Annotated in this window: 38 protein-coding genes and 1 pseudogene; 24 read left to right on the top strand and 15 right to left on the bottom strand. The window is 71.1% G+C overall.

The window, feature by feature from the left end:
• Positions 1–1,974 (top strand): ABC transporter permease (locus tag ACI2L1_RS40380; protein WP_404744443.1); only part of this gene is annotated, 1,974 nt, incomplete at its 5' end.
• A 203-nt stretch (positions 1,975–2,177) separates the two neighbouring features.
• Here ACI2L1_RS40380 and ACI2L1_RS40375 read toward each other — a convergent pair.
• Entirely contained in the window at positions 2,178–2,714 is a 537-nt protein-coding gene (locus ACI2L1_RS40375; RefSeq protein ID WP_404744442.1) for an ATP-binding protein, read from the bottom strand.
• Positions 2,715–2,926: 212 nt separating this feature from the next.
• Positions 2,927–3,250 carry a hypothetical protein gene (locus ACI2L1_RS40370; protein WP_404744441.1) on the bottom strand — a complete coding sequence of 108 codons (324 nt, stop codon included), beginning with the start codon at positions 3,248–3,250 and terminating at the stop codon, positions 2,927–2,929.
• Between the two features lie 346 nt (positions 3,251–3,596).
• Between ACI2L1_RS40370 and ACI2L1_RS40365 the strand changes: the two genes are divergently transcribed.
• The gene (locus tag ACI2L1_RS40365; protein ID WP_404744440.1) at positions 3,597–4,721 is read left to right on the top strand and encodes a PLP-dependent cysteine synthase family protein; all 1,125 of its coding nucleotides are present in this window, start codon (positions 3,597–3,599) and stop codon (positions 4,719–4,721) included.
• A 300-nt stretch (positions 4,722–5,021) separates the two neighbouring features.
• On the opposite strand, the gene ACI2L1_RS40360 is transcribed toward ACI2L1_RS40365, so the two are convergent.
• The 3 genes from ACI2L1_RS40360 to ACI2L1_RS40350 all read right to left on the bottom strand — a co-directional run bounded on the left by ACI2L1_RS40360 (position 5,022) and on the right by ACI2L1_RS40350 (position 6,762).
• A complete protein-coding gene (locus tag ACI2L1_RS40360; protein ID WP_404744439.1) occupies positions 5,022–5,192 on the bottom strand; it encodes a hypothetical protein in 171 nt (56 codons plus the stop codon).
• A gap of 201 nt (positions 5,193–5,393) precedes the next feature.
• Complete coding sequence (locus ACI2L1_RS40355) at positions 5,394–5,873, bottom strand: SRPBCC family protein (RefSeq protein ID WP_404744438.1); 480 nt, start codon at positions 5,871–5,873, stop codon at positions 5,394–5,396.
• A gap of 49 nt (positions 5,874–5,922) precedes the next feature.
• Positions 5,923–6,762, bottom strand: a complete 840-nt coding sequence (locus ACI2L1_RS40350; RefSeq protein WP_404744437.1) for a DeoR/GlpR family DNA-binding transcription regulator — start codon at positions 6,760–6,762, stop codon at positions 5,923–5,925.
• Between the two features lie 308 nt (positions 6,763–7,070).
• Here ACI2L1_RS40350 and ACI2L1_RS40345 point away from each other — a divergent pair, with 308 nt between their 5' ends.
• A complete protein-coding gene (locus tag ACI2L1_RS40345) occupies positions 7,071–9,398 on the top strand; it encodes a hypothetical protein (RefSeq protein WP_404744449.1) in 2,328 nt (775 codons plus the stop codon).
• On the opposite strand, the gene ACI2L1_RS40340 is transcribed toward ACI2L1_RS40345, so the two are convergent.
• The 4 genes from ACI2L1_RS40340 to ACI2L1_RS40325 form a co-directional block, all read right to left on the bottom strand.
• Positions 9,368–11,803 (bottom strand): right-handed parallel beta-helix repeat-containing protein, encoded by a 2,436-nt coding sequence (locus tag ACI2L1_RS40340; RefSeq protein ID WP_404744436.1) that lies wholly within the window; start codon positions 11,801–11,803, stop codon positions 9,368–9,370. The two genes, ACI2L1_RS40345 and ACI2L1_RS40340, sit on opposite strands and share 31 nt — an antisense overlap.
• A gap of 111 nt (positions 11,804–11,914) precedes the next feature.
• Positions 11,915–12,520: a hypothetical protein gene (locus ACI2L1_RS40335; RefSeq protein ID WP_404744435.1), complete on the bottom strand. Its 606-nt coding sequence runs from the start codon at positions 12,518–12,520 to the stop codon at positions 11,915–11,917.
• Positions 12,521–12,735: 215 nt separating this feature from the next.
• Positions 12,736–13,560 (bottom strand): MOSC domain-containing protein, encoded by an 825-nt coding sequence (locus ACI2L1_RS40330; RefSeq protein WP_404744434.1) that lies wholly within the window; start codon positions 13,558–13,560, stop codon positions 12,736–12,738.
• 42 nt (positions 13,561–13,602) lie between these two features.
• Positions 13,603–14,040 carry a DUF6643 family protein gene (locus tag ACI2L1_RS40325; RefSeq protein WP_404744433.1) on the bottom strand — a complete coding sequence of 146 codons (438 nt, stop codon included), beginning with the start codon at positions 14,038–14,040 and terminating at the stop codon, positions 13,603–13,605.
• Between the two features lie 294 nt (positions 14,041–14,334).
• Between ACI2L1_RS40325 and ACI2L1_RS40320 the strand changes: the two genes are divergently transcribed.
• Positions 14,335–15,537, top strand: coding sequence for a TerD family protein (locus ACI2L1_RS40320; protein WP_404744448.1), 1,203 nt, complete (start codon positions 14,335–14,337; stop codon positions 15,535–15,537).
• Between the two features lie 4 nt (positions 15,538–15,541).
• Here the strand turns inward: ACI2L1_RS40320 and ACI2L1_RS40315 are convergent, their stop codons facing one another.
• Positions 15,542–16,738 (bottom strand): glycosyltransferase, encoded by a 1,197-nt coding sequence (locus ACI2L1_RS40315; protein WP_404744447.1) that lies wholly within the window; start codon positions 16,736–16,738, stop codon positions 15,542–15,544.
• A 39-nt stretch (positions 16,739–16,777) separates the two neighbouring features.
• Between ACI2L1_RS40315 and ACI2L1_RS40310 the strand changes: the two genes are divergently transcribed.
• The gene (locus tag ACI2L1_RS40310; RefSeq protein WP_404744432.1) at positions 16,778–17,566 is read left to right on the top strand and encodes a glutamate racemase; all 789 of its coding nucleotides are present in this window, start codon (positions 16,778–16,780) and stop codon (positions 17,564–17,566) included.
• Positions 17,567–17,653: 87 nt separating this feature from the next.
• Positions 17,654–18,202: a hypothetical protein gene (locus ACI2L1_RS40305; RefSeq protein WP_404744431.1), complete on the top strand. Its 549-nt coding sequence runs from the start codon at positions 17,654–17,656 to the stop codon at positions 18,200–18,202.
• Positions 18,203–18,217: 15 nt separating this feature from the next.
• On the opposite strand, the gene ACI2L1_RS40300 is transcribed toward ACI2L1_RS40305, so the two are convergent.
• Positions 18,218–19,246 (bottom strand): O-antigen ligase family protein, encoded by a 1,029-nt coding sequence (locus ACI2L1_RS40300; RefSeq protein WP_404744430.1) that lies wholly within the window; start codon positions 19,244–19,246, stop codon positions 18,218–18,220.
• A 239-nt stretch (positions 19,247–19,485) separates the two neighbouring features.
• Between ACI2L1_RS40300 and lnt the strand changes: the two genes are divergently transcribed.
• The 4 genes from lnt (at position 19,486) to ACI2L1_RS40280 (ending at position 24,502) form a co-directional block, all read left to right on the top strand.
• A complete protein-coding gene (gene lnt / locus ACI2L1_RS40295; RefSeq protein WP_404744429.1) occupies positions 19,486–21,099 on the top strand; it encodes an apolipoprotein N-acyltransferase in 1,614 nt (537 codons plus the stop codon).
• Between the two features lie 66 nt (positions 21,100–21,165).
• The gene (locus tag ACI2L1_RS40290) at positions 21,166–21,645 is read left to right on the top strand and encodes an NUDIX hydrolase (RefSeq protein ID WP_404744428.1); all 480 of its coding nucleotides are present in this window, start codon (positions 21,166–21,168) and stop codon (positions 21,643–21,645) included.
• Positions 21,646–21,699: 54 nt separating this feature from the next.
• Positions 21,700–22,500, top strand: coding sequence for a 3-hydroxybutyrate dehydrogenase (locus tag ACI2L1_RS40285; protein ID WP_404744427.1), 801 nt, complete (start codon positions 21,700–21,702; stop codon positions 22,498–22,500).
• An 82-nt stretch (positions 22,501–22,582) separates the two neighbouring features.
• Complete coding sequence (locus tag ACI2L1_RS40280) at positions 22,583–24,502, top strand: helix-turn-helix domain-containing protein (RefSeq protein ID WP_404744426.1); 1,920 nt, start codon at positions 22,583–22,585, stop codon at positions 24,500–24,502.
• Between the two features lie 43 nt (positions 24,503–24,545).
• On the opposite strand, the gene ACI2L1_RS40275 is transcribed toward ACI2L1_RS40280, so the two are convergent.
• Positions 24,546–25,934 carry an MFS transporter gene (locus ACI2L1_RS40275; RefSeq protein ID WP_404744425.1) on the bottom strand — a complete coding sequence of 463 codons (1,389 nt, stop codon included), beginning with the start codon at positions 25,932–25,934 and terminating at the stop codon, positions 24,546–24,548.
• Between the two features lie 283 nt (positions 25,935–26,217).
• On the opposite strand from ACI2L1_RS40275, the pseudogene ACI2L1_RS40270 reads away from it, so the two are divergent.
• A pseudogene (locus ACI2L1_RS40270) lies at positions 26,218–26,609 on the top strand (Dyp-type peroxidase domain-containing protein); the annotation flags it as partial.
• A 34-nt stretch (positions 26,610–26,643) separates the two neighbouring features.
• Here the strand turns inward: ACI2L1_RS40270 and ACI2L1_RS40265 are convergent.
• The gene (locus ACI2L1_RS40265; protein ID WP_404744424.1) at positions 26,644–26,910 is read right to left on the bottom strand and encodes a GlsB/YeaQ/YmgE family stress response membrane protein; all 267 of its coding nucleotides are present in this window, start codon (positions 26,908–26,910) and stop codon (positions 26,644–26,646) included.
• A gap of 264 nt (positions 26,911–27,174) precedes the next feature.
• Here ACI2L1_RS40265 and ACI2L1_RS40260 point away from each other — a divergent pair, with 264 nt between their 5' ends.
• From ACI2L1_RS40260 to ACI2L1_RS40245, 4 genes are all read left to right on the top strand, one after another.
• Entirely contained in the window at positions 27,175–27,528 is a 354-nt protein-coding gene (locus ACI2L1_RS40260) for an ArsR/SmtB family transcription factor (RefSeq protein WP_404744423.1), read from the top strand.
• A 672-nt stretch (positions 27,529–28,200) separates the two neighbouring features.
• A complete protein-coding gene (locus tag ACI2L1_RS40255) occupies positions 28,201–29,907 on the top strand; it encodes an LCP family protein (protein WP_404744422.1) in 1,707 nt (568 codons plus the stop codon).
• Between the two features lie 72 nt (positions 29,908–29,979).
• The gene (gene tatA, locus ACI2L1_RS40250; RefSeq protein ID WP_404744421.1) at positions 29,980–30,267 is read left to right on the top strand and encodes a Sec-independent protein translocase subunit TatA; all 288 of its coding nucleotides are present in this window, start codon (positions 29,980–29,982) and stop codon (positions 30,265–30,267) included.
• A 355-nt stretch (positions 30,268–30,622) separates the two neighbouring features.
• Positions 30,623–32,362, top strand: coding sequence for a protein kinase (locus tag ACI2L1_RS40245; RefSeq protein ID WP_404744420.1), 1,740 nt, complete (start codon positions 30,623–30,625; stop codon positions 32,360–32,362).
• A 46-nt stretch (positions 32,363–32,408) separates the two neighbouring features.
• On the opposite strand, the gene ACI2L1_RS40240 is transcribed toward ACI2L1_RS40245, so the two are convergent.
• Positions 32,409–33,569, bottom strand: coding sequence for an MBL fold metallo-hydrolase (locus ACI2L1_RS40240; protein ID WP_404744419.1), 1,161 nt, complete (start codon positions 33,567–33,569; stop codon positions 32,409–32,411).
• 244 nt (positions 33,570–33,813) lie between these two features.
• Positions 33,814–34,455 (bottom strand): TetR/AcrR family transcriptional regulator, encoded by a 642-nt coding sequence (locus ACI2L1_RS40235; RefSeq protein ID WP_404744446.1) that lies wholly within the window; start codon positions 34,453–34,455, stop codon positions 33,814–33,816.
• 218 nt (positions 34,456–34,673) lie between these two features.
• Here ACI2L1_RS40235 and ACI2L1_RS40230 point away from each other — a divergent pair, with 218 nt between their 5' ends.
• The 9 genes from ACI2L1_RS40230 to ACI2L1_RS40190 all read left to right on the top strand — a co-directional run bounded on the left by ACI2L1_RS40230 (position 34,674) and on the right by ACI2L1_RS40190 (position 44,866).
• Positions 34,674–36,023: an aminomethyl transferase family protein gene (locus ACI2L1_RS40230; RefSeq protein ID WP_404744418.1), complete on the top strand. Its 1,350-nt coding sequence runs from the start codon at positions 34,674–34,676 to the stop codon at positions 36,021–36,023.
• Positions 36,024–36,142: 119 nt separating this feature from the next.
• On the top strand, positions 36,143–37,027 hold the full coding sequence (gene folP / locus ACI2L1_RS40225; protein WP_404744445.1) for a dihydropteroate synthase: 885 nt from the start codon (positions 36,143–36,145) through the stop codon (positions 37,025–37,027).
• A 91-nt stretch (positions 37,028–37,118) separates the two neighbouring features.
• Positions 37,119–38,465, top strand: a complete 1,347-nt coding sequence (locus tag ACI2L1_RS40220; RefSeq protein WP_404744417.1) for an aminomethyl transferase family protein — start codon at positions 37,119–37,121, stop codon at positions 38,463–38,465.
• Positions 38,466–38,485: 20 nt separating this feature from the next.
• The gene (locus tag ACI2L1_RS40215; RefSeq protein WP_404744416.1) at positions 38,486–39,349 is read left to right on the top strand and encodes a methylenetetrahydrofolate reductase; all 864 of its coding nucleotides are present in this window, start codon (positions 38,486–38,488) and stop codon (positions 39,347–39,349) included.
• Positions 39,346–40,251 carry a formyltetrahydrofolate deformylase gene (gene purU / locus ACI2L1_RS40210; RefSeq protein WP_404744415.1) on the top strand — a complete coding sequence of 302 codons (906 nt, stop codon included), beginning with the start codon at positions 39,346–39,348 and terminating at the stop codon, positions 40,249–40,251. Before ACI2L1_RS40215 ends, purU begins: the two co-directional genes overlap by 4 nt.
• Before the next feature lie 19 nt (positions 40,252–40,270).
• Positions 40,271–41,134 carry a bifunctional 5,10-methylenetetrahydrofolate dehydrogenase/5,10-methenyltetrahydrofolate cyclohydrolase gene (locus tag ACI2L1_RS40205; protein ID WP_404744414.1) on the top strand — a complete coding sequence of 288 codons (864 nt, stop codon included), beginning with the start codon at positions 40,271–40,273 and terminating at the stop codon, positions 41,132–41,134.
• Between the two features lie 20 nt (positions 41,135–41,154).
• On the top strand, positions 41,155–42,183 hold the full coding sequence (locus tag ACI2L1_RS40200) for a chorismate-binding protein (protein WP_404744444.1): 1,029 nt from the start codon (positions 41,155–41,157) through the stop codon (positions 42,181–42,183).
• 126 nt (positions 42,184–42,309) lie between these two features.
• Positions 42,310–43,233 (top strand): LacI family DNA-binding transcriptional regulator, encoded by a 924-nt coding sequence (locus ACI2L1_RS40195; protein ID WP_404744413.1) that lies wholly within the window; start codon positions 42,310–42,312, stop codon positions 43,231–43,233.
• A 277-nt stretch (positions 43,234–43,510) separates the two neighbouring features.
• On the top strand, positions 43,511–44,866 hold the full coding sequence (locus tag ACI2L1_RS40190; RefSeq protein WP_404744412.1) for an aminomethyl transferase family protein: 1,356 nt from the start codon (positions 43,511–43,513) through the stop codon (positions 44,864–44,866).
• The last annotated feature ends 181 nt before the right edge of the window (positions 44,867–45,047 follow it).

Raw genomic sequence — 45,047 nt, 5'->3', positions numbered from 1 at the left:
ACCTTCACCGGTATGACCCGGGCCGACGCCGAGAGGTACCTGACGGCCGGCCCCGGTGAGGCGTCGAGCATCCAGGTGCGTGCGGGGCCCGGTGTGAGCCAGCGGGAACTGATCGACCGACTGACTCCCTTGCTGCCCAAGGGCGTTGAGGCCATCACCGGACAGGAGTCGACCGAGGAGAACACCGACATGATCTCCAGTCAGTTCCTGGCGATCTTCACGACTTTCCTGCTGGTGTTCTCCGGCGTCGCGCTCCTGGTCGCCACCTTCTCCATCCACAACACCTTCGCGATCGTCGTCGCCCAACGCACCCGAGAGAACGCCCTGTTGCGGGCGCTCGGTGCCTCCCGACGACAGGTCACGGCGTCGACCCTGACCGAGGCGAGCGTGGTGGCCGTCACCGCGTCCGCCGCGGGGCTCGCGGGCGGCATCGGCATCGCGGCCGGACTCCAGGCGCTGTTCCCGGCCATCGGATTCCCCTTCCCCAAAGGCGACTTGGTGGTAAGTGTGCTGTCGATGGTGCTGCCGCTCGCGGTCGGCATCGTGGTCTGCCTGGGCTCCGCGCTGCTGCCCGCCGTACGCGCCGGCCGGACCGCCCCGCTGGCCGCGCTGCGCGAGACCGCCGTCGACCAGTCGGGTGCCTCACGCGTCCGGGCGGCCACCGGCGGGGGTCTCGCGGCAGTCGCGGTAGCCGTCACCCTCACCGGTGTCCTGGTGTCACCGTCCCTCTGGCTGGCGGGAACCGGCGCCGTTCTGGCCCTGGTCGCGTTCGTGGTCCTCGGCCCGGTCGCCTCCACGACGGCCGTACGTGTCCTCGGAGGTCCCCTCGACCGGCTGCGCGGAGTCACCGGCGGACTCGCCCGGCGCAACGCCCTGCGAAGCCCCAGGCGGACGGCCGCCACCGCGAGCGCGCTGATGATCGGCGTGGCCGTGGTCTCGCTGTTCACGGTGTTCGGGGCCTCCCTCAAGGCGACCATGGACCAGACCGTGTCCCGGTCCTTCGCGGGCGACGTCGCCGTCAGCACCCCGGGGTTCGGCGGGGGCGGCAGCGGCCTGAGCCCCCGGCTTGCCGACGCGGTCCAGGAACTGCCCGAGGTGGACACGGCCGTCGGACTCGGGCGCGGTGTCGCCGAAGTCGACGGCAAGGGACGGGCGTTGACCGTCACCGACCCGCTCGCACTGGAGCGCACCTTCGACCTCGGCCAGGTCCGCGGCTCCCTGAGCGACCTCGGCACCGACGGCATCGCCATCACCGAGCAGGAGGCGGAGAAGCAGGGCCTCACGACAGGGGACAAGACCCGACTCACCTTCACCGACGGCGAGAAGGACACCTTCACGGTCCGCGCGGTCTACGGCCGGTCCGAGCTGGCGGGGGAGTACGTCATCACCCGGGCCGCCTGGGCCCCGCACCGCACACAGGACTCCGACACCCTGGTCGCCGTCTCCTTCAAGGAAGGCGTGGACACGGGCGCGGGCAAGGCGGCGGTGGAGAAGGTGGCGGCGCGGTACGGCAATCCGGACGTGCAGACCCGCGACGAGTACGCCCAGTCCTCGGCCGGCGGAATCGACATGATGCTGACGCTCGTCTACGCGCTGCTGGCCCTCGCGGTCCTCATCGCCCTGCTCGGCATCGCCAACACCCTGACCCTGGCGATCCACGAGCGCACGCGCGAACTGGGCCTGCTGCGGGCCGTGGGCCAGACCCGGTCCCAACTGCGGGCCATGGTCCGCTGGGAGTCGGTCCTGGTCGCGGCCTTCGGCACGGTCGGCGGACTCGCCCTGGGTGCCTTCCTCGGCTGGGTCCTGGTCGAGGTCTCGGACGGGGCGAGCGACAGCTCCTTCGCCTTCGCGATGCCACCCCTTCAACTCGCGGTGGTCGCCCTGGTGGGCCTCGCGGCGGGAGCCCTGGCGGGCCTGCGTCCGGCACGGCGAGCGGCACGCCTGGACGTACTGCGGGCCATCGCCACGGAGTGAGGAGGGCACATGCCCGCCAGGGTCCAGTGCCCGCCAAGGTCCAGGCGGCCCCACGCCACCGGCTGCGCGAGAGCCTGAGGGGCGCGCCGGTGTCGAGACGGTGAGCGCGCGGAGGCCCGAAGGGCCGGGCGCGGTCGCCGTCTCGACCGGGGCTCACAGCGCGCCGCAGGCGAAAGAGCAGACCAGAGGCAGTCACCGCCCGGTCAGCCGGCAACGGCGGACCGGGCGGGAGTGTGTTCGGGCCGGCGGCCGTCCACGGAAACCTCGGTGAACCTGAGCGCGGGCTTCCCCGCGACCGCCCGCCGGAGCGGACGTGTGGCGGCGGCCCGCGCGGCGGCCGGCGTCGGCAGCGTGAACCACACGACCTTCCCCGACTCGCCGTCCGGCCGGACGCCCCAGCTTTCGCTCACCGCGGCGACCATCGCGAGCCCGCGCCCGCACGTGGCGAGCGGCTCGGTGTCGTCGATGTCGGCCACGACCGGCAGACGCGGATCGTGGTCGTGCACCGAGACCATGAGCCGGTCGAGCAGCAGCTCGATCTCCACGGTGCACGTCTTGTCGGGCTGGGCATGCCGGTGGACGTTGGTCAACAACTCCGTCACACCGAGGGCCGCCCGGTCTATGAGGGGATCCATATGCCAGTAGCGCAACTGCGCTGAAAGGATTCTGCGGACCTGGCCGATCCGCGACGGCAGGGCTTGAAGCTCCACCGTGCAGTGCCTGCTTGGGTGACTGATCACTGCTGCGACTCCCCGACGTGAGGTCCGGAAGAACACGGAGTTCGGATCGATCCAGCAGGTGCCTGCGTGAAAACGGCTGCCTGCCGTCGTGCCCGGCGGGCTGGTTCGCAGCGTAATCGCCGGTAAACCGAGAGTGATGCGAGATCAGCGTGACTCAGGAGGTACGGCACCGCAACTCGCGACCGGCGGGGGCGCCCGCGCGGGGCGACGACTCAGCCGCTACGGCCCGCAGCCCGGCGTACGGCCTCGATGAACCGGCGTGCCGCGGGCGGCCCAGGCTCGCCCGGCGCCGGGTCGTGATCGCCCAGGGTCAGCAGATACCGGTTGCCGTTGAGGTCCGCGAGAGCCCGGTCGTCCGCCGCGAACCAGGGCTTGGAGGCGCGCACCGCCTGCACCGGCGCACTGTCGATCTCGCTGCCGTAACTGGTGAGCAGTTCCAGTCTGCCGTCGCTGATCCGGACCTGACCGGCCCGGGTGAGCGAGCGCAACCTCTTGCCGATTCGCACGCCCGTAGCCGTGAACTCCGGCTCCTCCATGCCGCCCCGCCCCCTTGTGCGCGTCGGTGTGCCGGCCCGTGCTCCCGCTTGGGCCGAGAGCCGGCTCCTGTCGTGATCCAGTGTGCGCCCCCGTCCGGGACGTCGTCCCGTCCGGTGCAGTCTGCCCGCCATGGGCGTCGAGCACCAGTACGCATGACACGGCCATCGGAACCGCCCGGAGCACTCGTCCGAATGCGCCCCCACAGATGCGTCCCACCATGACCCAGGGGTGCCTTTGGGGCACTCAAAGGTGCGTTTATGCAGGTGAGAAGCGTGCGGAAGGTGTCTATGATCGAGACGTCGGCCACGCGACCCGCCGTCGGCGCGCAGCGTAAGGAGCCCTGTCGTGAGTACCCCTCAGCAGACCCGCACCGGCGACACCCTCGACGTCGACCACAGCGACGCCGCCTATCGCGGCTGGCTGAAAGAGGCCGTCCGCAAGGTCCAGGCCGACGCCAACCGCTCGGCCGACACCCACCTCCTGCGCTTCCCGCTCCCGGAGAAGTGGGGCATCGACCTGTACCTCAAGGACGAGTCGACCCACCCGACCGGCAGCCTCAAGCACCGGCTCGCCCGCTCGCTCTTCCTCTACGGCCTCTGCAATGGCTGGATCCGGCCGGGCCGCCCGGTGATCGAGGCGTCCAGCGGCTCAACGGCGGTGTCCGAGGCCTACTTCGCGAAGCTGATCGGCGTGCCGTTCATCGCGGTCATGCCGCGCACGACGAGCGCCGAGAAGATCCGCCTCATCGAGTTCCACGGCGGGCGGTGCCACTTCGTGGACGACTCGCGCACGATGTACGAGGAGTCCGCCCGCCTCGCGGTGGAGACGGGCGGCCACTACATGGACCAGTTCACCTACGCGGAACGGGCCACGGACTGGCGCGGCAACAACAACATCGCCGAATCCATCTTCCGCCAGCTGGAGTTGGAGCGTTTCCCGGAGCCCGCGTGGATCGTCGCCACGGCCGGCACCGGGGGCACCTCGGCGACCATCGCCCGGTACGTCCACTACATGCAGCACGACACCCGCATCTGTGTGGCCGACCCGGAGAACTCCTGTTTCTTCGAGGGCTGGACCACCGGCGATCCGGACGTCACCTGCGACTGCGGCTCGCGCATCGAGGGCATCGGCCGGCCGCGCATGGAACCGAGCTTCGTGCCCGGTGCGGTCGACCGCATGATGAAGGTCCCGGACGCGGCCAGCGTCGCCGCCGTACGGGCCCTTGAACAGGCCATCGGCCGCAAGGCGGGCGGCTCCACCGGCACCGGCCTGTGGAGCGCGCTGAAGATCGTCGCCGAGATGGTGGCCGAGGGACGGCAGGGCAGTGTCGTCACGCTCCTCTGCGATCCCGGTGACCGCTACCTCGACAAGTACTACTCGGACGCCTGGCTTGCCGAGCAGGGCCTGGACATCGAGCCGTACACGACGTCGATCGCCTCACTGCTGGACACCGGGCTCTGGCCCGGATAGGTCGATCCGGGGCGATCAGCCCCTGGGCGTACGGCCGAGCCCACACCCGCGCGGGCCACACGGCTGTGACCGGTGTGTACGAGACGGCTCCCGGAACCCCTTCTGGGGCGCTGACCAGCATGTACGCCTCGGTCAAGTCGGTCACGACCACGACGGGTGTTGGCCTGGTCGATGAGGGTCCTGTTCGGGCGGGCCAGGCCGAACTCGGTCCCCTCCGGATCCGGCGGCGCGGTCCGCGATCTGTCCCCGCTCCGTCCGAGCTCTGTCCGACGTCCGCCTGAGAATGCCGTGGGCGAGGATCTAGTCGGTCTCCCGGCTCTTCGCGCCGGACGTCGGATCGAGGTGCAGATGCTGCTTGACGACCTTGCGGTCCGTCACCGCCATGAAGCGGATGCCCACCACCGCCCTCTCGCCCGGCACGATCACGACCTCCCGCTCCCGCTCGGACAGGATGATCCGCTGGCGCGGCACACGGACTCAGAACCGCCGACCCAGAACCGGTCCGCGTGGGGCCGGACGGGCAGACCGTGGCCGTCGACGGCGGCGTGATGCGGCGACACGGGTCCGCCGGTCAGCGTGCCGCGGGTGGCGGGAACCAGCTCCATGGGCATCGCTCCCGCGTCGCAGGCGGGCAAACCTGGACCGCTCCAGGGGCTCGCCCCGTCGGCCCGGCTAGGAGTGCCGCTCCGCCAGCCGCCCGTCCAGCGTCCTGACCGCGTCCCGGAAGGCCCGTCCCAGGCCAGCGCGCCCGAGCTTCGCGACGACGCGGAACGCCGCCGTGCCGTCCGCGGCGAACGTCCACCGCACCCGGGTGCCCGTCCCGGTGGGGGTGAGCCGCCACTCCTCGGCGATGGCGCGGGCGCCGGGAGCGTTGGCCACATCGACGCGGTAGGCGTAGACCTCGGGCTTCTCGGCCGCGAGGATCGTCTCCTGGAAGCGTCCGCCACCCTTGAGGTGGATCTCCCGGGTCGAGCCGTCCCCGGTCGACCGGGCCAGTGTCACCGCCGAGAACCATTCCTCCCAGCCCGGCACGTCCTCGGCCAGCGCATGGAAGACCGCCTCCGGCGGGGCGGACATCTCCTGCGTGAACACCAGCCGTACGGGCGCGATCCCGATGAAGTCGAGCCCCACCGCACGCAGTTGGTGAGCCATGACACCCCCCTGGTCCGGATCAGGAGGTGTCACCCTAGCTGACGCTCTGTCAGCTGTCTGTACCCTCAACGGGCTCGCCGATCTCACCGGCCACCACCAGCCGCCGCAGATGCTCGGAGATCTCCCCGCGCGCCGCGGCCGGCAGCCCCGCGTCCGTCACCAGCGTGTCGACCTGCTCCAGCGAGGCGAACGAACTCAGGCCCACCGTGCCCCACTTGGTGTGGTCGGCGACCACCACGACCCGCCGCGCCGACTGCACGAGACGCCGGTTGGTCTCGGCCTCCGCGAGGTTCGGCGTCGACAGACCGGCCTCGACCGATATCCCGTGCACGCCGAGGAAGAGCACGTCGAAGTGGAGCGCCCCGATCGCCTGGTCGGCCACCGGCCCCACCAGCGAGTCGGACGGGGTGCGCACACCGCCGGTCAGCACGACGGTCGCGGCGCCCTGACGGGGGCCCGTGGTGCGCTGCGCCGCGTGGAACACGTCGGCCACCCGCACCGAGTTGGTGACGACGGTCAGATCGGGTACGTCGAGCAGATGGTGCGCCAGCGCGTACGTCGTCGTACCGCCCGACAGCGCGATAGCCGTACCCGGCGCGACCAACTCGGCCGCGGACCGCGCGATGTCCTCCTTGGCGGTCAGCTCCAGGCCCGACTTCGCCTCGAACCCAGGCTCGTGCGTGCTCGCCTCGACCACGGGGACCGCGCCGCCGTGCACCTTCTCCAGCACACCCTGACGGGCCAGCGCGTCGAGATCACGCCGTACGGTCATGTCCGACACGCCGAGCTTGCGGGTCAGCTCGTTGACCCGTACCCCGCCTCGGCGCCGGACCTCGTCCAGGATCAGGGCGCGCCGCTGCTCCGCGAGGAGGTTCTGATTCTCACTCACGTACGCTCCGGTCCTTTCGCCTCAAAGCCGTCCGACACGCCCTGCGCACCCTCTCCCACAAGGACATTTTGCCCGTCCCAGGTGCGCGGACGTCCCATACTCGCACGGGCCCCCTCGGGTGGCGCCACCGACCGGCCGTCGCGCTCACGCCACCGGTCCGACACCCTGGCTCCCGTCGTCACTCGGATCGGGGAGATTCCGTGACGAGAGGTGTGCGAAACGCGCCGAGCGGAGATCCTTGTGCCCGCACGGACAGATGCCGACGGCGCGTCACGGGGGAAGTGCGAACAGTGGAACGTGTCACGACCATGGGCGCGGACGGCTCGGCCGCCTGGCCCGAAGAATCCGGCACCGCCCTGGAACTCCTGGTCCACGGAGTGGGCGGCACCACGCCGGAGAAGATGCTCGACGATCCGCGCACGGTGCGGATCACCGGTGACGACATCGCGGCCGTCTTCCGACGCGCCGACGACGTCGACGCGGAGACCAGGAAGAGCGGAGCGCACGACGGCCGCACCGGACCGGTGCCCGAGGCCTACGTCTGGTGCAACCTCACCTCCGGCAACGGCACCCGCGCCCTGTGGCTGCTCCTGCTGCCCTTCATGGTGGTCAACCTCGCCCACTGGATGCGCCCCACCGCGCGTGGCCGCAAACGGACGGTGCGGCTGTACGGCCTCCTGGTGCGGCTCGCCGGTCTGACCTTGACGGTTCTGCTGGTTGCCGCCGCCTGCGAGGTCGCCCTGGACCTCGCGGCCTGGCAGTGCGCGGGCACACGCGCGTGCGCCGAGTCGCACTCCTGGCTGGGCTTCCTGTCGCCCGACGTCTCGGACGCCGGCTGGTGGAGCAGGCCGGGGCGCCGCCTCGCCGTCGCCGCTCTCGTCCCGGCCGCGCTCACCGGTCTGCTCTGGTACCTGTCCCATCGCACCTGGAGCGCCTACGAGTCCCAGCAGCCCATGTCCCGCGAGGGCGAGCCCGAGAAGGACAACGGCCGCACCGCACTCGGCCGACCTGGCTTCTGGTACGGCCGCCGCCTGGTCGCCCGTCTGCGCGCCGCGCACACCGCCGCGGGACTGTTGACGATCGCCGCGGCGGTCAGCTCGACGGCGGCGCGCTTCGACCGCGAGCCGGGCGGTCCCGCACTGCTCGACACACTCGGCCGGCTCCTGGAGGCGAGCCTCGTCATCGCCGGAGCGGCCGTCGTCTGGGTGGTGTGCCGCCGCGGCCGCACCGAGAAGCGACTCGACCGGGAGCTCGACGAGCATCTCGTACGACGTCTGCCGCTCGCCGCGCTCGGCCTGCTCACCCTCGCCGCGGTGTACGCCGGGTGGGCACGGCCGGGGTGGGAGTCGCACGGGCGGCTGTCGGGGGACGCCACCTTCGGCGGCATCGCCTTCGTGCAGGGGCTGCTGGTCATCGCCCTCGCCGTGGTCGCCCATGTGCTCTACCGCACGCATCCCGACCCGCGCGCCGCGATGCGCGGCCTCGGCGGACCCGCCGTGGCGATGCTGGCCTGCGCCCTGGGCGGCGTGATGTCCGGCGGCGTGTCGCAACGCGTGGCCGACTGGCTGGACGGCACCGGCGCGACCATCCCCGGACCGCCGGTCCTGCTGACCTGGCAGGCCTCAGTGATCCCGCTGGTCCTCGTCGTCCTGCTGGGCCACTTCGCCTGGCTCGGCCGACGCACCTGGAGGGCGAGCCAGGCCCAACTGGCCATGGTGGAGAGCGAGTACCCCGAAGAGCCCAAGGAAGCGACCCGCACCCGGCGCATCGCCAGGACCCGCGCGATGGCCGCACTGACGGACCGAGGACCCCGTCTGATCGGCGTGACCTCGGCCAGCACCCTGCTCCTCGGCGCCGGAGCCCTCGTCGGCGCCCTGACCTCCCACAAGACACCGGGCAAGGCCGCCGAGGGGTCGTACGCCTTCGTCGAGAGCGCCGCGGAGACCGCGCAGGCACTCGGGTCCTGGCTGATCGGCCTCGGCTTCATCCTGTTCGTCACCTGGGGCAGGCGCGCCTACAAGGACCCCTCCGCCCGCCGCACCATCGGCATCCTCTGGGACGTCGGCACCTTCTGGCCGCGCGCCGCCCACCCCTTCGCCCCGCCCTGCTACGCCGAGCGCGCCGTACCGGACCTGACCTGGCGGATGGCGACCTGGACCCGGGCCACGCGCGGCCGCCTGGTCATCTCCGGACACTCCCAGGGCAGCGTGCTCGCGGCCGCCGCGGCCTGGCAGCTGGAGTCGTCGGTCCGCAAACGGGTCGCCCTGCTGACCTACGGTTCGCCGCTGGAGCGTCTCTACGGCCGCTGGTTCCCGGCCCACTTCGGCCCGGCCGCCCTCACCGCCCTGCACCACGACGTGGACTGCTGGCGCAACCTCCACCGGCTCACCGACCCCATCGGGGGCCCGGTCCGGCTGCCCGGCGACTGCGGTCCCGAGGTGGACCGTGAACCCCTGAAGGACCCGCTGGCCTACGGCCGCACCGACCTGCACCCGCTGCCCGCGCAGATCCTCGGCCACTCCGACTACCAGGCCGACCCGGTGTTCGCAGAAGAGCGGGCGAGACTCCTGGGCCGACTGCGCCCTGACCTGCCGGGCCCGCGGTCTCAGGACGACCCGGGCAGGTCCTCGGCGTAGAGCAGTGTCAGATCGTCCGTCGTCGGGTCGTCCACCTGGGCGACCCGGCTCGCGTGCTTCTCCACCATCGCCTCGAAGGTCTGGCGCGCGGTACGACCATTGCCGAACGCGGGCCCCTTCGGCATCACCGCGAAGTACTTCCGCAGGGCATCGGGGGCGCCCGGCGCCAGCCGGTACTCGTGCTCCTCGGCCTGCTGCTCCACAATGCTGAGCAGTTCCTCGGGGTTGTAGTCGCTGAAGGTGATGGTCCGTGAGAAACGGGAGGCCACACCCGGGTTGACCGACAGGAACCGCTCCATCTCGGCGGTGTAGCCCGCGACGATCACCACGACCGCGTCCCGATGGTCCTCCATCAGCTTCACCAGCGTGTCGATGGCCTCCTTGCCGAAGTCCCGGCCCGAGTCCTCCGGCGACAGCGCGTACGCCTCGTCGATGAACAGCACCCCGCCGCGCGCCCTGTCGAAGGCCTCCTGGGTGCGGATCGCCGTGGAGCCGATGTGCTCGCCGACCAGGTCGACTCGGGACACCTCGACGAGATGGCCCTTCTCCAGAACGCCGAGGGAGGCGAGGATCTCGCCGTAGAGCCGCGCGACCGTCGTCTTGCCGGTGCCCGGGGAGCCCGTGAAGACCAGGTGACGCTTGACGGACGCCGCCTTCAGACCCGCCTGCTGGCGGCGCCGGCCCACCTCGATCATGTCGGTGAGCGCCCGCACCTCGCGCTTGACGCTGTCGAGGCCCACCAGCGCGTCGAGCTCGCCGAGGACGGCCTTGGAGGTGCGCGACGGCTTCTCCGGCTCGGCAGGCGCGACCAGCGGTTCCTGCTCGGTGATCCGCTGCCCGGGGATCGCGCCCAGCAGCCCGGGCGAGTGGGATTCGGTCTGTACGGCCGGCTCACGAGCTGCGGCCGGTGTGAGGCCGCCACTCTCGTCGCTCGTGCAGTCCTCGACGACGGGGCCCGCTCCGGCCGCCGCGTCCGGGGCGTCCGCGAACTCGTAGCCCCCGCGCGCGCACCGCTCCGTGCGGCACTTCCGAAGCGTCGAACGGCTGCCGTCTATGACATGGAAGCCGTAGCCGCCGCTGCCCGTCACCCGGCAGTTCAGGAAGCTGCCGCGGCCGCCCGCCGACACATAGAAGCCGGCCTCCGCCGGGGAGTCGACGGTACAGCGCTCGATCGTCGGGTCGGCGCCCTTGGTGACGATCACGCCGGTCTGGGTGCCGTCCACGGTGCAGCCGTTGAGAGTGCCGCCGCTGCCGTGGTCGCGGAACCAGGCACCGGTCGCCGCATCCCGGATCCGGCAGTCGTCGAGCTGCGCGGTGGCGCCGTCGCTCACCGACACAGCCGTGTTGCGCACCTGGGAGATGTCGCTGTCTACGACGTCCGCGCGGGAGCCGCGGTCCAGGACGAACAGGGCGTCCGGTACGTCGTGGACCCGGCAGGAGTCCAGTACGGCGGTGGCGCCGTCACTGACCCAGACGGCCGGGTAGTCGCCGGTGCTGTCGAAGATCTCGCACTGGTTGGCGTCCACGCGCGTGCCCGGATCCCACACCGACAGGCCGTTGCGCCCGAACTGGCGCACCGTCGTGCGGGTCAGGGTCAGGACCGAGCGGGAGCGCAGGTCGACCGCGTTCTCCGGGATGTCGTGGATACGGCAGTCGGCCAGCGTCAGCACCGCGTCGGTGTCGAGCGTGACGCCGTCGGCGGTGGTGCGGTGCACATCGCAGTCGGTGAGGTGCGCCGTGGCCCGGCCGGTGATCTGGACCCCGCTGCCGCGCACCTCGTAGATCTCACAACCCACGGCCTCCAGTGCGGAGTTCTCGCCGGTCGCCGCCAGCCCCGCGCCCGAGGTGTGGTGGATCCGGCAGCGCTCCAGACGGGGATGGGCACCGCCACGCACCGAGACACCGGACTGGCCGGCTGCCACGATCTCGCACTCCTCGAACACCCCACCCGCGCCGTCCAGTACGGCGATGCCGATGCCGGCCGGGTTGTCCACGGTGCAGCGCCGCACGGTCGGCCGAGCACCGCCTCGCACCTCGATCCCGGCGGCGGAGCGGGTGATGACCCTTATGTCGGCGAGCTCCGGTGTGCCCTCCTCGACGAGAAGGGCGGGTGCGGCCGCGTCCTGGCCCTCCACGTGCAGGTCCTGGACCACCGCCGAGGCACACACGGTCAACGGCACCCCGTCCAGCGGCGCGATGCGCACGGAGCCGGGCGAACCCTCCGGGCCGCGCAGGGTCACCGCGCGCTGCACGACGAGGTTCTCCCGGTAGGTGCCGGGCGCGATGGTGAGGACATCGCCGTCGGCCGCGGCCTCCAGGGCGGCGGCAAGCGACGCGTACTCACCTGTGCGGCGCCGCCACCGCGATGTACCGGTGTGCGTCACCTGGACCGTGCCCTGTGCCATGGCGTTGCTGTGCCCCCACCTCGTAGTACGCGGGTTTGTGCTGCCGATTAACTTCGGCCGGTCCACCGTAGCGTGCGCGCGGGTGGTGGGTTGACCAGAGCCGTAAGGCCGTCAACTGCCGGTGCCGGTCCGGCCCCAGTCCGGGCCCGCGCGATCCCAGGCCTGGTCCCAACGGGCGTACCGGCGACGGACCATGCGCCACACGGCGAACCGCCTGCTGCCCTCGATCACGCCCGCGACCAGCAGGGCCGCGCCTATGCCCGCGAGGACGGCATGGGTGGTGGCGGTGGCGGAGTCCAGCGGCCGGGCCGCTGTCCGCCCGTGGAGGTCCGTCCACATGCTGAAGTGGTCGCCGCGGTGCGGGGTCTGGAGATCGGCCATCACCTTGCCCTCGTGGGTGGTGCCGTCCGGCGCGGTCCAGTCGGCGAGCACCCGGCTGCGCAGATCCCGTCCCGTGGAGGTCTCGGGGTCGGTGTCCAGGAGGGAGCGGTCCAGCTTTCGGATGACCGTCGCCGTCACGAGTTGGCGGGACTCGCGCTGCTCCTGGACGGACCGCTGCAGGGCGTCCTGTGCCACGCCGCCGATGACGGAGCCGATCACCGGTCCGACGACCAGGATCAACAGCAGGGCCACCAGGCCCATCCAGGCCTCGGCCAGGTCGGTCCCGCGGCGCAGCGGATTGCGCCGCCATCGCCAGAGTCCGCTGATCGCTCGCACCGCCCGCACCCCCTTCCCGCTCCGTGATAACCCTCGGCGGAGTCGTTCACGCGCGGGACCGGCCGAAGAGAGAGCGAAATCACCTGCGGCCGGGTCCTCTCATGAACTCCTCATGAAAGCCCCAACGCGCGGGCCCCCGGGCCGGGTTCCTCTCGGCCGGACCGGGGTGGATCTTTGACGGAATTCTGTCCACGGCCGCCCTGCCGACCGACCGCCTAGCCGAGAATCCTGACCGGATCACCGACCCTGATCGTGCCGCGGGACTGGGGCACCAGGTTCTGTCCGAAGACCAGTTTGCTGCCGAAGCGGCGATGTCGGCCCAGGGTGTGCAGAGGCTCCCTGCCACGGACGGCGCTGGCCTGGTCGGTCGTGGTCACCACGCACCGCCCGCACATCTTGGCCACCCGGAAGGTGACGTCACCGATCGCGATCCGTGACCAGTCGTCCTCGGCCCAGGCGTCGGTGCCGCTGATGACCACGTTCGGCCGGAAACGGTTCATGGGCAGGGGACCGTCAGCCGCGTACCGGCCCTCGGAGATCAGGGAGTTGAGGGCGTCGAGGGAGGCCGTGGAGGCGAGCAGGAGCGGAAAACCGTCGGCGAAGGTGACGGTCTCGCCCGGCAGTGCGTACTCGGGGTCGACCGGGCGGCGGGTGGCCGGGTCGTCCATGTGGACGAGGCGGGTCCGAACGCCGAGGTAGTCGCTGCACCAGTCGTGCGCGGCCGCGTCAGCGGCGGGTACCCCCTGGACCTTCTCCCCGAAGAGTTCCAGCGTGACGGTCTCGGCCGGCTCCGGGACGGGCACGGCCAAGGGGGTCATGCCGGGTGCGGACAGCAGAACGCCGCCGGGCATCAGCTCGGCGGCGGCCAGCGCGAGGCGCGGCTGCTGTCGTTGTGTGACGACCTTTCCCCCGTCGTCGACCAGCGCCCAGCGCCGGTCTCCTACCAGCCCCCAGGGCTCCACGTCGGCCTCCAGGGTTGCCAGACCCCGGAACGCCTTGACCGGATGGACGTGGATCGACAGCAGCTGCGCATTCCCCATGGGGCCATCGTGCCAGGTGGCGCCGACAGCCCGGGAAGGGAATCAGTACCCGCGGTACTGCTGGTTGTTGTACGGGTCCTGGTAAGGAGCCGCCGGAGCGGGCCGGGGAGCCGCGGGGCGCATCGCCTCGTAGCCCGTGCCCATTCCGGGAGCTGCCTGACGCGGCTGCTGCTGCGGCCCGGGATAACCGCGCGGCCCGCTGGCCTGCTGCGGGATGTACGCCGCGGGTGCCTGTTGCAGCGGTGAAGGCTGCTGGGCCTGCGGATAGCCGTAGGAGGGCTGGGAGGGGCCCGCGGGAAGAGCGGGCAGCGCGGACGGCAGCGCGGGCAGATGGCTGGCCGGGGCGTCGTACGCGGCAGGGACCCGGATCGGGGCGATCTGCGGGGTGCCCCGCTCGGCCACGAGTGAGTCGTAGATCGGAGTGTCCGGGAAGGAGGCGGAGTAGTAGCCGCCGCCATAAGTGGAGCGGGGGGAGGTCATGGCACATAAGTTAAGCCCACGATGTGCTGGTTGGGGAGACCGATAAGAGGGTTGTTTTCCGTGCCGGCAGTGACGTGGGATCCCCAATGCGAGCGAACTCGGCAAAAAAGGACGCCAACCCAGGTCCGGGTCGTGTAAAGACCGAGTTCCCGGCGGGTTACCGACAGTTGGCCGGCGATCTCTGTGCACGGGATGGGAGTTCGCTGTCCCGGGGGAATAGGTTGAGCGGGTAGAACACGAAGGACCGCCGGGCGCGTCCTGGCCTGCCGACACGTGATGGGGGCGGACATGTCAATGCCGAAAGGGTCGAACGCACCGGTGCCCACCACGGCACTGCGCGTCGAATTGGGCTGGCGTTCCGGACCGGGCGTCCCCGACGCGGATGCCTCGGCCCTGCTGCTCGTCGGCGGAAAAGTCCGTTCCGACGCCGACTTCGTCTTCTACAACCAGCCCGCGCACTCCTCCGGAGCGGTCCGTCACGAAGGCAAACGGACCGACGGCGGCCGGGTGACCGACACACTGCTCGTCGACCTCGCGCGCGTGGAGCCGTCGGTCGAGACCGTCGTACTCGCCGCTTCGGCGGACGGCGGGAGCTTCGCCAGGATCCCGGAGCTCTACATCGAGGTCCGGGACGCCGCGCAGGGCACCGTGGCCGCGCGGTTCGACAGCGCGGGTGCCACCGTCGAAACCGCTTTCGTGCTCGGTGAGTTCTACCGTCGCCAGGGAGCCTGGAAGTTTCGTGCCGTCGGTCAGGGATACGACAGCGGACTGGAAGGTCTGGCAACAGACTTCGGTATCACCGTGGACGAGCCCCAGCAGGCCGCGCCCGCCGCAGCTGCCCCGGTCACCGCGCCACCGGTCCGTCTGACCAAGGTGACGCTCACCAAGTCCGCGCCCTCCGTCTCCCTCACCAAACAGGGCGGCACCTCGGGCACGATGCGTGTGAACCTCAACTGGCAGGTGCGCAAACAGTTCTCGGGATGGGGGAGCAAGCGTGGCCGCGCGGTGGCCATGCACGCGGACCTCGACCTCGACCTGTGCGCCCTGTACGAGCTCTCCGACGGCCGCAAGGGGGTCGTACAGGCGCTGGGCAACGCCTATGGAGCCCTGCACCAGCCGCCGTACATCCACCTCGACGGCGACGACCGCACCGGTGCGCTCGCGAGCGGCGAGAACCTCACCGTGAACCTCGACCACAAGCGGGACCTCCGGCGCGTCCTGGTGTTCGTGACGATCTACGAGGGCGCGCGTTCCTTCGCCGACCTGCACGCCACGGTCACCCTCCAGCCGCAGTACGGCGCCCCCATCGACTTCTCCCTCGACGAGTGCACGGTGCCCTCCACCGTGTGCGCGCTGGCCCTGATCACCAACACCGGCGACGACCTGGTCGTCCAGCGAGAGGCCCGCTATCTGGTGCCCGACCGCGGGGTGAGCCCGCAGCGGACGGTGGACTACGCCTACGGCTGGGGCATGAACTGGACCCCGGGCCGCAAGTGAGGCCCTACCTCTCCTCGCTGACGACCGCGTCCGGGCGCGCGTAGGTGCGGCCCTTCCAGGCCGCGCCGCGCCCTCTGTAGTGCTGCACCGCCGAGTCGACCGTCATGAGGAGGTAGAGGAAGGCGGTGAACGGCAGCAGGGGAGCGAGCCACAGCGGCTGTCGGTAATAGCGGAGCATCGGGAAGTACGTCCCGGCCATGACCAGCCACGCGAGCCCACCGAGCACCACGGTCGCCGTACCGCCCGTCGCCAGACCCGCGACGACGGCGACGGGCGGTACCAGATAGACCAGGGCGAGCCCGGCCACCGTGGCGAACAGCACCAGGGGGTTGTGGCGGAGCTGGGCGTACGCGCTGCGCGAGACCATCCGCCACAGGTCGTGCAGCCGGGGATAGGGGCGCACACTGGCCACCCGCTCGGCGAGGCCCAGCCAGATGTGGCCGCCCGCGCCCTTGACGGCCCGCGCGAGTGCCACGTCGTCGATGACGGCCTGCCGGATGGCGTCCGGGATGCGTGCCCGCTCGGCGGTCTCGGCGCGCAGCAGGACACAGCCGCCCGCCGCGGCCGCCGTCCGCGCCCTCTTGTTGCCGATCCGGCGGAACGGATAGAGCTGCGCGAAGAAATAGACGAACGCCGGGACCACGAGCCGCTCCCACAGGCTCTCCACCCGCAGCCTGGCCATCTGCGAGACCACGTCGAAGCCCCCGGCGCGCGCGGCGGCGACCAGCCGCCGCAGGCTGTCCGGCTCGTGGGCGATATCGGCGTCCGTGAGCAGCAGGTACTCGGGATCACGCGCGTGTGCCAGGCCGATGCCGTGGCGCACGGCCCATAGTTTTCCCGTCCACCCCGCAGGCGGCTCGCCTGGCGGGGACACGGTCAGCGGCAGCCCGCCGTGCAGGCGCGCCAGTTCGCGTCCAAGCTCTCCGGTGCCGTCCGAACTGCCGTCGTCGATGAGGAAGACCTCCGCCCGCCCCGGATACTCCTGCGCGAGCAGCGAGGGAAGGCTCGTGGGCAGCACCTCCGCCTCGTCGCGGGCCGGAACCACGACAGCCACGGACGGCCAGGCCTCGGGATCCCGCTCCGGTGGGAGTCTCACATCCGTGCGCCAGAAGAAGCCCTGGCAGAGCAGCAGCCACAGCCAGGCGGCGAGGGATACGGCGGCGGTCCACGCGATGGCGCTCACGCGCGCAGTCTGCCCCACGGGCCCGGCTCGCAAGAGCTCATCGTCTATCGTGGCCGGGTGAAGATCGCGCTCTTGGACTCCGGAATCGGTCTGCTCGCGGCCACCGCCGCGGTACGGCGACTGCGCCCCGACGCCGATCTCGTGCTCTCCCTCGACCCCGACGGCATGCCCTGGGGTCCCCGGACGCCGGACGACATCGTCGGGCGCGCTCTGGGCCTCGCCGAGGCCGCCGCCGCCCATGGTCCCGAGGCCCTGATCATCGGCTGCAACACCGCCACCGTGCACGCCCTGACCGCCCTGCGCGCCCGCCTCGAACCGGATCTGCCGGTCATCGGCACCGTCCCCGCGATCAAGCCGGCCGCGGCCGGCGGCGGCCCCTTCGCCATCTGGGCGACTCCCGCCACCACCGGCAGCCCCTACCAGCGCGGTCTCATCGAGGACTTCGCCGACGGCGTCCCGGCCACCGAGGTGCCCTGCCACGGCCTCGCCGAGGCGGTGGAGCACGCCGACGAGTCCGCGATCGACGCCGCCGTCGCCGCGGCCGCCGCCCTGACCCCCGAGGACGTGACGACCGTCGTCCTCGGCTGCACCCACTACGAACTGGTCGCCGAGCGCATCCGAGCCGCCGTGCAGCGCCCCGGCCGCCCGCCGCTCGTCCTGCACGGCTCCGCCGGAGCGGTCGCCGCCCAGGCCCTGCGCCGGATCGGCGAGCAGCCCGCACCCGAGGCGCCGGCCACCGGCACCCTCACCGTGCTGCTGAGCGGCCGCGAGGGCACCGCGCTGCCCGCGCCCGCCCTGGCCTACGGCGAAGGACGGCTCCTGCGGACGGCGACGCCCGCCCGCTGACCTCCCTCGCTGACGACACACCCCCCTGGCGCAGTCACCCTCCGCAACGAGGTACCCCCACGGCGAAACCTGAGTAACCTCGTAGGCATGAGGGACCACCCCCACGGCAAGCACATCTCGCACCACACCGACGTCTGGACCGGTCGCGCCTCCAACCGGATCCAGTGGCTGCTGGCGCTCGGCGGTGCCGCGATCGTGGCGCTCGGCGTCGAGCTCGCGGTCGACTCGGCGTGGACCTCCGGTGTGGCACCGCTCGTGATGTCCGTGGTCGGCTGCATCGCCGCCGGACTGCTGGTCCTCTTCCTCACGCTCGCCTTCGTCCATGTCGCTCTCAGGGTCGACATGGACTCCCTGGAGGTTCGCTGCGGCCACATCGGCGTGCCGCGCCGCCGGATCCCGCTGGCCCATGTCGCCGGAGCCGAGTTCGTCCCGCACGTCACCCCGCGCCATTGGGGCGGCTGGGGCTACCGCTGGCGCCCGGAAAAGGGCACCGCCGTGGTCGTACGCCGTGGTGAGGGTGTGGTCCTGCAGCTGTGGGACGGCCATACGTTCACGGTCACCGTGGACGACGCGGAGTCCGCCGTACGGATCATCCGGGACCGGCTGCGGTCAAGGACCACGGGGCCGCGACCCTGAGATCGAGCCGTTCGGTCACCTCGGGGACCGCTCGTCGGCGAGCGGGTGTGCCGTCGCCAGGCCGGCCAGGAGTCCCGCGCCCACCGACACCATCGTGAAGCTCAGCGCGTTGCCGACCGCGGCGATGGCCGCCAGTGCCGTCAGGGCCGCGCCCGCGGTGAGGACGACCGGTGTGGGGCGCGGTGAGCGCCACAGGGCGTACAGCAGCCAGCCGAAAGCCGCAGCCAGCAGGACCACTCCGACCAGCCCCTGCTCGGCGGCGAGCTGAAGCGGCGCCGAATGCGGTTTGCCGTCGGGCAGCAGTGACTGTGCGGCCGTCGTGCTGAGCTCCCCGAAACGGCCCGGCCCCACGCCGAGGGCGGTGTCCTCACGGGCCAGGCGCAGGGCGTCGTGCCACAGCTCGATGCGGTGCGCGGTGAGCTGACCGCGCAGGGACGCGGCGAGACCTTCCGGTACGGCGTTCCCGGCCACGGCCCAGATCAGGCCGGTCACCGCGGTCGCGGCGAGGGCGAGGCCGGCGATGCCCGGGCCGCGGTGGTGCATCCGGCCCGCGGCGAGCGAGCACAACAGCACCGCGGTGCAGCTCACAAGCCCGGAGACCGAGCCCAGGGTGGCGGCGGCCACCGCGATGCCGACGGCCGCCATCCGCAGGAGGAGCCGCAGTGCGGACGACCGGGTGGACCAGGCGGCACAGCACGCGGCGCCGGTGGCGAGCGTCAGCAGGGCGGCCGTGGCGCCCGCTTGACCGAGCGGTGCGACGAGCTCGGGGCCCGGCGCGAGATGCGGGAGCCCCACCGCCAGGCCCAGCCAGGTCAGTGCGGCGGCGCAGGGGGCGGCGACCGGCAGCAACGCCCCCGAGATCCGTCCCGCGGCATACCCCGCCGCGACGGCCAGCAAGGCGAGGAGGACCCCCTCCGGGCGGCCGTCGTGCGCGGCCGCGGTGATCAGCGACCAGGTGGCACAGGCGCCGAGCACCAGTACACCCACCGCGTCGGAAACGTTTCGTCTGTCGCCGTCCTCATCCGGACCGGCCACAGACGTCATCCCCGTGGAACCCACCTCGCCCCCGAACCCCGGTCCCCCGACCTGTGGCCCCCGCCGCCCGGATTGCCACCGGCCAGTACGAAAGGGGCTCCGGCACACCGTAACGGCTGATGGTCGATTTGTGGACGAGTTGCGGCGGGTTGCCCGGCCATGACACGGCTCACATGCCCGGCCCCGGGACACGGCCACCACGTGGACCGCGCTGTCGACGCCAAGGTCAACCGCCGTACACTCCCGGAGTGACCGTCACCGCAACTTCCGTGGACGAGTCGGACCAGATGGGAGCGCAGTCCGCGCCCGCCTCCCGCTGGGCCGCCCGGCTCCGCCGTCTCGTCCCGGCCGCCGCAGCGGCGCTCTCCGGAGTGCTGCTCTACGTCAGTTTCCCGCCGCGCACCCTGTGGTGGCTGGCCCTGCCGGCCTTCGCTGTCTTCGGCTGGGTGCTGCGCGGCCGCGGCTGGAAGGCGGCATTCGGTCTCGGCTATCTCTTCGGCCTGGGCTACCTGCTGCCGCTCCTGGTGTGGACCGGAGTAGAGGTCGGCCCCGTGCCCTGGATCGCCCTCGTGGCGATCGAGGCGATCTTCATCGCGCTGGTCGGCGTGGGTGTCGCCGCCGTGTCGAAGCTGCCGGGCTCGCCGGTGTGGGCGGCCGCCGTGTGGATCGCCGGAGAGGCGGCACGCGCGCGTGCGCCGTTCAACGGCTTCCCCTGGGGCAAGATCGCGTTCGGACAGGCGGACGGCGTCTTCCTGCCGCTCGCCGCGGTGGGCGGCACGCCCGTGCTGGGCTTCGCCGTCGTCCTGTGCGGCTTCGGCCTGTACGAGATCGTTCGCCTCGTCGTGGAGCGACGGGGGACTGGTGCCGTACGGCGTCCGGCCGCGGCCGTGGCCCTGCTGAGCGTGACCGTGCCGGTGGTCGGGGCGCTCGCCGCCCGGACGCTGGTCACCGACAGGGCCGAGGACGGCACCGTGACCGTCGCGGCCATCCAGGGCAACGTGCCCCGCGCCGGGCTCGAGTTCAACGCCCAGCGGCGGGCCGTGCTGGACTACCACGCGCGCGAGACCGAGTGGCTGGCCGCCGAGGTGAAGGCCGGCAAGGTCGAAAAGCCCGACATCGTGCTGTGGCCCGAGAACTCCTCCGACATCGACCCCTTCGCGAACGCGGACGCCGCCGCGGTCATCGACCAGGCGGCCAAGGCGATCGACGCGCCGATCTCGGTCGGCGGTGTCGTCGAGCGGGACGGCAAGCTCTACAACGAGCAGATCCTGTGGGACCCGGTGAAGGGCCCCACCGACACCTACGACAAGCGGCAGATCCAGCCGTTCGGCGAGTACCTGCCGCTGCGCTCGCTCATCGGCGCGCTCAACGAGAACTGGACCTCCATGGTCCGCCAGGACTTCAGCCGGGGCACCGAGCCGGGCGTGTTCCAGATGGCCAACGCCAAGGTCGGCCTCGTCACCTGCTACGAGGCCGCCTTCGACTGGGCCGTGCGCTCCGAGGTCACCGACGGCGCACAGCTGATCTCGGTGCCGAGCAACAACGCGACCTTCGACCGCAGCGAGATGACCTACCAGCAGCTCGCCATGTCCCGGGTGCGTGCCGTCGAGCACAGCCGGACCGTCACCGTGCCGGTGACCAGCGGTGTCAGCGCGATCATCATGCCGGACGGGAAGATCACCCAGAAGACCGGCATGTTCGTGGCCGACTCGCTGGTGCAGAAGGTGCCGCTGCGTTCGACGGAGACCCCGGCCACGCGGCTCGGGATCCTGCCCGAGATGGCCCTGGTGCTGGTCGCGGCCGGCGGGCTCGGCTGGGCGATCGGCGCGGGAGTGCGCAGGCGTCGCGCCGAGGGCGCGTAGGCGTACGTCGGTCGTACGGTCCTGGAAGATCGCTTGAGCCATCAGAGCGGCCGTTAGGGTCGGGGCATGGCTACTCCTGACTTCATCCGCACCCTGCGGCGTTCCATCGGTCACGACCTCCTCTGGCTCCCCGGCGTCAGCGCCATCGTCTTCGACGACGAGGACCGAGTGCTGCTCAACCGCCGCTCGGACACGGGCAAGTGGTCGATGCTCGGCGGTATCCCGGAACCGGGGGAGCAGCCCGCGGCCTGTGCTGTGCGCGAGGTCGAGGAGGAAACGGGCGTGCACTGCGTCGTCGAGCGGGTCGTCGTGGTCCAGGCGCTCAGGCCGGTGACGTACGACAACGGCGACATCTGCCAGTACATGGACATCTCGTTCCGCTGCCGGGCCGTCGGCGGTGAGGCGCGGGTGAACGACGACGAGTCCCTGGAGGTGGGGTGGTTCGCGGTGGACGCCCTGCCGGAGCTCAACGAGTTCGGGCTGCTGCGGATCAAGCAGGCGTTGATGAACGCACCCACATGGTTCGACCCCACGAGTTCCGAGTGAAGTATGGGGTGTGACCATATGTGGTGAGGGTCGGGCGCTGCCTAGGGTCGGTACATGACCGGCAGCAGCGCCCTCCCGGGCCCCCAAGCCCCCCTGCTCGACCTCGGCGGTCGCACCGCCCTCGTCACCGGCGCCGCCGGAGGCATCGGCCGCGCCTGCGCGCTGCGGCTGGCAGCCGCCGGGGCCAAAGTGAGAGCGGTCGACCGGGACACCGCCGGTCTGGACGCGCTCGCCGAATCGTCGGCAGGCCTCGCGGGCACCGTCGAGCCGCACGTCCTCGACCTCACCGACCTGGACGCCGCCGAGCACGCCGCCGCGGGAACCGATGTCCTGGTCAACAACGCAGGCATCCAACTGGTGCGCCCCATCGAGGAGTTCCCGCCCGAGGTGTTCCACACGGTGCTCACCGTGATGCTGGAGGCACCGTTCCGGTTGATTCGCGGCGCCCTGCCGCACATGTACGGACAGGGGTGGGGGCGGATCGTCAACGTGTCCTCGGTCCACGGACTGCGCGCCTCGGCCTACAAGGCGGCCTATGTGGCCGCCAAACACGGTTTGGAGGGGCTGTCCAAGACGGCCGCCCTCGAAGGCGCCTCCCACGGGGTGACCTCGAACTGTGTGAACCCCGCCTATGTGCGCACCCCACTGGTCGAGCGGCAGATCACCGACCAGGCGCGGGCCCACGGCATCCCCGAGGAGCGCGTGGTCTCGGAGGTGCTGCTGCAGGACAGCGCGCTCAAGCGGCTCATCGAGCCCGAGGAGGTCGCCGAGGCCGTGGCGTACCTGTGCAGCCCGCAGGCTTCGTTCGTGACCGGCACGTCCCTCGTCCTCGACGGCGGCTGGACCGCACACTGAACGCCGCCCGGCCGCTCAGCGCCCGGACCGGAGTTTTCCACAGGCCTGACGGGGTGATCGTGCGATGAGCAATCCTGTGGGCATGTCCAGCGATCACGTGCGGTCCGCCCAGCGCCCCGTCGGCAGTGCCGAGGCACCCTTCCTCGAACTGCTGGCCAGGGGCGCGTCCGCCGACGCCTACGAACAGCCGGTGCTCGTCGCCCGAGCCGAGGGAGAGCCGGCCGAGCGGATCGCCGCGCTCGAAGAGGCCAGGACGGTCGCCCTCCGCGTGCGTTCCGAACTGGAGGGGCGCCGCCGCCGGGAGGCCGAGCTGTCCGCTCTCTTCGAGACCGCCCACGACCTGGCCGGGCTCAGGGACCTGGACGCCGTGCTGCGGGCCATCGTGCAGCGCGCCCGCTCACTGCTCGGCACCGACGTGGCGTACCTCAGCCTCAACGACCCGGCGCGGGGCGACACCTACATGCGGGTCACCGAGGGCTCGGTCGCCGCCCGCTTCCAGCAGCTGCGGCTCGGGATGGGCGAGGGGCTCGGGGGACTGGTCGCCCAGACCGCGCGCCCGTATGTCACCGACGACTACTTCAAGGACGACCGCTTCCAGCACACCCGCACCATCGACGCGGGGGTACGCGACGAGGGCCTGGTCGCGATCCTCGGCGTGCCGTTGACCCTGGGGCATCACGTCATCGGGGTCCTGTTCGCGGCGGACCGGCGGGCCCGGGTCTTCGAACGGGAGCAGATCGCCCTGCTCGGCTCCTTCGCCGCGCTGGCAGCGGCCGCCATCGACACCGCGAACCTGCTCACCGAGACCCGCTCGGCCCTCACCGAACTGGAGCGGGCCAACGAGATCATCCGGGATCACAGCGGTGTCATAGAGCGCGCCTCCGACGTCCACGACCGGCTCGCCGAACTCGTCCTGCGCGGCGGTGGGGTGCACGATGTGGCGGCGGCCGTCGCCGAGATCCTCGACGGCGCGGTCGAGTTCGCCGAGACGGCACCGGCCGGGGCACTGGAGGCCTCCCGGGCCGAAGGCCACGCCGTACGGCACAAGGACGACTGGATCGCCGCAGTCGCCGCCGGCGGCGAACTCCTCGGCGCGCTCGTGCTGCGCGGCCGTCCCGGACTCGACCCGGTCGACCAGCGCACACTGGAGCGGGCCGCGATGGTCACCTCGCTGCTCCTGCTGGCCAGACGCTCCGCTGCCGAGGCCGAACAACGGGTGCGCGGTGAGCTGTTGGACGACCTGCTCGACGCCCGCGACCGCGATCCACGGCTGCTCCGCGAACGGGCCTCCCGGCTGGACGCCGACCTCGACGCAACCCACGTCGTGCTGGCCGCCCGTCTGAGCGGTCCCGCGGCCGACGCCGAACAGGAGGCGGCCGCCCGCAGACGCCTGTGGTCCGCGGCCTTTCACCTCGCGGCCACCCGGCACGGCCTGGCCGCCACCCGTGACGGCGGCACCGTCCTGCTGCTGCCCCTCACCGCGGGGGACACCGCCACCGAACTGGCCCGCCGCACCGCAGGACAGCTCGGCACGGCCGTCCACGAGGCGGTGACCGTCGGCGCCTCGGCTCCGGTCCGCGACCTCGCCGTCCACCCGGACGCCGTGGCCGCCGCTTACGAGGAGGGCCGCCGCTGTCTCGACGCGCTCCGCCTGCTCGGCCGCTCGGGGGACGGCGCGGCGGCGGAGGACTTCGGGTTCCTCGGGCTGCTCCTGGCCTGTGACCGGGACATCGCGGGGTTCGTCGACCGGACCATCGGCCAGGTCGTCTCCTACGACGACCGGCGCGGCACCGACCTCCTGCGCACCCTCGACGCCTATTTCGCGTGCGGCATGAGCCCGGCTCGCACCAAGGACGACCTGCACGTCCATGTGAACACCGTCGCCCAGCGTCTGGAGCGTGTGGGCCGGCTGCTCGGCGCGGACTGGCAGAGCCCCGGCCGCGCCCTGGAGATCCAACTCGCGCTGCGGCTGCACCGGTTGTCGGCGCCGACGCGGCACTGACCCCGCACGCACGGGCGTACGGGGCCGGTGCCACGTCGGAGGTTCAGACGGTCCGGGCGTCCGCAGCCGGGGACTCGGCTGTCGGCTGCGCTTCGGCGACCGGCTCGACGTCGGCCAGATCCCGGTGCCGGGTCTCCTCGGCGACACCGACGGCGAGGACCGTCAGGACGGCCGCGGCGATGACGTAGAGGGCGATCGGGGTGGAGCTGTCGTAGTCGGCGAGGAGCGCGGTGGCGATGAGCGGGGCGGGGGCGCCGGCCGCGACGGAGGCGAACTGGGCGCCGATGGAGGCACCGGAGTACCGCATCCGGGTCGCGAACATCTCCGAGAAGAAGGCCGCCTGGGGCGCGTACATGGCGCCGTGCAGGACGAGCCCCACGGTCACCGCGAGGAGCAGGTTCCCGAAGCCGCCGGTGTCGATGAGCGAGAAGAACGGGAACATCCACAGACCCACGCCGACCGCGCCGAGCAGGTACACGGGGCGGCGGCCCACCCGGTCCGACAGCGCGCCCCACGCCGGGATCACCGCGAAGTGCACGGCCGACGCGATCAGCACCGAGTTGAGGGCGGTCTGCTTGGAGACACCGGCCGACGTGGTGGCGTAGACGAGGATGAACGCGGTGATGACGTAGTAGCTGATGTTCTCCGCCATGCGTGCGCCCATCGCGACCAGCACGTCGCGCCAGTGGTGCCGCAGCACGGAGACGACGGGCAGCTTCTCGGCGTCCCCGTTCCGGGCCGTCTTGCGGGCCTCCGCCTGTGCCAACGCCTGCTTGAACACGGGTGATTCGTCGACGGACAGCCGGATCCACAGACCGACCACCACCAGGACACCGGAGAGCAGGAAGGGAATCCGCCAGCCCCAACTGCCGAACGCGGCGTCCGACAGAACTGCGGTCAGCAGCGACAGCACACCCGTCGCGAGGAGCTGCCCGGCCGGTGCGCCGGTCTGCGGCCATGAGGCCCAGAACCCGCGCCGTCGCGCGTCCCCATGCTCGGACACCAGCAGTACGGCGCCGCCCCACTCACCGCCGAGCGCGAAGCCCTGGACGAGGCGCAGCACGGTCAGCAGCACGGGAGCGGCGCTGCCGACGGTCGCGTGCGTGGGCAGCAGCCCGATCGCGAACGTCGCCCCGCCCATCAGCAGCAGGCTCAGCACCAACAGCTTCTTGCGTCCGAGTCGGTCGCCGTAATGCCCGAAGACCAGGGCACCGAGCGGCCGGGCGGCGAATCCGACGGCGTACGTCAGGAACGACAACAGGGTGCCGACGACCGGGTCGGAGTCGGGGAAGAACAGCTTGTTGAAGACCAGGGCGGCCGCGGAGCCGTACAGGAAGAAGTCGTACCACTCGATGGTGGTGCCGATGAGGCTGGCGGCGACGATGCGCCTGAGGTTGCTCGGCGTCGGGGGAGCGGATGCTGCGGAGGCCATGTGCGCCACTTCCTCGTGTGCGATGGGGACGGGTACGTGTTCGCACACGGTAGGAACGCCCAGGTCAAGGGCACATGTGGTGGGGCTACATAGTTCGGGGGTGAGGTATCCGTGCGGCCACCATGACTGGCGGCGGGTCCGTGATCAGTTGGCGCGGTCTGCGGACGCTAAGACATGTACCAGTACGCGACGGTCTCCGGCAGGATGCCCGAAGATCTGCACCCCGGGCGGGACGGCCGCGCTCGCCGGGGCGTATGGGTGCAGGGCGAGCGGGATCTCGGCGCGCGTGGGCGTCGGAGCCTCGCTGTTCGACGACCGCTACGTGCTCGCGAAGGCGAAACCGTGACGGCTCACGCCATGCGCACCTTCCCCAACGACAACCTGAAACCGGCTGAATGCCACGGAGACCTGTCCCCGCAGGTCTGCGCCGCGCGCCAGGACACGGTGCTGCACGCGCTGCGCGACATCGCCAAGCGCCCCCGGGGCGCGATGCAGATCAGGTGGCGCATCGACGGCCTCCAGAACACACCGTGCTCCAGCGGCGCCCAGCGCAACCTCCTCGGCTTCAAGGACGGCATCGCCAACCCGGACGTGGCGTCAGCCCGGGAGATGAACCGACTCGTGTGGGTGGGCGACGAACAGGACGAGCCGACCTGGGCGCACGGCGGCAGCTACGGCCCTGAGGCGGAAAGCGAGCCGACCCGCTGGGTCAGTTCCGCGAGTTGCCGAACAGCAGGCGGTATCCGATGAGCAGGACCAGGGAGCCGCCGATCGCCGCGCCCCAGGTGTAGAGGTCGAAGAAGTGGCTCGCCACCGGGCGGTCGAGGAAGCGCGCGGAGAGCCAGCCGCCGACGAACGCTCCCGCGACGCCGATCAGCGTGGTGCCGATCAGGCCGCCCGGGTCCCGGCCGGGCAGCAGGATCTTGGCGATGGCTCCGGCGAGCAGGCCGAGAATGATCCAGCCGATGATGCCCACGTCGTAGTCCTCCAGTCGGGCACGAGCCGGGCGCGTTCGCCGGAGGCCGATGCCTTGGGTTGCCTGATTGCGCAAGCCTAGGGACTGATCCGGACGGCGAAGGGGTCTGGCGATGACTGACGACAAGTCGTCGACGTACTTTCACACGCTTATTACATTGCGCAAGCGATGAACTGCCGACGTCGCCGTGGGACGATCCTCGCCGCCCCTACACTGAGACAGCGCGCGTGCGTCGACAGTGACCGGGGCGGGACAGGAGGGACCGTGGCGACACTCACCGGTGGCTTCCAGGATCCGTCGGCGGAGGTGCTCGCCGAGGCGGCCGCCGCGTTCGGACTGCTCGCCTCCTCCGCCCGGCTGCACATCATGTGGGCGCTGTCCCAGGGTGAGAGCGATGTCACCCACCTCGCCGACCGGGTGGGCGGCGCGCTGCCCGCGGTCAGCCAGCACCTGGCGAAACTGAAGCTCGCCGGGCTCGTCCGGGCCCGCCGCGAGGGGCGACGCCAGATCTACTACGTCGACGACCCCGACATCGTGACCGTCGTCCGCGTCATGGTCGGCCAGCTGACCGCTCGTACCGGCCGGGTCGAGCACGGGGTCGGCTCGCGCAGGCCTTAGCGCACCTCAGGTGTAAGGGTGCTGGGCGTGAGAGGCGGTGCGGCATGTCCGGTTCCCGGGTATCGAGACGGCGGCGCCGGCTCCCCGTGCCATGCCTTCCGCCGCTGTGACGGTCTCGGCCGCAACGTCCGCGACGACCTCTTCGTCGTACGACCCCGCCGACTGCGTCTCCGAAGTCCGCAGCCGCGCTCGACAGACCGGTGTCAGCGCCCAGTTGCTGACCGTGATCCTCTACAACGAGTCCTACAAGCCGCACGTCCCGTCCCTGGAGCGGGCCCGGCAGAAGTACAAGCCGGTGCGGCCTCCGGCATCGCCAACATGCACCGCGCCACCTTCGACGAGGTCAGAAAGGGCCGGCACTTCGCCGACGGGAGCTGGGAGGAACTGCCCGACGACCGGGGCCTCGCCATCTGGACCGGCTGCACGCGAACTGGGCTGAGGCGGGACGGGCCGTGGGTGGAGGCTGAGGCATCCCGAAAGGTTGCCGCGGCCCTTCATGAGATGCCTCACCTGTGAAAAGCGGCGGGCTCTGTGCTGGCCGGCCCAGGGGTTTGTTAGATTGCGCAACTACGCAACCTAGGCGAAGTTTCCGCTTGGCCTGCCTGTACACCGCCGCGCACGCCCGGCCGTCGGCCCGGCCTGACGGGCCCGACCGTTTCGTGGGAGTGGTAGATGAGCGACCGGTGGGACGGTCCGGGCGGTCAGACCACGCGCAACCGCACCGACCGGGTGCCGGGACAGCGGTCGGGCGGGTCCGGCGGAGAGCACCGGCCGGGAGGCCGGGCCGCAGCCAGGGCCGCGGCCCGCTCGCACGGGGGGAAGCGGTCGCGACGCAGGGCCCGTCCGGTGCGGCGCGGCAGGCGGGTGCTGAAGATCGCCGGGCTGTGTCTGGCGATCCTCGTGCTGGGCACGGCAGGCGTCGGCTGGTGGTTCTACGAACACCTCAACGGCAACATCAACAGCCTGTCGCTGAACGGCAAGGGTGGTTCGGAGAAGGCCGACGCCTTCGGTCGTACCCCGATCAACATCCTGGTCATGGGCTCGGACGGCCGGACCAGCGCGGCGGACTGCAAGCTGGGCGGCGGCTGCTCCCAGACCGGTGTGCAGACCGGCAACGGCAACGCGGACGTGCAGATGGTGGTGCACATATCCGCGGACCGCTCCAACGCCACCGTGATGAGCATCCCCCGCGACACCATGGTCGATGTCCCGGCCTGCAAAGAAAGCGAGAGCGGCGAGTCCACCTCCGGCTACTACGGCCAGATCAACAGCGCCCTCCGGTACGGACCCGCCTGCCAGGTGGCCACCATCCACCAGCTCACCGGGATCCCCATCGACCACTTCGTGAAGCTGGACTTCTCCGGCGTGGTCCAGATGTCCGACGCGGTCGGCGGTGTCTCCGTGTGCGTCAACAGCAATGTGTACGACACCTACTCACATCTCAAGCTGTCCGAGGGCACCCACACCCTCAAGGGCGAGGCGGCCCTGGAGTTCGTCCGCTCCCGGCACGGCTTCGGGGACGGCGGCGACCTCGGACGTACGGTCTCCCAGCACATCTTCCTCAGCGCGATGATCCGGAAGTTCAAGAGCGCGGGCACACTCACCGACCCCACCAAGGTCTACGACCTCGCCGACGCCGCCACCAAGGCGCTGACCGTGGACGACGGTCTCGGCAGTGTGAAGAAGCTGATCGCGCTCGCGGCCGACGTGAACAAGGTCCCCACCAAGCGGATGACCTTCACCACCATGCAGACCGTCCCCGACCCGACCAACGAGAACCGGGTGGTGGTGGGTTCCGGCGCCAAGGCGCTGTTCTCCACCATCGCGAACGACCAGTCCCTGACCACCGGCTCCGGCAAGAAGGCCGCGGCGGCCTCCGCGACCGCGACCGCCTCCGCCGTCCCCGCGTCCGAGATAGCCGTGACCGTTGAGAACGGCACCGAGATCACCGGCCGCGCATCCGACGTCGCGAACGCGCTCACCGGGCAGGGCTTCAGTTCCGCCACGACCACGGCCAACGCGCCGAGCCCCGCGACGACCACCACCCTCACTTACGGCACCGGCCAGAAGGCCGAGGCGCAGACGGCCGCCAAGGCGCTCGGACTTCCCACCTCGCATCTTGAGGAGGGCACCGGCACCGGCCTGACCCTGGTGATCGGCAGTGACTGGACCAGCGGCACGGCGTATCCGGGCGGCTCGTCCTCGCCGGCGCCTGCTGACACCAAGGCCGCGGTCTCCGACGCCCATGCCCAGACCGCCGACGAGGCCAAGACCTGCGCCAAGGTCAGCCCTTACAAGACGGTCTCGCTCAACGGGGTCGCGATGACTCCGGCTCAGGCGTACGCGGCGGCGACCAACAAGAAGGATTCCGACGACTGAGGCGGGTGCGGCGGCCGTGGTTGTACAGTTGCGCAAGCTGGCAATAATGAGTGCAGAGAAGGGACGTGCGGGATGCTTCGCAACGGACTGGAGCCGTGGCACCTGCTGATCGTGGCCATCATGATCATCTTGCTGTTCGGCTCGAAGAAGCTGCCCGAGGCCGCCCGCGGGCTGGGCAAGTCGATGCGCATCCTCAAGAGCGAGGCCAAGGCCATGAAGGAGGACGGCACCACCCAGTCCTCCGCGACCGCGAAGGCCGAGGGCGCGACCACGTCAGAGTCCGCCCCGCACATCGCCCAGAGCGCGCCCGGAGAGCCCGCCACGGCACAGCGGGCGGCCGAGGGCAGCCCGGCCCACTGAGCCCGCTGCCGATCGGGGCGGGCCGACGGCCGCACGGCAGAAGCGTGTTGCGGTCGGGGAAGGGCCGTGGCGGTCAGGTCGGCCGTACGGGCAGGGGCCGGGGCCTTACGTTCCGGACCGGTTCACGCGGATGAGCGTCCGCTGTCCGTTCGCGACGAGCTTGCGTCGGCCGGCCTTGGACGCCGTACGCCTCCAACTGGCAGACGGTCAGGGTGCGTCCGGCCTTCAGTTCCGTTCCGACCGCCTCTACCGGGGAGGCCCCGGTGACCGCCCGGGCCGACCGCTGCCCGAGCAATGAAGGGGGCCCGCCCAGGCGGGACGAACGCTGTCGGTGGCGGCAACTAAGCTCCCGCCCATGAGTGAGGCAGACGAAGGCCCCGGCAGACGAGTCGTCGATGGGCGCTTCGAGTTGGAGACCCGCCTCGGCGGCGGCGGGATGGGCACGGTCTGGCGGGCCAGGGACCTGGTGCTGCACCGGATGGTCGCGGTCAAGGAGGTCCGCCCGCCCGACCGGGACCTCGCCGAGTACGACCCCGACGGCGCGCGGACGCTGCGCGAACGGGTGCTGCGCGAGGCGCGCGCCCTGGCCCGGATCGACCATCCGAACGTCGTCACCATCCACCACATCGTCGACGGCGGCGACGGCACCTATCCGTGGATCGTCATGGAGTTGGTCAGCGGCGGCTCGCTCGCCGACCGGCTGGCGCAGGGGCCGATGCCACCGGCCGAGGCGGCGCGGATCGGCAGGGGCGTGCTGGCCGCGCTGGCCGCCGCGCACGACGCCGGAATCCAGCACCGGGACGTCAAGCCCGCCAACGTCCTGCTGAGGTCCGACGGCCGCCCCGTCCTCACCGACTTCGGCATCGCTGCGATCCGCGAGACGACCAGCCTCACCGCCACCGGCTCCATCATCGGCACGCCCGACTTCATGGCACCGGAGCGGATCTCCGGGCACGAGGGCGGATCCGCCTCCGACCTCTGGTCGCTGGCGATGATGCTGTACACCGCCGTGGAAGGCCACCATCCGCTGCGCCGGGGCACCACCCTGGCCACCCTCGCCGCCGTCCTCAACGAGGACGTGCCGCCGCCGGTGCGGGCCGGCGCCCTGGGGGACGTACTGATGAGTGTGCTCGTACGGGATCCCGCGGCGCGGCCGTCGTCCGCCGAGCTGGACCGTCGGCTGGCCGGGATCGAGTCGGGTCAGACCGGCCCGGCGACCGCGTGGCACCAGCCCACCTCCTACCCGCTGAACCCGCCGTCCGCCGCCACGGCCCCTTCGTACCCCGGGGCCTTGGGCTCGCCGACGGCTCCCCATGCGGGTGCCCCCGTCCCGGCGGGCACGGCCACTCCCGTCGGATTCGGGCCGCCCCCGGTCCACTTCGCCCCCGGCCAACCGACGACCTCACCGGTTCGAACGGGCCGTAGGGGCAGACCCGGCCTGAGCGTCCTGCTGAGCGTCTCTGGGACCTCGCTCGCCGGCGCCCTGGTCCTGATGTGGTGGCTGCTGCCGTTCGGCAGCGACTCGGGTGGTTCGGGAGCCGCAGCGGGCGCCGGCGGTTCGTCGGCCACCTCGACACCGGAGTCGACCGGTTCCGCGACCGCCGCCCCGGCCGTCCAGCAGTCGAAGGACACCAGGACCACCAGCCTGCTCACCCCGGACGGCATCCGCACCGCCATCAAGGCGATCAAGCAGGAGACCGGCCGGAACAGGTTCGGCGACTTCACCGTCTACGACGACTACGCGTCGGCCGAGGTGATGGTCAAGGGCAGCGACACCAAGTACGACACCTACACCTACCGCCCGGGACAGGGCGTGGAGAAGGGCATCATCAAGAGCAGCCTGACCGGCGGCGACCAGCCCTTCGGCCTCGACGGCTTCAACTGGGACAAGCTGCCCGCGCTCCTCGAAGAAGCCGGAAAGAAGCTCAACGTCGATGATCCGGACACCCGTTACGTGATGGTGAGACAGCCCAACGACATCTTCGACACCCCCCTCGGCATGGCCGTCTACCTGAGCAACGAGTACAGCCAGTCCGGCTATCTGGAGGCGAACACCAAGGGCAAGGTGACCCGAGTGATGCCCGCGGAGGACTGACCGCACAGGATCCGGATCACCGCTCGACCAACTGCGCTGGGCCCGCCTAGGAGAGGCGGTTTCTGCCTCCCCGTACCGGGAGGTGCAGGAGATCGGTGCCGAGGACCACGTGGCCGCCGTAGTCGGCACGCCGTGCGCTGTCGCGGAGCAGGCGTCGCCAGGTCGCGTCGGAGACGACGGCCGGGTCGCCCGGGCCGAGGTGGGTGGCGACCAGGGCGCGGGCACCGGCCTCGGCGGCGATCCGGCCGAGTTCGGCCACATCGGTGTGGGTGGTCAGGATGTGGTCGATGAGGGACTGCGGCAGGCCGAGACCGGCCAGTCCGTCCGGATAGAGGGCCTCGTGGACGAGTACGTCCGCGTTCCGGGCCAGGGCGATGACGTTGGGGGAGGGGGCCGTGTCGCCGGAGAAGACGACGCTGCCGTGCTCGGTGTCGAAGCGGTAGGCGTAGGCGGGGAACACCGCGCCGTGCGGTACCAGGACGGCACTGACCTTGACGTCGTCGTTCTCCATGACGGTGAACGGCCGCATGACGGGAGCGGTGTTCGACGCCGAGGCGCCGACCGCCGCCGGGGGCATGACGTCGTGGACGTCCAGCAGGGTTGCCGGGTCGATGCCGATGTGCTCGGTCATGAAGAAGGTGGGGGCGGCGGCGTACGCCTGTCCGGCGAGCCTGGTCATCTCGACGGTGCCCGGCAGGGGACCCGGGGCGCCGGCCACGGTGGAGGCGATGCCGGCGGGGCCGGGGCCGTACACGGACACCGGGGAACGGAAGCCCGCGGCGCCCGACGCCCCCGCGGACAGGAGCGGGAAGGCGTAGTAGTCGACGATGTGGTCGGCGTGCAGATGGGTGAGGAAGACAGCGGCCAGCGAGGGCATCGACAGCCCCGCCCGCAGATACTGGGTGACCGCTCCGCGGCCGCAGTCGACGACGTACGTCCTGCCGTTGACGACCAGGGCGGACGAGATGCCGTACCGGTCCGCCAGCGGGGGCGGCCCGGAGTTGGTGCCGAGCAGCACGAGGGACAGGGCCGCATCGGAAGGGCTCGCGGATGTCGCGGCCGCGGCCGACGACGCGAGCAGTGGTGTGGCGGCGACGGCTGAGGCCGCCACGGCGCCCAGCACCGCTCTGCGCGAGGTGCAGGGCTCCGCCGCCGGCGGTGTCGCCGGGTCCGGGATCGACTGGTCGTTGTCTTCGGCTTCGCACATGGTGGGGCGGCTCCTCTGCGCTGCGCAGGACGTGATGACGGCTTCCGGAGCGGACCGGCCCTCGCCCGCCCCACGCTTCGTCGGCACGCTGCGTACGGCAGCGCGATCACACGGCCGAATGCTGCCCGCCCCCGTGCACGGGGAGGAGAGCACGGCGCGCAACCTAAGATGACGACCCGCTGCGTCCGTAAGGGTGTCATGTACGGAGCAGCCACGGGCCGAAACGGACCGGCGCGACGACGGTCTACTTCGAGTCGCTGCGCGGCGCGTCGAGGCCGGCCCCGGTCCCTCGTACGGCGGCCCCGTGCAGGAACACCCGCACCGCGACCGAGATGCTCTCCCGGACCTCGTCGTCGTCGGGCTTGTGGGGTGAGTTCGTCAGCAGCCGCATCTGCGCGTCACCCAGCATCGCCTGGTACAGCTGAGCCGCGGCACGCAGCGGATCGGTCACCTCGATCTCGCCGGCATCGCGCGCCCGGCGCAGATGGTCGGCCAGGACGGCGTGACCGGCGGCGGGGCCGTGCTCGAAGAAGGCGCGACCCACATCCGGCATGCGTTCGGCCTCGGCGGTGACCAGCCGGTGCAGGGCGATGGCCTGCGGGGTCAGGACCAGGGCGGCGAAGTGCCCGCCCAGGGCCGTGAGCGTCGTGGCGAGGTCGGCGGCAGGAGGGGTGAAGGACCGCACCGGCGTCGACCACTCGTCGCAGAGAGCCTCCACCGCGGCCTGGAACAACGCGGCCTTGTCGGCGAAGTGGCGGTACAGCGTCGCCTTCGAACCGCCGACCTTCGCCAGTACGTCGTCCATCGAGACGCCTGAGTAGCCCTTGGCGATGAACAGTTCCCCGGCCGCGTGCAGTATCAGCTTCCGCCGGTCCGCCGCCCTCATTCTCTGCACGATCGACATCGTATAAGCCGCTTCCCTGCCTCTTGTGCCGACGTTCCACCGAACAGTACTGTACGGTACAGTACCGCTGCTGGTCGGGGCGCGACCCTGTCGTACCCCTGCTCGTACCGCATGCGTTACGTCGAGCCGAAGACCTTCACCCCTTCCCATCCGCCGTCGAGGCGCCCGCAGGCGTGCGCCGGCATGACATGGAGGAAGCAATGGCACACCTTGAGGACGAGATTCGCCGGGCCGGGGGCCCGCTGGCGCTGCTGCGCGGCGGTCGGTCGGGGGCGTACCCCTTCCCGATCCGGGCCGAGTTCACCAACTGGCGGGACGAGCAGGAGAGCTGGCGCAATTCGGCTGCGCTCATGGACCTCTCCCACCACATGACCGACCTCACGGTGGAGGGCCCCGACTGCTACCGCCTGCTCTCGGAGCTCGGCGCGAACAGCTTCGAGGGCTTCGGTCCCATGCAGGCCAAGCAGTTCATCGCGGTCAACCACGACGGCTACCAGATCGGCGACTGCATCCTGTTCTGCCTCGCCGACAACCTGGTCCGCCTCGTCGGCCGCCCGCCGGCCCTCAACTGGGTCCAGTTCCACGCCGAGACCGGCGGCTACGACGTCACTCTGCGCCGCGACGAGCGCACCGCGCAGAACCCGAACGGCCGCGAGTTCTACCGCCTCCAGCTGCAGGGCCCGCACGCCGCCCGCATCTTCGAGGAGGTCAACGGCGGCCCCATGCCGGACATCCCCTTCTTCTCCATGGGCCGCTTCCACGTCGGCAAGTACGAGGTCACCGCCCTCAACCACCGCATGTCCGGCTTCCCGGGGCTGGAGTTCTTCGGCCCCTACGCCGACATCGACGGCATCCGCGACACCCTCCTGGAGGCGGGGGAGCCGTACGGGATTCGCCAGATCGGTGCCCGCGCCTACGCCTCGGTGGCCACGGAGTCGGGCTGGATCGCCTCCACGGTGCCCGCGGTCTACTCCGGCGAGAGCATGAGGCCGTACCGCGAGTGGCTGGGCACGCGCACCTTCGAGGCGAACCTCTCGGCCGGCGGCAGCTTCGTGCCGGAGCGCGTCGACGACTACTACGTCACGCCCTACGACCTCGGTTACGGCCACATCCTCAAGTTCGACCACGACTTCGTGGGCCGCGAGGCGCTGGAGCGGATGCGGGGGCAGAAGCACCGCAAGAAGGTGTGGCTGTCCTGGCACCGGGACGACGTCGCGCGCGTCTACGCGAGCATGTACGAGAAGGGCGACAGGCGGTTCAAGTACATCGACACCCCTGCCGCGTTCTACTCGGCCTCGCAGTTCGACCGCGTCCAGAGCGTCGACGGCCGGCTGATCGGGCTGTCGACCCTGTGCAGCTACTCGTCGAACGTCCGCGGCTGGATCTCCGTCTGCATGATCGACGCGGACGAAGTGGGATACGGCCGGGAGGTCGAGCTGGTCTGGGGCGAGCCGGACGGCGGCTCCGCCAACCCGACGGTCGAACGCCACTCCCAGACCACCATCAGGGGCACCATCTCGCGCAGGCCCTTCGCGAGCGACAAGCATTGATTTCCCGAGCTGACTAGATCGATTTAGTAGCCGCTCTGTCATGTCGAGGCTAGAACGTTCTAGTATCGCCTTCTCGCAACGGGACGCGGGGATGAAGGAGGTTGTCACCGATGCCAACCATGGACAGTGTCGCTCTCGGGCGGCCGGGTCGGCCCATGCAGCCGGAAGGGCTGCCCCGGCCCGGGCGCTGTCTGGTGATGGGCATCCTGAACGTCACCCCCGACTCCTTCTCCGACGGTGGCCGGTACGCCGGGACGCGGCGCGCGATCGAGCGCGGTCTGGAGCTTGCCGTCCAGGGCGCGGACCTCGTGGACGTGGGCGGCGAGTCCACCCGGCCGGGCGCGCGACCGGTGGACCTCGACGAGGAACTTGCCCGTTCCCTCCCGGTGGTGCGCGAACTCGCCCGGGCCGGCGTGCGGGTGAGCGTCGACACCATGCACGCACCCGTGGCCCGGGCCGCGGTCGAGGCCGGTGCGTGCCTGGTGAACGACGTCAGCGGCGGCCTGGCCGACCCGGCCATGGCCCGGACCGTCGCGGCGCTCGGTGTCCCGTACGTGGCGACGCACTGGCGTGCACCCAGCCACGAGATGGACCGCCACGCCGAGTACGGCGATGTCGTCGCCGACGTCACGGCCGAACTCGGCGCCCGGCTGTGGCAGTTGGTGGACGAGGGCATCGACCCGGCCCGCATCCTCCTCGATCCGGGGCTCGGATTCGCCAAGCGGCCCGAGCACGACTGGGCGCTCCTCGCCGGTCTGGGGAGGCTGCGGCAGCTGGGTTTCCCGGTGCTGGTGGGCGCGTCGAGGAAGCGGTTCATCGGTGCCGCCCTGGCCGAGCGGGGCGCGGGCGACGTGCCGGCGGCGGGGCGTGACATGGCGACGGCCGCGGTCTCCGCGCTCGCCGCCACCGGCGGCGCGTTCTGTGTGCGGGTGCACGACGTCCGCGCGAGCCTCGACGCCGTGCGCATGGCGGCGGCGTACGCCGAGCGCCTCGACCGCACCTAGAACCGGTCGACCAGCGGGTCCGCGCGTGCGGTCCCCTGCTCGCCCTCACTAAATCGATCTCATTCATGATCGCTACGAAACAGGAGCTGTTATGGCAACCCCCTCTCTCCAGGACGGCATCGACAAGTCAGGATCGCCGATCGAGCTGCTGTGGCAGCCGAACGCGGAGCCGTGGCTGCCCGAGGTCGTCGACCGTGAGTTCACCGGCTGGCGCCAGGAGCAGGCCGCCTGGCACGAGGGCGTGGCGCTGCTCAACCTCTCGCACCACATGTTCGACATGTGGATCGAGGGCCCGGACGCCACCCGGGTGTTGGCCGACCACGGGGTCAACAACTTCGAGAAGTTCGCCATCGGGCAGGCCAAGCAGTACGTGCCGGTCACCCGCGACGGCAACATCGTGACCGATGGGATCCTCGCCCGGGAGGGTGAGAACAAGTACCTGCTCAGCGGCATCCCGGCCGCCCAGCACTGGGTGCAGTACCACGCGGAGAAGGGCGGCTACGACGTCGCCTTCGAGACCGACCCGTCCTCCGCGTTCCGGCCGGGCGGCGGCGACCCGAAGCTGTTCCGCTACCAGATCCAGGGTCCGCTGGCGGCGGAACTCGTCCAGCGTGCCTTCGGCGGACCGCTGCCCGAGACGAAGTTCTTCCACTTCACCGCGGTCACCCTGAACGGCCGCCCCCTGCGCGCCCTGCGGCACGGCATGGCCGGCCAGGCGGGCTTCGAGTTCATCGGCGACTGGGAGCACGCGGCGTACGTGCACGAGACGTTCCTGAAGGTCGGCGAACCTCTCGGCCTCGTCCAGGTGGGCGCCCGGGCGTACGCCACACCCAGCGTCGAGAGCGGCTGGATCCCCTCGCCGGTCCCCGGCATCTACACCGACCCCGAACTGGCCGACTACCGCGCCTGGTTGCCCCTGTTCGGCATCGAGGGCAAGCGCCCGCTGAACGGCAGCTACTTCTCCGCGGACATCGAGGACTACTACGTCTCGCCGTTCGAGCTCGGCTACGGAAAGCTGATCCACTTCGGTCACGACTTCGTGGGCCGCGACGCCCTGTTGGCGGCCAAGGGCAGCGAGACCCTGCGCAAGAAGGTGACGCTGGTCCTCGACCCCTTCGACGTACGCCGGGTCATCGGCGAGGACCAGGACCCCGGCTTCGTCCTCAGCTACGCCCGCCATCGCGTGGAGAGCGGCGACGGACTGGTCGGCGTCACGATGCAGGCCGCGTCGATCGACCCGGTGGGCAGCGTGCTGGCGCTGTCTCTGGTCGACGCCGAACACGCCACGCCGGGCACCGAGGTGACGGTCGTCTGGGGCGAACACCCCGGTTCCGGTGCGGCCTCGGAGGCGGACCTGGGCTTCCCCCGCATCCGTGCCACCGTGCAGGCCGCTCCGTTCAACGAGCACGCACGCACCCTCTACCGTCGCGACCGCTGAGACGAAGGGCGACGCACCCCATGAGCACGGCACGAACAGCGGTCGGCACCGCGCTGCTCGAGGACTTCTCGCTGGAGATGACCGGCAAGGACGTCCCCAAACTGGAGGAAGCCCGGGACAGCATCCCCCAGGGCACCCGGATCAACGTCACCTTCCTCGGCAACGAGGACTTGGAGACGCGCCTGGCCGCGGCCCGGGCGGTCAAACGCCTGGGCTTCGTGCCGGTCCCGCACATATCCGCCCGCCGACTCGGCTCACGCGAGGACTTCGAACGGTTCCTGGCCGGCCTGCAGGCCGACGGCACCTGCGACAACGTGTTCCTCGTCGGCGGGGACCCGGCACACCCCGAGGGCCCCTACGCGGACTCCCTGTCCCTGATCGAGACGGGGCTGCTGCGGGAGTACGGCGTACGGCACGTCGGCATCACCGGATACCCCGAGGGTCACCCCGCGATCGACGGCCCGACCCTCTGGTCCGCGCTCCAGGGCAAGCACGCGGCGCTGGCCGCACAGCCCCTGGAGGGCGGTGTCATCACACAGTTCGGCTTCGACGTCGAGCCGGTGCTCGCCTGGGTGGAAGAGGTACGGCGACGGGGCATCGCCCTGCCGATCCGCATCGGTGTCCCCGGTCCCGCCGGAGTGCGCCGGCTGATGTCGTACGCCGCCCGTTTCGGCGTCGGCACCAGCGCCGGCGTGGTCAAGAAGTACGGGTTCTCGCTGACCAACCTCATGGGCACCGCGGGACCCGACCGCTTCCTGCGTGACCTGTCGGCGGCCCACGACCCCGCCCGGCACGGTGACCTGAAGATCCACTTCTATACGTTCGGCGGGCTCAAGGCCACCTCCGACTGGGCCACCCGCTTCCGGAAGGAAAGCCTGGCATGACCCTCACCCAGGACACCCCGGCACGCGCCAGGACCGCCCAACCTCCCGCCCAGCAGGCCTCGTTGATCGTGCAGGGCGCCGACGCCACGGGCATCGTCGCGGCCGTCGCGTCGGTCCTCAGCGACCACGGCGCCAACATCGTCTCCCTCGACCAGTACTCCGACAACCCGCAGGGCGGCGCCTTCTTCCAGCGCACCGTCTTCGGGCTCGACGCCCTCCGGGCCGCGCTGCCCGCGCTACGGGCCGATCTCGACCGGCGCCTGGTGGAGGGCCTCGGGCTCAGCTACACGCTGCGGGACCTGTCGGCCCCCAAGCGGGTCGCGATCTTCGCGTCGAAATCCGACCACTGTCTGCTCGACCTGCTCTGGCGCCACCGCCAGGGCCAACTCCCGGTCACCGTCGCCATGGTGATCTCCAACCACCCCGACGTGGCCGAGGAGGTACGCAGCTTCGGCATTCCGTTCTTCCACGTGCCCTGCCAGGGCGCGGACAAGTCGGCGGCCGAGGCGGAACATCTGCGGCTGCTGAAGGGCAACGTCGACTTCGTCGTCCTGGCCCGCTACATGCAGATCCTGTCCGGTGACTTCATCCGGGACGTCGATGTCCCGATCATCAACATCCACCACTCCTTCCTGCCCGCGTTCATCGGCGCGGGGCCGTACGCCAAGGCCAAGGAACGGGGCGTGAAGCTGGTCGGCGCCACCGCCCACTACGTCACCGAGGACCTGGACGAGGGCCCGATCATCGAGCAGGACGTGGTTCGGGTCACCCATGCCCACACCGCCACCGACCTCACCCGCCGCGGTGCCGACGTGGAACGGGCGGTCCTCTCCCGTGCAGTGCTGTGGCATGCCGAGGACCGGGTCATCCGCAACGGCAACCACACGATCGTCTTCGCCTGACAGGGAGCGGTTCGCCACCATGACCACCACCATCGACGGCACCGGGATCGCCCGGCGGATCCGCTCGCGGGTCGCCGAGGAGGTCGCCGCGGACGCCGGTTCGGGGAGAACCCCCGGCCTCGCGACCGTCCTCGTCGGCGACGATCCGGCCAGCGCCGTGTACGTCGCCGCCAAACGCCGCGCCATCAGAGAGGCCGGCATGCGCGACTTCCATCGCCATCTGCCGCAGCAGGCCACCCAGCACGACGTGGCCGCGGTGATCGACGCGTTCGCCGCGGACCCCGCGGTCTCCGGCATCCTTCTCCAACTCCCGCTGCCCCGGCAGCTGGACGCCCCCTCGCTGATCGACCGTATCCCCGTCACCAAGGACGTCGACGGCCTCACCACCGCCAGCACCGGCCTCCTCGCCCGGGGGGAACGCGGACTGCGTCCCTGCACACCGAGCGGGGTCATCGAACTCCTCGACACCGAAAGCATTCCGCTCAGGGGCGCGCACGTCGCCGTGGTCGGCTGGGGCGAACTCGTCGGACGGCCGCTGACGCAACTCCTGCTCCAGCGGGGAGCGACGGTGTCGGTCGCGCACGAGCACACCACCGACCTGGTGGCCGTCACCCGGTCCGCCGACATCGTCGTGGTCGCCACCGGGGTCCGCGGCCTCATCGGTCCCGAGCACGTACGTCCCGGCGCCGTCGTCATCGACGTCGGCATCCACCGGACGCCCTCGGGCCTGACCGGCGACGTGCGCTTCACCGAACTCGACGGCATCGCGGCGCGCATCACCCCGGTGCCCGGTGGAGTCGGCCCCATGACCATTGCCATGCTCATGGTCAACACGCTGAGTGCCGCCCGGTGGAACGCCGAACTCGACGCCGTAGCGGCGTAGTCGTGTCCGGGCCCCCTCCCATGGCCCGGCTCGGTGGACGGCTCGCCACCGGTCTGATGGACGTCACCAGCGATCCCGCCGCGCTGGAGTCCGAGGGTTTCTGGGCGGTGGTCGCCGACTTCGAGGGCCGACTGACCTGCGCTCGCTTCCGCGACGTACGCCGCGTGGCGGACCGGGAGGTTCCTACGGTGCCCTGGCGCGGGCCGCGTGCGGACATGTGGTCCACCTCGCTCGACCGTCGCGCGTACACGCAGGGGGTGACGCATATCCGCGAGCACATTGCCGCCGGTGAGGTCTACCAGGCGAACCTGTGCCGGGTGCTGTCGGCACCCATCGGTGCGGACGCCGACGTCGAGGCGCTGGCCCTGCTGCTGGCACGGCGGCACCCGGCGCCGTACGCCGGTGTCGTCCGCCTCCCGCGCCACGGGGTGGAGGTGGTCACCGCCTCGCCGGAGCTCTTCCTTCGCCGCGAAGGCGGTGACGTCCTCTCGGGTCCGATCAAGGGAACAGCCCCCACCGAGGGGGAGATGCTGGAGAAGGACCACGCGGAGAACGTGATGATCGTCGACCTGGTCCGCAACGACCTCGGCCGTGTCTGCGTGCCTGGTTCCGTGACCGTCCCCGACCTGTGCGCGGTGGAGAAACACCCGGGCCTCGTCCACCTGGTGTCGACGGTGCGGGGGCGACTGCGTGACGGCCTCGGCTGGCCCGAACTGCTGGCGGCCACCTTTCCGCCCGGCTCGGTCACGGGCGCACCCAAGGAGAGTGCCCTGAGGATCATCAGAGCCCTGGAGACCCCGCCCCGGGGGCCCTACTGCGGGGGAATCGGCTGGGTCGACGCCGACCGCGCGCGGGGTGAACTGGCGGTCGGCATCCGCACGTTCTGGATCGACCGCGCTCAAGGAACGCTGAAGTTCGGGACGGGGGCCGGTATCACCTGGGGCTCGGACCCGGAGCGGGAGTGGCAGGAGACCGAACTGAAGGCGAGCCGACTGTTGGCCATCGCCTCGGGTTCCGGCGAGCCGCGGTCCGCGTGTCCGCGCGTATGAGTGTCGTACGGCGCCGGACGCTCTCGCGCGCACAGCGCGACCACGCCTTACTGGAACGATCTGGTCACGTAGGCTGGTCTGCAACGCTAAATCGTTTTACAAGCGACATAGAGGGAGTGTGCCGGCATGGGCCGTTCAGGCCGGGTGACGTTGAACGACGTGGCCGAGGCGTCCGGCGTGTCCCGGGCGACGGTGAGCTTCGTCCTCAACGACGACCCACGGCAGACGATCTCCGAGGCGACCCGGGAGCGGGTCCTGCAGGCCGCCCACGACCTGGGGTATGTCGTGCACGGGATCGCCCGCGCCCTGCGCGAGGGATCCTCGCGCATCGTCGTGCTGCATGTCGACCGTGGGATGGAGGGCAACTTCTCCCGGAGCTATGTCAAGGGCCTGGACGAAGAGCTGGCCGAACACGATCACGTCCTGCTCGTCCGGCACGGGCGCCAGGCACCCGAGTCCACCCAGAAGATCATCGCTGCCATCGCGCCACGGGCGGTGCTGCGACTGGGCGAGATCTACATGCGTGGAGAAGTGCCCAGCGAGGACTGGGAGAACGGCTTCGCCGCCAACGCCTCCCTGCAGATCGGCCACCTGGCCGAACGGGGGCACACCCACATCGCCATGGCCCTGCCCGACCACGACTACCCGCTCACCGAGGCCCGTCTCGGCTTCGCCCGGGAGGCCGCCAGGCGGCTGGGGCTTCCGCCGCTGGAGCGCTTCGTCGTGCCGAGGCCCCGGGAGGTCGGCGGGTCCGCGGTCGGAGCGTTTCTGGCGGCCTGCCCCGCCGTGACCGCCGTGGCGGCCTTCGACGACGACATCGCGCTGCGCACCCTGACCGCCCTGCGTGACCTGGGGCGGCGTGTGCCCGAGGACCTCGCGGTGATCGGTTTCGACGAGACCGAGCACGGCTCCCTGTCCACGCCGGCGCTCACCACCGTCCACATCGACGCCGAGGTCCTCGGACGGATCGCCGCCCGGGCCGCTCTCGGTATCGAAGCGGGCGGTCTGTCTCCGGTGCTCGGCCGGATCGTGGTCCGCGCCTCGGTGTGAGCGGGGGCGCGGGCGTTCCCGAGTCGTCGCTGTCATCACCGTCGCCACCGCAGGGATCATCTGCTACGGTCCCCACTTAAACGATCTAGTTGCTTCTTCGTCACCGACCGCACGACGAAGCCTCCGCGTGATGCACGCGGACTGAACGGTCCCGCCCCTCGCCCCTTCGCCCGCCTGTCGGCGGGTGGTTCCGCGCCGCGCAACCCGACGCGCCAGGACCGGGCCGAGCCGCCGGACACTCGATATGCGCCCATGAGCAGGAGGACCATCCGTGGACATGGCCGAGGCACAGCGCAGCACCTACGAAGCCGTCCTGCGGCTGAAGGACGCCCCCTTCGTCGCCGAACGTCCCCCGTACTTCAGCCCGGCCGCGGCGGCCCAGTACGAGAGCAACCCCCTCGGCGGGTACGGCCACTTCGCGCAGACCCTGCTGCCCCTCGAATACACCCACTGGGTCGAGGAGTGCGCCGCGCACGTCAACTCCTGCTACCTCGGCGACTGGTCGAGCCTGCACAAGGTCGTCATCCGGGGACGGGAGGCGCTCGCCTTCCTCGCCTGGCTGGGCATGCGGGACCTGTCCCGCTTCGAGCACGGGCAGATCAAGCATCATGTCCAGCTCGACGAGAACGGCTGGGTGGCGTCCGAGGGCGTCCTGTGCCGACTGGGCGAGGAGGAGTTCCTCTACACCGCCGGCAGCGGGGACTGGCTGATCTGGCAGCTGGGTCAGGGGACTTGGGACGCGGAGGTCGAGGACGTCAGTCCCGGGCGGTTCATCTTCGGCGTCCAGGGGCCGGCCGCACTGGACACGCTGGAGGAGCTGACGGGCGAGAGCCTGCGGGACATCGCCTTCAGCCGGAGCCGGACGTCCCGGATCGGGGGCGTACCGGTACGGGTGCTGCGTACGGGCATCTCGGGAGAGCTCGGCTACGAACTGCACGGCCCCGCCGGACACGCCAACGAGATCTGGGCCGCCACCGTCGAGAGCGGCTCGTGGTTCGGTATCCGCCAGCTGGGGTTGAGGTCTCAGCCGGTGCAGCACATCGAGGCGGGCATCGCCACGAACGGACTCGACTACCTCCCCGCCGCCATCCTCACGCCGGGTGCGCCGAGGCAGTTCAGGAGGGGAATGCCGGGCGGCAGCTTCGTGCCGGACAACGGCATAACGGACTACTTCCGCAAGCCCGGCGAACTCGGTTGGGGCTTTCGCAAGGGAGTACCCGAGCGGGACTTCCTGGGCCGCGAGGTGCTGGCCGCCGACGCCGCCGCAGGAGCGCCGGGGCGCACCCTCATGGGCCTGTACTGGAACGACCGGGACGTGGCCGACATCCTCACCGCCGCTCTGGCCGACGGCGATCTGCCGGACCCGATGGAGCTGCCGCGCGGTCGCGGTCCGTCCTTCGACCAGGTCCTCGTCGGCGGACAGCCGGCGGGCGTGTCCACCGGGCGGAGCCTCAGCGTCAACCTGCGCTCGACCATCTCCCTCTGCGTGATCGACCAGGCCCATGCGGCGCCCGGTACCGAGGTGGTGGTGCTGTGGGGCAGGCCCGGCACAGCGCAGCGTGAGATCGGGGCGACGGTCACGGCACTGCCGTTCAAGCCGGACCGGAGGCGGAGCGACGTTTCCGTTTGGTGAGTTGCCGACCGTGGCTCGTGCGGTGCGGGTCGGCCTGGGCCGCCGGCTGCGGTTGACCGGCACCGCGCAGTGTGGGATCGGGGCGTCGGTCACGGCACTGCCGTTCAAGCCGGACCGGAGGCGGAGCGACGTTTCCGTTTGGTGAGTTGCCGACCGTGGCTCGTGCGGTGCGGGTCGGCCT

This window comes from Streptomyces sp. NPDC019531, assembly GCF_044903305.1.
Taxonomy (GTDB): Bacteria; Actinomycetota; Actinomycetes; order Streptomycetales; family Streptomycetaceae; genus Streptomyces.
Note: the sequence above shows the minus strand (reverse complement) of the source record. Positions and strands in the feature narration are given on the sequence as shown.

Coding starts and splice junctions, on each gene's coding strand:
- ACI2L1_RS40205 (WP_404744414.1), top strand. CDS start 40,271: ATGACCACCACCATCGACGGCACCGGGATCGCCCGGCGGATCCGCTCG.
- purU (WP_404744415.1), top strand. CDS start 39,346: ATGACCCTCACCCAGGACACCCCGGCACGCGCCAGGACCGCCCAACCT.
- ACI2L1_RS40345 (WP_404744449.1), top strand. CDS start 7,071: ATGGGCGCGGACGGCTCGGCCGCCTGGCCCGAAGAATCCGGCACCGCC.
- ACI2L1_RS40195 (WP_404744413.1), top strand. CDS start 42,310: ATGGGCCGTTCAGGCCGGGTGACGTTGAACGACGTGGCCGAGGCGTCC.
- ACI2L1_RS40190 (WP_404744412.1), top strand. CDS start 43,511: ATGGCCGAGGCACAGCGCAGCACCTACGAAGCCGTCCTGCGGCTGAAG.
- ACI2L1_RS40370 (WP_404744441.1), bottom strand. CDS start 3,250: ATGGAGGAGCCGGAGTTCACGGCTACGGGCGTGCGAATCGGCAAGAGG.
- folP (WP_404744445.1), top strand. CDS start 36,143: ATGGACAGTGTCGCTCTCGGGCGGCCGGGTCGGCCCATGCAGCCGGAA.
- ACI2L1_RS40255 (WP_404744422.1), top strand. CDS start 28,201: ATGAGCGACCGGTGGGACGGTCCGGGCGGTCAGACCACGCGCAACCGC.
- ACI2L1_RS40290 (WP_404744428.1), top strand. CDS start 21,166: ATGGCTACTCCTGACTTCATCCGCACCCTGCGGCGTTCCATCGGTCAC.
- ACI2L1_RS40355 (WP_404744438.1), bottom strand. CDS start 5,873: ATGGCTCACCAACTGCGTGCGGTGGGGCTCGACTTCATCGGGATCGCG.
- tatA (WP_404744421.1), top strand. CDS start 29,980: ATGCTTCGCAACGGACTGGAGCCGTGGCACCTGCTGATCGTGGCCATC.
- ACI2L1_RS40340 (WP_404744436.1), bottom strand. CDS start 11,803: ATGGCACAGGGCACGGTCCAGGTGACGCACACCGGTACATCGCGGTGG.
- ACI2L1_RS40240 (WP_404744419.1), bottom strand. CDS start 33,569: ATGTGCGAAGCCGAAGACAACGACCAGTCGATCCCGGACCCGGCGACA.
- ACI2L1_RS40325 (WP_404744433.1), bottom strand. CDS start 14,040: ATGACCTCCCCCCGCTCCACTTATGGCGGCGGCTACTACTCCGCCTCC.
- ACI2L1_RS40320 (WP_404744448.1), top strand. CDS start 14,335: ATGCCGAAAGGGTCGAACGCACCGGTGCCCACCACGGCACTGCGCGTC.
- ACI2L1_RS40230 (WP_404744418.1), top strand. CDS start 34,674: ATGGCACACCTTGAGGACGAGATTCGCCGGGCCGGGGGCCCGCTGGCG.
- ACI2L1_RS40220 (WP_404744417.1), top strand. CDS start 37,119: ATGGCAACCCCCTCTCTCCAGGACGGCATCGACAAGTCAGGATCGCCG.
- ACI2L1_RS40245 (WP_404744420.1), top strand. CDS start 30,623: ATGAGTGAGGCAGACGAAGGCCCCGGCAGACGAGTCGTCGATGGGCGC.
- ACI2L1_RS40235 (WP_404744446.1), bottom strand. CDS start 34,455: ATGAGGGCGGCGGACCGGCGGAAGCTGATACTGCACGCGGCCGGGGAA.
- ACI2L1_RS40215 (WP_404744416.1), top strand. CDS start 38,486: ATGAGCACGGCACGAACAGCGGTCGGCACCGCGCTGCTCGAGGACTTC.
- ACI2L1_RS40280 (WP_404744426.1), top strand. CDS start 22,583: ATGTCCAGCGATCACGTGCGGTCCGCCCAGCGCCCCGTCGGCAGTGCC.
- ACI2L1_RS40285 (WP_404744427.1), top strand. CDS start 21,700: ATGACCGGCAGCAGCGCCCTCCCGGGCCCCCAAGCCCCCCTGCTCGAC.
- ACI2L1_RS40305 (WP_404744431.1), top strand. CDS start 17,654: ATGAGGGACCACCCCCACGGCAAGCACATCTCGCACCACACCGACGTC.
- ACI2L1_RS40300 (WP_404744430.1), bottom strand. CDS start 19,246: ATGACGTCTGTGGCCGGTCCGGATGAGGACGGCGACAGACGAAACGTT.
- ACI2L1_RS40330 (WP_404744434.1), bottom strand. CDS start 13,560: ATGGGGAATGCGCAGCTGCTGTCGATCCACGTCCATCCGGTCAAGGCG.
- ACI2L1_RS40200 (WP_404744444.1), top strand. CDS start 41,155: ATGGCCCGGCTCGGTGGACGGCTCGCCACCGGTCTGATGGACGTCACC.
- ACI2L1_RS40275 (WP_404744425.1), bottom strand. CDS start 25,934: ATGGCCTCCGCAGCATCCGCTCCCCCGACGCCGAGCAACCTCAGGCGC.